32 protein-coding genes (1 of these 32 running past the window's edge) are annotated in these 57,671 nt (G+C 71.7%); 16 read left to right on the top strand and 16 right to left on the bottom strand.

The annotated features are described in order from the left end of the window. Positions 1–329, top strand: the 3' portion of a protein-coding gene (locus DQ392_RS30380; protein ID WP_114018922.1) for a DinB family protein. 223 nt of this gene lie to the left of the window's left edge; only the last 329 of its 552 coding nucleotides appear in the window; its start codon lies beyond the left edge, outside the window; its stop codon occupies positions 327–329. Positions 330–558: 229 nt separating this feature from the next. Further along, entirely contained in the window at positions 559–1,119 is a 561-nt protein-coding gene (locus tag DQ392_RS30375) for a hypothetical protein (protein WP_147266599.1), read from the top strand. Between the two features lie 22 nt (positions 1,120–1,141). On the opposite strand, the gene DQ392_RS30370 is transcribed toward DQ392_RS30375, so the two are convergent. The 7 genes from DQ392_RS30370 to DQ392_RS30340 all read right to left on the bottom strand — a co-directional run bounded on the left by DQ392_RS30370 (position 1,142) and on the right by DQ392_RS30340 (position 7,323). Next, positions 1,142–1,684, bottom strand: a complete 543-nt coding sequence (locus DQ392_RS30370; protein ID WP_245982150.1) for a hypothetical protein — start codon at positions 1,682–1,684, stop codon at positions 1,142–1,144. A 137-nt stretch (positions 1,685–1,821) separates the two neighbouring features. Then, positions 1,822–2,499 (bottom strand): uracil-DNA glycosylase, encoded by a 678-nt coding sequence (locus tag DQ392_RS30365; RefSeq protein ID WP_281273053.1) that lies wholly within the window; start codon positions 2,497–2,499, stop codon positions 1,822–1,824. A 100-nt stretch (positions 2,500–2,599) separates the two neighbouring features. After that, entirely contained in the window at positions 2,600–4,183 is a 1,584-nt protein-coding gene (locus DQ392_RS30360) for an ABC transporter substrate-binding protein (RefSeq protein WP_114018920.1), read from the bottom strand. Positions 4,184–4,370: 187 nt separating this feature from the next. Next, positions 4,371–5,141 carry an SDR family oxidoreductase gene (locus DQ392_RS30355; protein WP_114018919.1) on the bottom strand — a complete coding sequence of 257 codons (771 nt, stop codon included), beginning with the start codon at positions 5,139–5,141 and terminating at the stop codon, positions 4,371–4,373. Positions 5,142–5,178: 37 nt separating this feature from the next. Further along, on the bottom strand, positions 5,179–5,940 hold the full coding sequence (gene fabG, locus DQ392_RS30350) for a 3-oxoacyl-ACP reductase FabG (RefSeq protein ID WP_114018918.1): 762 nt from the start codon (positions 5,938–5,940) through the stop codon (positions 5,179–5,181). Between the two features lie 145 nt (positions 5,941–6,085). Further along, positions 6,086–6,508 (bottom strand): DUF3037 domain-containing protein, encoded by a 423-nt coding sequence (locus tag DQ392_RS30345; protein WP_114018917.1) that lies wholly within the window; start codon positions 6,506–6,508, stop codon positions 6,086–6,088. Then, positions 6,505–7,323 (bottom strand): HipA family kinase, encoded by an 819-nt coding sequence (locus DQ392_RS30340; RefSeq protein WP_114018916.1) that lies wholly within the window; start codon positions 7,321–7,323, stop codon positions 6,505–6,507. The genes DQ392_RS30345 and DQ392_RS30340 overlap by 4 nt, the downstream gene beginning before the upstream one ends. A gap of 514 nt (positions 7,324–7,837) precedes the next feature. Between DQ392_RS30340 and DQ392_RS30330 the strand changes: the two genes are divergently transcribed. Together DQ392_RS30330 and DQ392_RS30325 are read left to right on the top strand one after the other, a co-directional pair. Then, complete coding sequence (locus tag DQ392_RS30330; protein ID WP_114018914.1) at positions 7,838–8,776, top strand: WD40 repeat domain-containing protein; 939 nt, start codon at positions 7,838–7,840, stop codon at positions 8,774–8,776. Between the two features lie 365 nt (positions 8,777–9,141). Beyond that, positions 9,142–9,615: a hypothetical protein gene (locus DQ392_RS30325; protein WP_114018913.1), complete on the top strand. Its 474-nt coding sequence runs from the start codon at positions 9,142–9,144 to the stop codon at positions 9,613–9,615. 265 nt (positions 9,616–9,880) lie between these two features. On the opposite strand, the gene DQ392_RS34665 is transcribed toward DQ392_RS30325, so the two are convergent. The 4 genes from DQ392_RS34665 to DQ392_RS30305 all read right to left on the bottom strand — a co-directional run bounded on the left by DQ392_RS34665 (position 9,881) and on the right by DQ392_RS30305 (position 13,057). After that, positions 9,881–10,090 (bottom strand): hypothetical protein, encoded by a 210-nt coding sequence (locus tag DQ392_RS34665; protein WP_181856639.1) that lies wholly within the window; start codon positions 10,088–10,090, stop codon positions 9,881–9,883. A gap of 525 nt (positions 10,091–10,615) precedes the next feature. Then, the gene (locus DQ392_RS30315; RefSeq protein ID WP_114018912.1) at positions 10,616–11,035 is read right to left on the bottom strand and encodes a CBS domain-containing protein; all 420 of its coding nucleotides are present in this window, start codon (positions 11,033–11,035) and stop codon (positions 10,616–10,618) included. A 590-nt stretch (positions 11,036–11,625) separates the two neighbouring features. Continuing rightward, a complete protein-coding gene (locus DQ392_RS30310; protein ID WP_114018911.1) occupies positions 11,626–12,534 on the bottom strand; it encodes an arginase family protein in 909 nt (302 codons plus the stop codon). A 187-nt stretch (positions 12,535–12,721) separates the two neighbouring features. After that, positions 12,722–13,057: a carboxymuconolactone decarboxylase family protein gene (locus DQ392_RS30305; protein ID WP_114018910.1), complete on the bottom strand. Its 336-nt coding sequence runs from the start codon at positions 13,055–13,057 to the stop codon at positions 12,722–12,724. Positions 13,058–13,578: 521 nt separating this feature from the next. On the opposite strand from DQ392_RS30305, the gene DQ392_RS36040 reads away from it, so the two are divergent. Then, positions 13,579–14,013 carry a cupin domain-containing protein gene (locus DQ392_RS36040; RefSeq protein WP_114018975.1) on the top strand — a complete coding sequence of 145 codons (435 nt, stop codon included), beginning with the start codon at positions 13,579–13,581 and terminating at the stop codon, positions 14,011–14,013. Continuing rightward, the gene (locus tag DQ392_RS30295; protein WP_114018909.1) at positions 14,010–14,867 is read left to right on the top strand and encodes an aldo/keto reductase; all 858 of its coding nucleotides are present in this window, start codon (positions 14,010–14,012) and stop codon (positions 14,865–14,867) included. The genes DQ392_RS36040 and DQ392_RS30295 overlap by 4 nt, the downstream gene beginning before the upstream one ends. Positions 14,868–15,199: 332 nt before the next feature. On the opposite strand, the gene DQ392_RS30290 is transcribed toward DQ392_RS30295, so the two are convergent. Next, complete coding sequence (locus tag DQ392_RS30290; RefSeq protein WP_114018908.1) at positions 15,200–15,673, bottom strand: ArsI/CadI family heavy metal resistance metalloenzyme; 474 nt, start codon at positions 15,671–15,673, stop codon at positions 15,200–15,202. Between the two features lie 83 nt (positions 15,674–15,756). Between DQ392_RS30290 and DQ392_RS30285 the strand changes: the two genes are divergently transcribed. The 7 genes from DQ392_RS30285 to DQ392_RS30260 all read left to right on the top strand — a co-directional run bounded on the left by DQ392_RS30285 (position 15,757) and on the right by DQ392_RS30260 (position 21,479). Beyond that, on the top strand, positions 15,757–16,155 hold the full coding sequence (locus DQ392_RS30285; protein ID WP_114018907.1) for an ArsR/SmtB family transcription factor: 399 nt from the start codon (positions 15,757–15,759) through the stop codon (positions 16,153–16,155). Beyond that, a complete protein-coding gene (gene arsB / locus DQ392_RS30280; protein WP_114018906.1) occupies positions 16,152–17,273 on the top strand; it encodes an ACR3 family arsenite efflux transporter in 1,122 nt (373 codons plus the stop codon). Before DQ392_RS30285 ends, arsB begins: the two co-directional genes overlap by 4 nt. 120 nt (positions 17,274–17,393) lie before the next feature. Further along, on the top strand, positions 17,394–17,570 hold the full coding sequence (locus tag DQ392_RS34660; RefSeq protein WP_181856638.1) for a hypothetical protein: 177 nt from the start codon (positions 17,394–17,396) through the stop codon (positions 17,568–17,570). Between the two features lie 25 nt (positions 17,571–17,595). Then, positions 17,596–18,573: a trypsin-like serine peptidase gene (locus DQ392_RS30275; RefSeq protein ID WP_114018905.1), complete on the top strand. Its 978-nt coding sequence runs from the start codon at positions 17,596–17,598 to the stop codon at positions 18,571–18,573. 97 nt (positions 18,574–18,670) lie between these two features. After that, the gene (locus DQ392_RS30270) at positions 18,671–18,904 is read left to right on the top strand and encodes a hypothetical protein (RefSeq protein WP_114018904.1); all 234 of its coding nucleotides are present in this window, start codon (positions 18,671–18,673) and stop codon (positions 18,902–18,904) included. A gap of 313 nt (positions 18,905–19,217) precedes the next feature. Next, on the top strand, positions 19,218–21,023 hold the full coding sequence (locus DQ392_RS30265) for a thiamine pyrophosphate-requiring protein (RefSeq protein ID WP_114018903.1): 1,806 nt from the start codon (positions 19,218–19,220) through the stop codon (positions 21,021–21,023). A gap of 66 nt (positions 21,024–21,089) precedes the next feature. Then, the gene (locus DQ392_RS30260; protein WP_114018902.1) at positions 21,090–21,479 is read left to right on the top strand and encodes an AAA family ATPase; all 390 of its coding nucleotides are present in this window, start codon (positions 21,090–21,092) and stop codon (positions 21,477–21,479) included. Positions 21,480–21,686: 207 nt separating this feature from the next. On the opposite strand, the gene DQ392_RS30255 is transcribed toward DQ392_RS30260, so the two are convergent. The 3 genes from DQ392_RS30255 to DQ392_RS30245 form a co-directional block, all read right to left on the bottom strand. Next, a complete protein-coding gene (locus tag DQ392_RS30255; RefSeq protein ID WP_114018901.1) occupies positions 21,687–23,429 on the bottom strand; it encodes a 3-hydroxyacyl-CoA dehydrogenase family protein in 1,743 nt (580 codons plus the stop codon). 12 nt (positions 23,430–23,441) lie between these two features. After that, complete coding sequence (ccrA, locus tag DQ392_RS30250; RefSeq protein ID WP_220182672.1) at positions 23,442–24,782, bottom strand: crotonyl-CoA carboxylase/reductase; 1,341 nt, start codon at positions 24,780–24,782, stop codon at positions 23,442–23,444. A gap of 396 nt (positions 24,783–25,178) precedes the next feature. Beyond that, on the bottom strand, positions 25,179–26,510 hold the full coding sequence (locus DQ392_RS30245) for a carotenoid oxygenase family protein (RefSeq protein WP_114018899.1): 1,332 nt from the start codon (positions 26,508–26,510) through the stop codon (positions 25,179–25,181). A gap of 539 nt (positions 26,511–27,049) precedes the next feature. Between DQ392_RS30245 and DQ392_RS35570 the strand changes: the two genes are divergently transcribed. From DQ392_RS35570 to DQ392_RS30180, 3 genes are read left to right on the top strand one after another with little or no spacing between them, the layout of a single operon-like run. Continuing rightward, complete coding sequence (locus tag DQ392_RS35570) at positions 27,050–45,070, top strand: type I polyketide synthase (RefSeq protein WP_281273052.1); 18,021 nt, start codon at positions 27,050–27,052, stop codon at positions 45,068–45,070. A gap of 58 nt (positions 45,071–45,128) precedes the next feature. Then, positions 45,129–45,959 (top strand): hypothetical protein, encoded by an 831-nt coding sequence (locus DQ392_RS30185; protein WP_114018898.1) that lies wholly within the window; start codon positions 45,129–45,131, stop codon positions 45,957–45,959. Positions 45,960–45,961: 2 nt separating this feature from the next. After that, positions 45,962–49,069, top strand: a complete 3,108-nt coding sequence (locus DQ392_RS30180; RefSeq protein WP_114018897.1) for a non-ribosomal peptide synthetase — start codon at positions 45,962–45,964, stop codon at positions 49,067–49,069. Between the two features lie 467 nt (positions 49,070–49,536). Here the strand turns inward: DQ392_RS30180 and DQ392_RS30175 are convergent. Then, positions 49,537–57,671 (bottom strand): type I polyketide synthase (locus DQ392_RS30175; protein ID WP_114018896.1); only part of this gene is annotated, 8,135 nt, incomplete at its 5' end.

The following is a 57,671-nucleotide window of genomic DNA, read 5'->3' as shown; positions in this document are numbered from 1 at the left end:
CCGACGTGGAACGCCACTGGTTCCGCCGGATGTGGCGGGAGGAGGACTCCGCACCGCTCTACCGCACCCCGCAGGCGCCGGACGACGACTTCGTGGTCACCGAGGCAGGGACGGGCGAGGAGACGCTGGCCGCCTGGCGCCGCGAGATCGACCGGGCCCGCGCGTCCGCCGCCGGGCGGTCCCTCGACGAGGTCGCCACCCACCCCCGCCGCACGGGCTGGCGGACGTCGCTGCGGTGGATGTACACGCACATGATCCAGGAGTACGCGCGGCACAACGGCCACGCCGACCTGCTGCGTGAGCGCATCGACGGGAAGACCGGCTTCTGAACCGGCGGCCGGGAGGCCCGCGAGCCGACGGCCGAGAGGCTTGAGGGGCTCGGGACGAGGGCCGAGCGGCTTGTGAGGCGAGAGACGAGAGGCTCGGGAGGCGAGAGCCGGGAAGCTTCTGAACAGAAAGCCGGGAAGGCTTCTGATCGGCCCGCGATCAACCTGGGCCGGTCGCGATCACCCCTGGGAGGACTTCCAGCCGGGGCGCGGCCCCGGAAGAGTTGCGTGGATGTCACGTATCACGAAAGCCATGGCCGTCGCGGGGATGGCGCTTACGACCGCGACCGGGTGCATGACCGTCTCGGGCGACCCCGGCGCGCCCGGCGGCAGCTCCGCCTCCCACCACTCCCCCACTTCCGGCCACCGGGACGTCTCCCCACGCGTGGCGCGTTCCCCCGCGAAGGAGGCGCTCTCCCACAACGAGCACCAGGAAAAAGCCTCCGGTCGGCGCGGCACCGCCGGCGCACGCGGCGACACCGCGCCGCGCTCCGGCGAGGGGGCGCAGGGAAGGGACTCTTCCACGGCCCACTCTCCCGGCCGGCCCGCCCCGGGTCCCGCTCCACTGCCCGGCGCGGGAAGCCCGGGGCGGGGCGGCGGGGGCCGCGCGCAGGCAGGCGCCGCCGGACGGGACGCGGACTCGGGAGTGCACGAGCGCCACGGGCACGGCCACGGCAAGGGGCAGGGTCACGCCCGACCCGGCTCGGGCGTGTGCGAACTGGGAGAGGCGTACGGGCGGTGGGAAACCGACAGCGCCCAGGCCCGCATCTGCCGTGACACCTACGGCAGGTGAGCCCGGACGGCAGGTGAGCCCCCTACGGCAGGTGATCCTCGCTTCCGCCCCACCCGTCCGCGATGCCGCCGGGTGAGCCGGCGCCGTCGGCGAGCCGCTTCTCCAGACGCTCGATCGCCGCACGGATGCCCTCTCCGTAGGCGTCGGCGGGCAGCGCGTCCAGCTTGTCCCTCGCCCGTTCCAGCGCGCTTCGGGCCGCGCTCTCGTCACCGAGCTTGGCGTGGCCCGCGGCGATGTTGAGGTGCAGGGACGGATACAGGGAACGGACGGCCAGCTGGTGTTGGTCCCAGCTGACCTCGTCCCCCTTCAGCGCGTCGGCTGCCGCGAGCGCGCGCAGGTCCCACACCAGCTCGTCGGCCGGCTCGTCCTGGGTGTCGGCCATGTAGTGCGCGATGGTGCAGCGGTGGAAAAGGTCCGCCTCCGGGTCCGTCTCCGCCCACAGGGCGGCGAAGCGGTTCCTCGCCTCCTCCCGGTCTCCGCCGCGGTGCAGCATGATGGCCTGGCCGATTCTGACCATGGTCGCGTCCTCCGCGCCCTGGGGCGCGTCCTGCTGGGGCTCCGCCACGGGGGCTCCTCCCGTTCGCCGTGTGCCGTACGCCGTCTGCCGTACGCCGCCTCGCACGACCGCTTCGCCGGTCGTTCTACGACGCTAACGGCCACCTCTGACAATGGCGCACACCACGGGCGGAGCCCCGGCGCGGCTCAGCCCAGATCGGGGATGCGCCAGTCGATGGGCGTGTGTCCCTGGGCGGCGACGGCCTCGTTGATCCGGGTGAAGGGGCGGGAGCCGAAGAACCGCTTGGCCGAGAGCGGCGAGGGGTGGGCGCCCTCCACCACGGCGTGTCGCTCGGTGTCGATGAGCGGGAGCTTCTTCTTCGCGTAGTTGCCCCAGAGGACGAAGACGGCCGGATCGGGGCGCGCGGCGACGGCGCGGATCACGGCGTCGGTGAACTTCTCCCAGCCTTTGCCCTTGTGCGAGTTGGCCTCGCCCCCGCGCACGGTCAGCACCGCGTTCAACAGCAGCACGCCCTGCTCGGCCCACGGCATCAGAAAGCCGTTGTCGGGCACGGGATGGCCGAGCTCGTCCCGCATCTCCTTGTAGATGTTCCGCAGCGAGGGCGGTGTCCGCACCCCGGGGCGGACCGAGAAGCACAGGCCGTGCCCCTGCCCTGGACCGTGGTACGGGTCCTGGCCCAGGACGAGGACCTTGACCTGCTCGTACGGCGTGGCGTCGAGGGCGGCGAACACCTCCTCGCGGGGCGGATACACCGGTCCGCGCTCCCGCTCCTCCTCGACGAAGGCCGCCAGCTCCTTGAAGTAGGGCTGCTCGGTCTCCTCGCCGAGAACACCCTGCCAGGACCTGGGGAGCATCTCCTTCACGCGCTGTACCTCCTGCGGTGCGGCTGGCCGGGCACCGTGCCCGACGACCGCACCGAAGGTACCGCCCACCACCGACAGTCCCGACGGGAGCCGGCGGCGGCTACCAGCTCGACTTCTTGTACAGCTCCCACATCCGCATGATCACCGAGGAGTCGATCGCCCATTCGACGCCCGCGACGTCCTTTTCCGAGGCGATGTAGACCTTGCCCTGCCACAGCGGCAGCAGCCGCACGTCCTGGGCCATCAGCTTCTGGGCCTTCGCGAAGGCCTGCCCGGCCGCTCCCCGGTCGCTCTGCTTGCGCGAGGACGGCAGCAGCTCCTCGGTCAGCTCCCGGTTCCGGTAGGGGGTGCCCATCGCGTTGTCCTCGCCGACGAAGGGCGTGATGTAGTTGTCCGCGTCCGGGAAGTCGGCCGACCAGCCGCGGCCGAAGACCGGGTAGTCGCCCTTGAGGTAGCCCTTCTGGAAGTCGTCCCAGGCGCGCGACTTGACCGTGATGTCGAAGAGCCCCGAGTCCTCCAGCTGCTGTTCCAGCTCCGCGAACTCGCGCTGGGTGGAGTCCCCGTACCGGTCCTCGGCGTACCACAGGGTCAGGCTGACCTTGTCGGTGATGCCCGCGTCGCGGAGGGTGTGGCGGGCCTTCTTCTCGTCAGGGCGCCCGTAGCGGTCGAGAAAGGCGTTGGTGTGCCCGGTGACACCGGTGGGGACCATGGAGTACAGCGGGTCGGCGGTCCTGTCGTAGACGTCACGCACCAGTTCGGTGCGGTCGACGAGCTGGGCGATGGCGCGGCGCACCGCCGGCTTGGCGGCCTGCCCGTCCTCCGGGTTGAAGACCAGGAAGTGCACCTCGGAGCCGGTCATCTCGCTCAGGTCGACGGAGTTGTCGCCGGAGGAGCCCGCCTCCTGGAACGCGGAGACCTGCCCGGGGGTCAGGCCGCGGTAGGTGAGGTCTATTCGCCCGGCTTTCAGGTCGCTGACCATCCGCCCCGAGCGCGAGTAGTACCGGATGGTGACGGAGTCGTTGCGCAGTTTCGCCGGGCCCTTGTAGTCGGGGTTCTTGACCAGTTCGGCCCGCTTGCCCGGCTGGTAGCTCTCCAGTGTGTATGGGCCCGACCCGGTGGCCGTGTCACCGGGGTGCAGGCTGGCGGTGGGGTACTCGTCGGGGTCGACGAGGGAGGTGGCGGGGGTGGAGAGGATGAACGGGAAGGTGGCGTCCGACTTCTTCAGGTGGAAGGCCACTGTCCGGTCGCCCTTCGTGACGACCTCGTCCAGGTTGGCCAGCAGCGCCGAGGGGCCCGAAGGGGACTCGATGGACGTGGTGCGGTCGAAGGAGTGCTTGACCGCTTCGGCGTCCAGCGGCTTGCCGCTGGAGAAGGTGAGCCCCTTGCGCAGCACGCAGCGGTAGACCTTGCTGGCCGCGTCGGTGAAGCCGCACCTTTTGGCGGCGTCGGGCTCGGGCGAGGTGCCGGAGTTCGGGACGGTCATCAGCGTCTGGTAGATGTTCCTGTACAGCTCCCAGGAGCCGTCCCAGGCGGCGGCCGGATCCAGGGAGCTGGGAGCGCTGGTGGTACCGACCACGATGCTGTGTTCCTCTTCCCCGCCGCCGGGCAGCGCACTGCACCCGGTCACCAGTGCGAGGGGGAGGATGGTAGCTGCGGCTCTCAGCAGCGCGTTCCGGTCGAACAACGTGCGCTCCTCAGTCGGCGGTGCCTGTCTGGCTGGTGCGGTGCCCAGGACCGCGCCGCGCCAGGGCGCTGTCCAAGACGGAGAAAGCGCCATGACATTACCCCAGTCACAGCCGTATCGGAGCCCTAAAGAGCGTCCGGGCACCGGTACTTGAGGTTCCGGCACCCGGACGGCTCGGCAACGCCGGCTACTCGACGCCGGCGTTGAGGAACAGCCCCCCGTCCACGGTCAGCGTCTGACCGGTGATCCAGCCCGCCTCGGAGGAGGTCAGGAACGCGACGGCGCCCGCCACGTCCTCGGGAGCGCCCAGCCGCCCCATCGGGTAGCGGGCCGCCGCCTGCTCCTCGCGGCCGTCGAACAGGGCGACGGCGAACCTGGTCTTCACCACGGCGGGCGCGACCGTGTTGACCCGGGCTCTGGGCGCGAACTCGTGCGCGAGCTGGAGGGTCAGGTTGACCATCGCGGCCTTGCTCATGCCGTAGGCGCCGATGAACGGGGAGGCCGAGGTTCCGGCGATGGAGGCGATGTTGACGATGCTGCCGCCGTGCTCGCTCTGCCAGGCCGCCCAGGTGCGCTGCGCGAAGCCGAGCGCCGAGATCACGTTCGTCTCGAACACCTTGCGCGCGACGTTCAGGTCCAGCTCGGCCATCGGCCCGAACACCGGGTTGGTGCCCGCGTTGTTGACCAGGTGATCGATGCGCCCGTAGGTCTCCATCACCCGCTCGACGGCGGCCGCCTGGTGTTCGAGGTCGTGCGCCTTGCCCGCGACACCCATCGCCCGGTCGGAGCCGAGCCGCTCGACCGCCTCCCCCAGCGCGTCCTCGTTGCGCCCGGTGATGCACACCCGGTCACCGCGCGCCACCAGTGCCTCGGCGATGCCGTAGCCGATGCCGCGGCTGCCGCCGGTGATGAGGGCGACCTTCCCGCTGTCGGGGCGCCCGCCTGTCTGCTGTGTCATCTCGCTGTTCCCGCCTCTTGTCGCTTCTCGTCCGCCGTCAGTCGAGCGGCCCGCCGGCGATGTACAGCACCTGGCCCGAGACGAACCCGGCCTTCTCGTCGGCGAAGAAGGCGACCGCGTTGGCGATGTCCGCGGGCTCGCCCACGCGCTGGACGGGGATCTGGGTGGCGGCCGCAGCCTTGAAGTCGTCGAAGCCCATGCCGACGCGCTCGGCGGTGGCCGCCGTCATGTCGGTGGCGATGAAGCCGGGGGCCACCGCGTTGGCGGTGATGCCGAACTTGCCCAGCTCCTTGGCGAGCGTCTTGGTGAACCCCTGCATGCCTGCCTTGGCCGCCGAGTAGTTGACCTGGCCGCGGTTGCCGAGCGCCGAGGAGGAGGACAGGTTGACGACACGGCCGAAACCGGCGTCCACCATGTGCTTCTGGCAGGCGCGGGACATCAGGAAGGCACCGCGCAGATGCACGTTCATGACCGTGTCCCAGTCGTCGTCGCTCATTTTGAAGAGCAGGTTGTCGCGCAGCACCCCGGCGTTGTTCACCAGGACGACGGGCGCCCCCAGCTCGTCGTTGACGCGCGCGACGGCGGCCTCGACCTGGGCCGAGTCGGAGACGTCGCAGCCGACGGCGACCGCCTTGCCGCCCCGCGCCGTGATCTCCTCGACGGTCTGTGCGCAGGCGCCCGCGTCGAGGTCGAGGACGGCGACGGCGTGCCCCTCGGCCGCCAGGCGGACGGCGGTGGCCGCGCCGATCCCCCGGGCTGCGCCCGTGACGATGGCGACTCGCTGCTCGGTGCTGGACATGCTGGTCTCTCCTCGGCCTGAGTGGATGAGCTGGGTGAGCAACCGCTTAGTACCTACGGCAGACGTGACGCTATGAGGCGGGCACCGCCCTGTCAACGCCGGGCCCCGGGGCCGCCGGGAGCGCCTCGGCCGCCCCGGCCGCGGCTCACCGCACCAGCAGGTCCAGCAGACGCTCGCTCTCGCCCCGCGGGTCGGCCGTCAGCCCCGTGTGCACGGGGCCCGGCTGCACGACGGTGCTGCGCGGCGCCACCAGCCACCGGAAGCGCCGCCCCGCGTCGTCCCCGGCCGCCTGCCCGGCCCGTGCGCCCCCGTCGCACACGCCCTCCACGGCGTGCAGCGCGGCTCGCACCCCCCGGACGTCGGCGCACGGATCGAGGGCGAACAACCGGTCCTCGTCGAGATGGGTGCGTGCGGCGAGGAAGGAGCGTGCCCGGCAGTAGACGAGAAGGCCCGCGTTGATGAACTCGCCGCGCTCGATGTGGGGAACGACACGCAGCAGCGCGTACTCGAACACGTCGAGGTCACCGCGCGCCCCCGCCCGGGTCCCCGGTGTCGTCGTGCGTGTCACTTGGCCTCGCCGTCCTTCCCGGTCAGCCACCCCGGCGCCTGGGAGGGCCGGTCCTCGCTCGGCTCGCCGACCGTGATCCGCTCATGGATCGTACGGGCGCGCGCCGCCAGTACCCGGACGTACGCGGCGCGTACCTCGTCCGGGTTCGCGAAACCGGGTTCGTCCTCCAGCCACACGTCGGGAACTTCCGCGGCGCACTCGGCCAGCAGTTCGGCCGTGACCCGCGGCGCGAGCTCGGCGGCCGCCTCCTCGACGAGCGGTCCTGCCGAGGCCAGCGCGTGGTCGGAGGCGTCGTAGGAGCGGTCGGCGGCGGCCTGCGCGGTGGGCCAGTTGTGGTGGAAGATCAGCGTGGCTCCGTGGTCGATCAGCCACAGGCCGTCGTGCCACACCAGCATGTTGGGGTTGCGCCAGGAGCGGTCGACGTTGTTCACCAGCGCGTCGAACCACACCACGCGGCCGGCCTCCGCGGGGTCGGCCCGGTAGGCGAGCGGGTCGAAGCCGAGTGAGCCCGGCAGGAAGTCCATGCCCAGGTTGAGCCCGCCGCTCGCCTTCAGCAGCTCCTGCACCTCCTCGTCGGGCTCCGAGAGCCCGATCACCGGGTCGAGCCAGATGCCCACCAGATCGGGCACGCGGAGCCCGAGCCGCCGGGCCAGCCCTCCGCACAGCACCTCGGCCACCAGCGTCTTGCGGCCCTGCCCCGCTCCGGTGAACTTCATGACGTAGGTCCCCAGGTCGTCGGCCTCGACGAGCCCGGGGAGGGAGCCACCCTCCCGCAAGGGTGTGACATAGCGGGTGGCTGTGACTTCTGGAAGCATTCCATCAGGCTAAGCGACGTTCCGGCCGGCCCTTGCTCTGCTCTCGTCACAGCGCCCATGCCGGCGGCGCGGGAGCACGGATTGACTTTCCGGCACGCTCCGCCGTGTGGCGGTGCACCGGCGCGCAGGTGTCCGTCTACCCCGCACGTGTCGGCTGTACCTGGTGGGTGCCGTGGCTCAACGACCTCCCCGGCCGTCCCCTGTTCACGCTGTTCGTCGACGGCGTCGGCATCGCCGAGGTGGACGACCCGGCGAGCCAGGCCCCGGCTGGAACCTCGACACCGCCTGCCGGCCCCCGCTGGACGCCGGGAGCGCGAAAAGGTTTCCGCGCTCATGCGGGGACGCGGGCCTACGGTGGTGAGACCGGCCGGCCTTGTGACGTCGTCTGGTGCAGTTGCGGCCTGCTGGCGGATTCGGAGTAGGAGCGACCGGGCCAACACCAACGGCCGACCACGGACGGACCGACCGGTCACACGCCGCAGACGCTCCGGTTGGGGAGAGGACGGCACACGAGATGGCTGACGCATCGGCTGAGCAGGGCTTTGGGCAGCGGCGGGAGCAGACCGTCGGCCCCGCAGCGCAGAGCGGTGGTGCGGCGTGGCTGCGGCAGGAGCTTCTGGAGATTTCCGCAGCCCTGTACCCGGAGCGCCGACCGGTGGTGGTGCGGGAGTGGAGCGACACGGTACGGCTTGGTGCTCCCCGGCCCGTCGGCCGACGTCATGTGCTGCTGGTCGCCGCCGGCGGGGACGACAAGAAGGCCGTGCTCACCGACCATGTGCCCGCGAACGCCTCGACAGCGCAGACGCCCAGGGTGTGGTCCGTGGCCTTCAGCCGTGACGGGGCGACCCTCGCCTGTGGCCACTCGTTCTACGGCCGCATCACGTTGTGGGACACCACCTCCCACCGGAAGATCGCCACCCTTGAGGACCCCGACGACCGCGACGGGGTGCGAAGTGTCGCCTTCGCACGCGACGGCCGGACTCTCCTCTCCGTCACACAGAGCTCGGGGCGCCTTCGCTTCTGGAACCTCTCTGACCGCACTCTGACCAGCAGCATCACCGACGGCCTGCTGACCCCGTACAACATCGCCCTCAGCCCGGACGGCAACCTGGTCGCCGCCGCGTCCGGGACCACAGCCAAAGTGTGGGACACGACCACTCGTAAGAGGAAAGGCACGTTCACCACCGCAAGGGACGACAAGCTCTTCACGCTCGCGTTCGGCCCGGACAACAAGGCTTTGGTCGCCGTGAGCGCGGATACCGAGAAGCCCCACAGCAACGCAGGCCGCCGCATCCATGTCTGGGATGTAGCCACCCGGAAACGGACTCACGAGTTCCGCGATGTCATCACCGACTCCGACTCCGTCAGCATCGCCCTCAGCCCGGACGGCAAGACACTGGTCAACGTCCGTGACGAGAACGTGTGCTCCTGGAAGCTCCCGAAGCTCGCCTGAGACCTGCCCTCACGGTGAGCACCGGAAGCAAGGGTCAAGAGACATAGTCAGCGGCTGCGCCGGTCGCCGACGAGGATGACGAGGACGGCGGCGGTGATGCGCTCCGTCGTGGGAAGCGGGCGGGAAGTTCAGGCCGGGCGGAGCGGTTCTGGCTGGGGCGGACTCCCGGGCGGAGCGGAGTGCGCTCGTCAGGGCAGCGGATTCTCCCCCAGCGGTGATCATGGTGGACCGCTGGTCCGGACCACCACCTCAGCGGCCCACCACGGATGAGCGTGCTCGTTGCGGGACCCGGAGCCGTTGCCCACCTGCCGTACGAGAGCATGGGCGTGGATACCCGGCGAGCGGGCCCGGAAGGGGGTAGGCAGGTGGCCGCGCAAGTGTGGGCTTCGGTCCTGTCGCTGGTGGGTGTGGTGCTCGGCAGCGGGCTCACGGCGTTGGCCCACCACGCCACCCAACGTTCCGCCGAACGTACGGAGGAGCGCAAGCAGTTCGCCGCCACCGCCGAGGCGCGCCGAGCGGAGCGCCTCGGGGCGATCAAGGACTTCCTGGCGTGTGCTCAGGAGGCCGAGGCAGCCGCGTATCGCCGCCCCGAGCCGTGGGGCGGTGACGAAGAGGGGTGGATGAGCCAGGCAGGGGCCACGATGACCGCGCTGTGGCAGGCGGAACGCGTGCTGGCGCTGTTGTGCGGGGAAGCGTTGGAGGGGCCCGGTCAGGCCTATGCGCGCGCCCTCAACCAGGCCGTGTGGCGCGACATCGGTGACGTCGAGGTGAACGAGCACCTGGAGACGCAGAAGGCGGTGTTCATGACCGCGGCCCGCACGATCACGGCCTCGTACTGAACCGCGGGGCGAGGAGGCGTTCGCACACCTCACGTGATGCCAGGCCGCTACGGCATACGGGACGACCTTGCCTCGCCACGGACGACGTGCACACGCGCCTGCCGCGGGTGCCGGCGACGAGTTCCTCATCCAGCGCCTCGGGGGCGTCCAGGGTGTTCAGCGCTTCCAGCCAGTGGTCGGCCTCCGGCATCTCGCCACGGCCGAGGTGGTGGAGGTGGAGGCACAGCGCGGCGGTGCCCTTGCCGGCGCCGGCGGCGAACCGCCATCAGAACTGGGCGCTCTCGTGGTGCTTGGCCTGGTAGAGCAGACAGGCGAAGAGGTGCGCGCCGTCCACGTCGATCTCCGCGAGGTCACGGACACGTACCAGGAGCACCCAGCCGTCCTCGATGCCGGAGCTGTTCTTCCTCTCGCCGATGGCTTCGGCGAGACGCTCCAGATGTGCGACGGCGCCTGGCTGCTCCAGTCCCCAGCTCACCACGACGGCCAACTGCCGGCCGGCCGCGGCGGGCAGATCGCGCGGCGGGGCGGGGCAGCAGACGTCCTCGGCCAGCCGGCGCGGGACCGTCCGACCTGGGGCCCCGTCACCGTCGCCCTCAGCCCCTGGACGGTGTCCTGACGCCGAGGCGAGGAGTCCGAGCCGGCTCCACCGCTCCCCGGGGCGGGCGGACCGGAGCTTGACACCCCCTCCTGCTCATCGCGACACCGCGGTTGACCACGATGCTGCTTGCCACCCCTTCGAGGGGTTGTCCGGGAATGCCAGGGCCTGTGGGGTGAGGTGCTTCGTGTTCGTCTCCTGACGCCCCCACGGCAGGAAACGGACACGCGGACGACCACGGCGGGCACGGCATCGGCACACGACCGTCCCCGCAGGCGTGCCGGTGAGTGCCGGCCGCGCTGCGCAAGGCCGGTGACCGGGTGCCCGGGCGGGGGCCGTCACTTCCCGGCCTGGGGCCGTCACTTCCCGCCGGGCGCACCTGGTTCTCCACCGGAAGCCGGTGTCCTACTCGTTGGGGTCGGCTCCGCTGATACGGCTCAGGGCGGAGTCGGGGTCGCGCTCGAGGGCCAGGTCGCCCAGGGACACCATCCCTACCGGTTCTCCGTCCGCGACCACCGGCAGCCGGCGTACGGCAGCTCCTCGCATCAGCGCCACAGCGCCCTCGACCGTGTCCTCCGGAGCGACCGTCAGCAGATGCTCGCTGCACGCTTCCCGCACGGGCCGGTCGGTGACCGGGCCACCGTCGGCCAGGATGCGCACGACCAGATCCCGGTCGGTGACCAAGCCGCACAACTGGCCGTCCTCGACGACAAGGACCACCCCGATCTTCTCGCTGCGCATCAACCTGGCCACATCCACCACCAACGCGTCCGGCGCGACACGCACGGGACCTGGCGTCATGACTTCTCGGACCTGCTGGGGCATCTTCCGTCTCCTCTTGGCGCACGCGTCGGACGGGCACGAGGCCGCTGCCGCGCCGAGACCGGTGACCGTCGCCCGCAGCGGGAGCCACCCCGGCCTTGCGCGTACCGGACCCGGCCGGGGCAGACACCAGTCTCGGCCGCCACACCCACGGCCTCGGCACAGGCACACCCGCGTCAGCCGACCGCCCCACCCGGACGGACCGGGTACGCGCCTGGCGACCGGCTTGCGAACGGGTGGCCGGCCCTCGCACGTGGCAATGCGCTGCCGGGCCCAACGCACTACACCGCCGTCCGCACATCAGGTGCGGTCTTCCCGCCTCGCTCCTCCTGCTCACCCGGCAGTTTCGGGAGGGACTCGTCTCGATCGCCTCGGGGCGTGCCCGGACGGGACCGCCTTCGGTGACGCCGCAGCGCAGCCGCGCGCCGACTGCCGACTGCCGACTGCCGACCACCAGAGTCGTGCCTCGGCGCCGGAGCCGCGCCTCCACTGCGTCCGGCACCGGCTGTCGCAGCAGGGCGTCCGGCACGCGGCTGTCACAGCGGCTTCCCGGAGCGGCGGAGTGGAGCCGGCCGACGGTCCCGGTCCGGAGCTCAGCTGGAGGACAGCGGGTATCCGTGCAGGATCTGCTGGATGTGGAGGACGTCGCGGGGGACGAACTCGGCGACGGTCGTGGCGACGACGTCAGTGGCGCGCTGGACGTCCTGGGCGATCCGGTTGGCTTCGGCGCCGGTGAGGCCGTCGGGAATCCGGCCCAGGCCGAGGCTTCCCTCGTTGCTGTCGATCGCATCGACATCGAAGTGGAGTGCGACGCGGGAGCAGCCGGTGGAGGCGATCCAGTCGAGCAGCGGCTGGGTGGAGCCGCGCAGCTGGTCGGGGCTGAAGGCGGTCAGGCCCCATTCTTCGACGTGCTGGTAGGCGTCGTCGGTCCAGTCGTGCAGGCCGACGAGGGCGACGCGGCCTGCGGGGACGGTGGCCGGGAGGAGCTCGGTCATCTCCGGGTCGCCGTGGCCGGTGATCATGGAGACGGCCATGGCGTGGTAGCCGTCATAGTCGGTGTCGCCGGTGTCGAGGTCGGGGTGGGAGTCGATCCAGACGACTGCCAGGTCGTCGCCGTAGCGCTCGGCCAGGCTGGTGAAGGGGGCGACGCTGACGGTGCAGGTGCCGCCGAGAGTGGTGATGCGGGCGGGGGCCTGTTCTTTGATGATCTTCAGGGCGTCGGCGAGCTGCCGAGTGAGGACGGTCTTGGACTCGATGCCGTCGCGCAGTTCGGTGCCGGCGTCGTCCATCGGGACGGGCACGGTGGCGGTGGGGCCGTCGTGCGGGGGCAGCACGGCTTGCAGGACCCGGGTGCCGACGGCGTAGCCGCGGCGGGCGGTGCCGAGCGGGAACTCGGGGACGAGGTCTTCGACCATGCCGGCGGCGGCGCCCTGCCATTCGGGCCAGAGCAGACGCAGGTGCGAGCCGGACGGCGTGGAGGTGCTGTCAGGGGTGGTGGACATCAGAGGCGGGTTCCTTTCCGCGAGGGTCTCACCACAGAGGGACTCGGGCACCATGATGCACAGCTCGCCGACGAGTTCGTTGAGCTGCGGGTCGCCCGGATGGGTGCCGGAGGTCAGGCGGGGGCGGCGACGTGGCCCCGGCCGACTTCGCCCCGGTCGGACGCGGCGGCCCCGCCTGGTGACGTACTCACTGGTTCTCCTCGACGACGCTCTTGAGCACGCTCGTCGCCCCCATGCCGTTGGGCCAGCCGGAGTAGAACGCCAAGTGCAGCAGGGCCTCCCGCAGCTCCTGGTCGGTGACGCCGTTCTGGCGGGCGAAGCCGAGGTGGAACCGCAGCTGGTCCGTCTTCCCGAGCGCGGTCAACGCGGAGACGGTGATGAGGCTGCGGTCGCGCTTGGACAGGCCCTCGCGCTCCCAGACCTCGTCGAAGAGCACCCTGTCGGTGTAATGGACCATCCCCGGGGCGAAGTCTCCGAAGGCGTTCTTCCCGCCGGTCCAGCCGGTGCTCGTGTTCTCAGCCATGATCTCTCCCTACCTGCGGCGACGTCCGTCCACCGATTTTCGAAGGCGTCATGCCAAGGACATCGCCAGACATGCCGGGCGAGGGAGTTCCCGCTGAAGGACGTACTGGCAGGGCATCCCTCCCCGGGGCTTCGCGCCTTAGCGTAAAAGGCATGGACGCCAGGAACGAAGCACCGGAGTTCCTCATGTCCCGTCGAGCGAACCTCACTCCCGAGCAGGCCGGACTGACGGTCTCCAGGCACAGGAGCGTGGCGGGCCCGCGCCGCGGCGAGGTGGCGATGCTCGCGGACGTGAGCCCGGAGTACTACGCCACGACCGAGCGCGGCCACCTGACCTGGTCGGCGTCTCCGACGCCGGCCTCGGGCCGGTCGCCCGGGCGCTGCTTCTGGGCGGCACACCTGGCACACGGCCTGCCTCAAACGCTCAGCAGCCCGCTCAGCCTCGCGGCTGGACCCGACACGCCGCTGCCGCGCCCACACGCGCGCCCGGCGGGACGCGCTGAAACAGAAGGAAAGAACGACATGGCTGTCAACGGATTCGAGCAGATCTTCCCGCTCGGGGAGAAGAACAACGCCTACGCGCGGTACTTCGTCGGCCAGAGCTACCTGGCGCCGCTCACCTCGGGGAGCGTGCCCGTCAGCAATGTCTCCTTCGAGCCCGGATGCCGCAACAACTGGCACATCCACCACGGCACGGGCGGCGGCGGTGACCAGGTCCTGCTGTGCACGGCGGGCAGCGGCTGGTACCAGGCCGAGGGCGAGGACCCGGTCAGCATGGAGCCGGGAACGGTGATCCGTGTCCCGGCGGGCACGAAGCACTGGCACGGCGCGAAGGCGGACTCGTGGTTCTCCCACCTCGCCTTCATCACCCCTGGCGACGACGTCAGCAACGAATGGCTCGAGCCCGTCACCGACGAGGTGTACGGCGAGCTGCCGAGGAACGGAGCAAGCGCGTGACCATCCTGGACGAGACCTACACGTTGTCCAACGGCGTCGACATCCCCAAGCTGGGGCTCGGCACCTGGTTCATCGACGACGACCAAGTGGCTGAGGCGGTCCGCGCGGCCGTGGAGATCGGCTACCGCAACATCGACACCGCCCAGGCCTACGGCAACGAGCGCGGCGTCGGCGAGGGCGTGCGCACCGCCGGCGTGCCCCGCGACGAGCTGTTCGTCTCTACCAAGCTCGCTGCGGAGATCAAGGACCACGGCCAGGCGGTCGACGCGATCGACGGCTCACTGGCCAAACTCGGGATCGACTACATCGACCTGATGCTCATCCACAGCCCACAGCCGTGGGACGACTTCCGCGGCGGCGACTACGCCGAGGGCAACCGCGACGCATGGCGCGCGCTGGAAGAGGCGCACCAGGCCGGGAAGATCCGCTCCATCGGGGTGTCCAACTTCCAGCAGCGGGACCTGGAGAACATCGTGCGGGGCACGACCGTCGCGCCGCACGTGAACCAGCTGCTCGTCCACGCCGGCAACACCCCCTCCGAGCTCCTGGACTACTGCGAGGGCAAGCAGATCCTCGTCGAGGCGTACTCGCCGATCGCACACGGAGCGATCCTGCGGAACGCCGAGGTCCAGGCGATGGCGGAGAAGTACGGCGTGTCCGTCCCGCAGCTGTGCATCCGCTACACCCTGCAGCTGGACACGGTGTCGCTGCCCAAGACGGCGAACCCCGAGCACATGCGCTCCAACGCCGAGGTCGACTTCGAGATCTCCGGCGCTGACATGGACACCCTGCGGGGTTTGCGCGCTGTGGACTACGGCGAACACAGCGCGTTCCCCGTCTACAGCGGCAAGTGAGACCGGACGAGCGCTGGAGTGGCACCACACGAGCGCTGGTCGGAGACGGACGACCGTCCCGGCCGGGCGATGCGTCTCTCCATCGAAGCCGCTCCTGACCCTGGCCTGGGTGAACGCTCAAGCCACTCCCTGAGGGAGCACGCGTGACCACCACCCACGACTCCACCGCCAGGTCGCCTTGGTCACCGGCTCTTTCCCCGGCATGGGCCTGGCCATGGACCGTGCCTTCGCCGCACGGGCCGACGACGCCCTGGTGGTCGTCGTGACGGCCGGGCAGCCGCCCGCGCGTCGCCTCGGGTTCTCGACGGCGTGCGGCTGCCCGGTGTCGGGGGTCAGCTGCCGCAGGAACAACCAGCGGCATCCCGGGCGGGCTCCGCAGCCGTGGCCTCGCTGCCGCGGCAGGCCTCGCCGGCCAGGGCGGGGCCCTTGCCCATCTGGTCGGCGTCGGCCTTGACGACGTAGACCTCCCAGGGCTCCTTGCCTGGGCCGGTCACCCAGACCTTGTCCTGTAGGGCGTAGCAGCAGGAGGTGTCGTTCTCCTCGAAGGTCGCCAGGCCCGCGCCCTTGAGGCGATCGGTGGCCGCGGTGACCTGCCTGGTGGAGTCGACCTCGACACCGAGGTGATCCAGCCGGGTCTCCTGACCCGCCTCGCCCTCGATCAGGACGAGCTTCAGCGCCGGCTCGGCGATGGAGAAGTTCGCGTAACCGGGGCGGCGCTTGGCCGGCTCGACGCCGAAGAGCTTGGAGTAGAACTCCACGGACGCCTCCAGGTCGGCGACGTTGAGGGCGAGTTGCACACGGGACATGACGTCCTCCCGATCTCGTTGCATCGATGACTTTCGATGCGAGCCAGCTTGCTTCCTGGATCGACGTTCGTCAACATAGAAGTATGTCGAAACACGAGCGCGACGCGTCCGGCCGGACCGGAGCCTGCTGCCCGGGGCTGCTGACCGCCCCGCTGGACGAGGGCCAGGCCACCGAACTGGCGAAGGTGTTCAAGGCCCTGGGAGATCCGGTGCGGCTGCGGCTGCTGTCGATGATCGCCTCCCGAGCCGGCGGCGGGGTGTGCGTGTGCGACCTAACCCCGGCCTTCGACCTGGCCCAGCCGACCATCTCCCACCACCTCAAGCTGCTGCGACAGGCCGGGCTCATCGACTGCGAACGCCGCGGGACCTGGGTGTACTACTGGCTGCTGCCCGAGATGACCGACCGGCTCGCCGCCATCCTCGCCCGCCCGGCCGGGCAGCCGCTGCCCGAACCCACCGGACATGCCGGGGCCGCCTCATGACCGCCGAGCCAACGCCCACCGCCGCACCGGTGGCGGCCCGCCTGTCGTTCCTGGACCGCCTCTTGGCCGTGTGGATCCTGCTGGCCATGGGCCTCGGCCTGGGCCTCGGCCGCCTCGTCCCCGGTCTCGGGGACGCGCTGGCCAAGGTCAGCGTCACCGGCGTCTCCCTGCCGATCGCGCTGGGCCTGCTGGTGATGATGTACCCGGTCCTGGCCAAGGTCCGCTACGACCGCCTGGACAGCGTCACCCGCGACCGCCGCCTGCTGGTCCCCTCCCTGGCGGTCAACTGGCTCCTCGGACCGGCCGTCATGTTCGCGCTGGCCTGGATCTTCCTGCCGGATCTGCCGGAGTACCGGACCGGCCTGATCATCGTCGGGCTGGCACGCTGCATCGCCATGGTCGTCCTCTGGAACGACCTGGCCGGCGGCGACCGCGAGGCCGCCGCCGTCCTGGTCGCCCTGAACTCGGCGTTCCAGGTGCTCGCGTTCTCCGCGCTGGGCTGGTTCTATCTCCGGGTGCTGCCCGGCTGGCTGGGCCTGGAGCAGACGACGCTGGACATCTCGGTGTGGGAGATCGCCCGCAGCGTGCTGCTCTTCCTCGGCATCCCGCTCGTCGCCGGGTTCGCGACCCGCCGGATCGGCGAGAAGGCCAAGGGACGCGCCTGGTACGAGACCGAGCTGATCCCCAGGATCGGCCCGTTCGCCCTGTACGGGCTGCTGTTCACCATCGTCGTCCTGTTCGCCCTCCAGGGGGACGCGATCACCTCCCGGCCCCTGGACGTCGCCAGAATCGCGCTGCCGCTGCTGGTGTACTTCGCCCTCGTGTGGGCCGGGTCCATGGCCCTGGGCAAGGCCGCGGGGCTGGACCATCCGCGGGCGACGACGCTGGCGTTCACCGCCGCGGGCAACAACTTCGAGCTGGCCATCGCGGTGGCCATCGCCACCTTCGGTGCGACGTCCGGGCAGGCGCTGGCCGGAGTGGTCGGCCCGCTCATCGAGGTGCCGGTGCTCATCGGCCTGGTCCACGTCGCTCTGGCCGCCCGCCGGTACTTTCCGGGATCCGAGCCCGTGCGGGCCCCTGCGGCTGCCGCCGAGGAGAAGGGTTCCGCTCACGTCTGACACCCCTGCCGAGCCGCCGGGGCTGTTCGTTCGTGTGCGTCCCTACGCCGGCCGTCATGAGAGGACCTGCATTCAGGTCGCCTCCGACGCCCACAGGGGCAAGCGCGGGTGGGTGGCAGCGTGAGCGTTCCGGAGGAGTTGAAGGCGCTGTGGCGGCTGTCCGCCGGTGGGGCCGGCGTAGCCGGTTCGGCTCGCACCGCGGCCCCGGCCCCTCAACAGCGGGGCCCGAACAGCTCAGGCCAGGCGCTCTTCCGCGAGCGGCCCCGCGAACTTAGCGTGCTGTACGCCACAGAGTGAACCTGACTTCGAAAGGTGAACATAAGTGCGCCTACTTCGGCACGTTTTGCTCTCTCTGCCCACAGCCGCCGTCGTCGCCCTCGCAACCGTCGGGCCCGCCTCCGCCCAGCCGGTGCCGGCGCAGGACGCCGGCTCGACCACCGCTTCCCGGGCCCTCACGGACGACGGCGCCCGGATCGACACCCACCGCGCCGCCGAGGACGTGGAGGAGTACTGGACGCCCGAACGCATGCGTGACGCCATACCGTTGACGCCTGACGACAGCGGCGCCGGGAGATCCTCGGGCACCGCGGAGCAGCCCAGCGGCCCGCCCGGGTCCACACCGGCCGCGCCTCCCTCAGGCGAGGTACGCACGAAGATCACCGAGACGTCCGTCGCCGGGAAGGTCTTCTTCACCAAGCCGAGTGACGGCAAGGACTACGTCTGCTCTGCGAGCGCCCTCAACAGCGATTCGAAGCAGATGGCGATCACCGCGGGGCACTGCGTACACGAGGGCAACGGCGGTGACTGGATGGAGAACTGGGCGTACGTTCCCCAGTACCGCAACGGCGACAAGCCCTATGGCACGTTCGTCGCCAAGCAGTTGCGCGCTTTCAACGGCTGGATCGACGACGGCGACCTGAACTGGGACGTCGCCATGGTGACGACCTGGCCGCAGGGCAGCGACAAGCTGGTCGACCGTACCGGCGGCAACGGGCTGAGCTGGAACTACTCGCGGGAGCAGGACATCACGATCAACGGCTACCCGGGCAACAAGGACAACGGCGAGGTCCAGTGGTACTGCGAGGGCCGGACCTCGGACTCGGACGGCAAGCTGGCGCTCGGCTGCGACTTCGGCGGCGGCTCCAGCGGCGGCCCGTGGATGCGCGTGTTCGACCAGTCCTCGGGGCTGGGCCAGACCAACGGGGTCATGAGCACCATCGACTCCGCCGGTGTGAACAGGAGCTCCTACTTCGGCGACAGCGTCAAGCAGATGTTCGACGACCAGGGCTCCGCCACCTGACGTCCACCTGATCGGTGTTCACCCCGCCGCACAGCCGCTAGCGTGGCGGGGTGAGCGCCGTTCCCGTACGGCTCCGCACTCGCCAAGGAGGTCGCCCATGAAGCGCTCCGGCATCCGCGTCCTCGTCGTCACCGCAGGCGCCGCCGCGGCTGTGGCCACCATCGTCGCACTCCGGCAGGACCCGTCCGAGTCCCCCGCCTCACCGCCCGAGCCCGGGGGTGGCACCTCGACCTCCGAGGTCCAGCAAGACCAGCATGACGTACAGGAACACTGGACCGACCGCCGCATGAAGGAGGCCGAACCGGCACCCATGCCGCACGAGGGGGACTGACTCCGGCTCGTCCTCCCCCAGGAGAGCTCGCAGCGTCGCCGCCAGGTCGGGGCAGCGCCGGGCCGGGCCGGCTCGCACGGCGCCTTTCCCACCGTCATGGACATCGCCGGCCGAGTCGGGCCCACGAGCACCTTCTGCCCGGCAGGCGGGTATCCCGGCAGTGCCGCCGAAGCCGTGGCGGAACAGTGGCACGGCGGGGCGACAGTCGGGCCGCACCCACCTGGATGACACCGTCCCGCTGACTGTCGCGTGCGCAGGCGCTCAGATGGCTGTTTTGCGATTGAGAAGCGACGCCCTCGGTAAAAGCTGGCCTATGCGCAATGTGAGTGACTTCGTCATCGACCGCCTGATCGCATGGGATCTGCACCAGTGGTACGGCTATCCGGGCGATGGAATCGGCGGGTTCGACGGCGCGCTGGTGCGCGCCGAACGAGCCGGCAAGGATTTCCGGTACATCCGCCCCACCCACGAGGAGATCGCAGCGTGGATGGCGTGCGCGCACGCCAAGTTCACCGGCGAGGTCGGGGTGTGTGTCGCGACCTCGGGACCGGGGGCGATCCACCTGCTGAACGGGCTCTACGACGCCAAGATGGACAACCAGCCCGTGGTCGCTGTGGTCGGCCAGCAGGGGCGGGTGTCGATCGGAAGCGAGACACAGCAGGAGCTGGACCTCGAACGGGTGTTCCAGGATGTGGCCGGTTTCGTCGAGACCGTCACGACACCGATGCAGGCGCAGATGGTCGTCGACCGCGCGGTACGGGTGGCGCAGGCGCAGCGGACCCCCACGGTGGTCGTGCTGCCTGCCGACGTGCAGCGTATGGCGATGGCCGAACCCGATCGCGAGCACTGGGTCTCTCGTACCGGGGTCGGCTACCCCTCGACGGAGCTGCTGCCTCCCAGCGAGGAGGTCGAGCGGGCTGCGCGGGTACTCAACGCGGCGACCAAGGTCGCGATGATCGTGGGGCAGGGCGCCCGCGGCGCGACCGACGAGGTGATCGCGGTGGCGGACCGGCTGGGCGCGGGAATCACCACCACGTTGCTGGGCAAGGACGTCGTCCCCGGCGATCTGCCCTACAACTGCGAGCAGCTCGGCCTGCTGGGCTCGCGGGCGAGCTACAACATGATGCAGGAGTGCGACAGCTTGCTCATGGTGGGCAGCAATTTTCCCTACGGCGAGTTCCTGCCGCCGACCGGGCAGGCTCGCGGGGTGCAGATCGACCTCGATCCGGCGCACCTGAGCGGGCGCTACCCCATGGAGGTCAACCTCCTCGGCGATGTCAAGGTCACGCTGGCCGCGCTCCTCGACCGCCTCGAGCGCGTCGAGGACCGCAGCTGGCAGAACCACGTCATCGATGACATGCGGGCGTGGAACGAGGTGTGCGACCACCAGGCGGCGACGTCGGCGGACCCCGTCAATCCCCGCTACGTCTATCAGCAGCTCAATCAGCGGTTGCCCGACGACGCCGTCGTCACCTGCGACGCGGGCAGCACCGCGGACTGGTACGCCAACCACATCAGGCTCGGCCGCGGCATGAGGGGAAACACCTCCGGCCGGCTGGCCTCGATGCTCGGCTCGATGCCGTACGCCGTGGCCGCCAAGTTCGCCCATCCGGGACGTCCGGTGGTGTGCACCATCGGGGACGGCGCCTTCCAGATGCTGGGGATGAACGAGCTGCTCACCGTCAAGCGGCACTGGCGCAGCTGGGAGGATCCGCGGTTCATCGTCATGGTCCTGCACAACAACGATCTGACGCAGGTGTCCTGGGAGATGCGCGAGGCCGGCGACCCCCGCTACAACACCAGTCAGATCGTGGAGGACATGAACTACGCCGACTACGCCACACTGCTGGGGTTCGACGGGATCCGCGTGGACAGACCGGACGACGTCGCTGACGCGTGGGACCGTGCCTTCGCCGCCGACCGTCCGACGCTCCTTGACGTGCGCACCGACCCCGACGTTCCACCGCTGCCGCCGCACATCACCTACAGCCAGGCCAAAGACGTGGCCTTGTCGGTGGCCCGGCGCGACCCCGCTGCGGGGCAGGTGGTCGAGAACGGTGCCCGCGCCATCGCCGCGGAACTGTTCGCCACGGCCCGCCACGCGCTCCACCGGGACTGAGACCTCGCCACCGACCTGGACCCCGTGAAGCGTGACGCGGCACAAGACAGAAACCGCTCGGGCCCCATGACCGAGAACGCGCCCCAGCAGGGCGACGGGGAAAGCAACGGCGTCATCGTCATCTCGGGCATCTCCGCGGCGGGCAAGTCCACCGTCGCGCAGGCCCTGGCCGAGCGGTTGGACCGGCCGGTCCACGTGCGCGGGGACTTCTTCCGCCGCATGATCGTCAACGGCCGGGTGAACATGACCGCGCAGCCGGACCCGGAGGCGCTCGCCCAGCTCCGGCTCCGGTACCGACTGGCCGCCGCGTCCGCCAACGCGTACTGCGCCGCGGGCTTCACCGCCATCGTCCAAGACGTCGTGCTGGGCGAGCACCTGGCGGAGATGACCGAGATCATCACGAGCCGGCCGCTGGCCGTGGTCGTACTGGCGCCCGAACCCGACGCGAAGACGTGAGTCGGCACCAGATCGGCTTCGCCGTGGTGCCGGCCGAGCTGCCGCGTTCGGCCGTCGGCTGGGAACGGGTGCGCAGCGTGCCCGACGCCCGGGGCAACGATGTGACGCCGAGTACAGGAGCGGGCCGGAGAGGCGACCGGTCACCTGCCGGCCGGGGGCGAGGGCCCCACGGCGCGGCCGGCGCGGGCGTGGTCCGTTCGCAGCCGGTCAGCGGCGCGGTTCGACACGCCGGAAGCCCGCGCCGGTCTTGCTGCCGAGCTGCCCGGCGGCGACCAGCTGTTCCAGCGGTGCCGCCGGCGCCAGCGCCGGGTCGCCGAAGTGTTCGTGCAGCCGCCGCTGGATCGCCAGTGCGACGTCCAGGCCGATGGTGTCCAGCAGGGTGAACGGGCCCATCGGGAAACCGAATCCCCGCCGCACGGCCGTGTCGATCTCCGCGACGTCCGCCTCGTCGGAGACCAGCGCGGCGGCCGCGTCGTTGAGGTAGGGAAGGAGCAGGAAGTTCACGATGAACCCGGCCCGGTCGGTGCAGTCGACCGCCGTCTTGCCCAGCCGCGCGCAGAATCGGTGCGCGGTGTCGAGTACGCCGTCGGCGGTGTGCTCGGTCCGCGACACCTCGACCAGACGCATGACCGGCGCGGGGTTGAAGAAGTGCAGCCCCACGACCGCCTCAGGACGGCGCGTGGCCGCAGCCAGCTCCGCCACCGGCAGGCTGGACGTCGTACTGGCCAGCACCGCACCGGGCTGGGCCACGCCGTCGAGCGCGGCGAACGCTCCGACCTTGACGGTGATGTCCTCGCAGAGCGCTTCGATCACCAGGTCGCAGTCGGACAGCGCCGCGAGGTCGTCGGCCGGTTCCAGGCGGCCGAGCGCGGCGTCCCGCGCTTCGGCGGTGACACGGCCTCTGCGCACCGCTTTGCGCAACGAACCTCCGACGGCCTCGACAGCCTGATCCGCCCTGTTACGGTCGCGTGCGCGCAGCACGGTGGCAAGACCCGCCTTTGCCGTGACCTCGGCGACGCCGCGGGCCATCACGCCGGAGCCGAGCACGCCCACGCGCCGCACGGCCGGCCCCGACCGCTGTGCGCCGGCCCGGCCGGCATCGGCCTCCAGCGCCCGCTCGCCGCCAGCGGTGTAAGGGTAGAAGCCGCGTCCTGAGGTGCGACCGCGGTGGCCGGCCGCGCGCAGCCGCTCCAGCGACCCGGCGGGCCTACGCGCTCCCGTACGGTTGTGCCGTGCGGTCAGGACCTGGTGCGCGTGCTCCAGCCCCACGAGGTCGAGCAGCTCCAGCGGTCCTGTGGGCAGTCCACAGCCGAGCCGCATCGCGGTGTCGATGTCCTCCCGCGTGGCGTACCCCTCATCGAGCAGCCGCACCGCACGGTCCAGGTAGCCGAAAACCAGCTGCTCGGCGACCCGTGCGGCGCGGGGATGCGTGTGGAAGGACTCCGTCCCCAGCGCCCGCAGCAGCTCGTCGAGCACGGCGAGCGCGTCGGCCGCACACGCCGTGGTGTCCACCGGCGCGGCGGCCCCCTTCCCCGGTGGCGGCGAGAAGAAGCGCAGACCGACCGTCCTGGCCGGGCGCCCCGAAGCGATGGCCAGCTCAACGACCGACAGCCCGGTCGTCGTGGTCACCACGACCGTCTCGGCAGAGCACACGGTGTTGATCCGGCGCAGCACTTCCCGCTTGGTGGACCGGTGCTCGGGGACCGCCTCGATGACCGCCCGCGCCGGAGCCACCGCGTCGATCCTCGAGGCCAGGACCACCTCGGGGGCACCGCCTTCCGCGCGGACAGGAGGCGACTTTGCGAGGCGCTTCGCGACGTCGGCCACCACGTCGGCGTCGTTGTCGACCCCGATCACCTCCAGTCCTGCCGCGGCGAGCGTCCGCAGCAGCGGCTCACCGAGCGCACCGAGACCGACCACGCCCACCGGGGCCGGCTGATGTTCTGGCATGGCGTCCTCCCCTCAGCTGATGCTCTGGAAGCGGCTGATCTCTGTCAGGTGCAGGGCGCGCAGTCCGGGGTCGGTCACGCCCAGACCGGGCTCGGGTGCGAGACCGAGCACGCCGACCTTCCCGCTGTGCCGGTTGCGGTGCACCTCGCGGGTGGCCTCTCCGGCCTGTTCCAGTGGGTGCACGACGGACAGCGTGGGATGCACCATGCCCTTGGCTATCAGCCGGTTGGCCGCCCACGCCTCGCGGTAGTTGGCGAAGTGGCTGCCGACGATCCGCTTGAGGTGCATCCACAGGTAGCGGTTGTCGTAGGTGTGCTGGTAGCCGGACGTCGAGGCGCACGTCACCACCGAGCCGCCGCGTCGGGCCACGTAGACGCTGGCCGCGAAGGTCTCACGGCCGGGGTGCTCGATCACGATGTCGGGGTCCTCCCCGCCGGTGAGGTCCCTGATCTGCGCACCGAGACGCTTCCACTCCCGGGGGTCGGGGGTCGTCGTGTCCTGCCAGAACCGGTAGCCCTCAGCAGCGCGGTTGACGACCAGCTCAGCGCCCATGGAGCGGACCAGTCCGGCCTTGGCCTCGCTGGAGACCACACAGACCGGAATCGCGCCCCCGTTGAGGGCGAGCTGGGTGGCGTACGACCCCAGGCCGCCGGCCGCACCCCAGATCAGCACCACGTCGCCCTGTTTCATCGTCGCCCCGTTGCGGGAGACCAGCTGCCGGTACGCGGTGGAGTTCACGAGGCCCGAGCAGGCCGCCTCCTCCCACGTCAGGTGCGCGGGCTTGGGCATCAGCTGGTTGGCCCGCACCAGGCAGAGTTCGGCCAGGCCGCCGAAGTTCGTCTCGTAGCCCCAGATGCGCTGCTCGGGGTCGAGCATGCTGTCGTCGTGCCCGTCCGGCGATTCCAGGCCCACCGACAGGCAGTGTGCGACGACCCGGTCGCCGGGCTTCCAGTGGTGCACGCCTGGCCCGGTCCGCAGTACGACGCCCGCCATGTCGGAGCCGAGCACGTGGTAGGGCAGGTCGTGCCGTGCCGCCGCGGCGCTGGTGCGTCCGTAGCGGGAGAGGAAACCGAAGGTCGACATCGGCTCGAAGATCGAGGACCACACCGTGTTGTAGTTGACGGCACTGGCCATCACCGCGACGAGGGCTTCGCCGGGGCCGGGAACCGGGGTCGGCACGTGCTGCACGTGCATCGACTTGTGCGGGTCCTTGTCCGCCGTGGCCATTCCGTCGAACATCTCGGTCTCGTCGCGACGCACGACCACGCCGCGGTATTCCGACGGCACCGGCAACGCCTCGAAATCCGCGGGTTCCGCACTGTCGGAGAGAATCGCACTGATGGTTTCGTACAAGAGAATTCCCCTGCCAGGTCGACCGCGTCGTACGGGCATCCGGTGTCGGGCGGATCCGGCTCGACAGCAGAAACGATCTTCGATGTACCGCTCTGGGCCCCAATGGCCTCGGATACATGTCATTCCTGCGTCAGTCTATGGATTGCCGGATTCCCGGAGCACCCCTAGGAAACCCCTAGACGCGCCGCCCGCGGAGCCGGGCACTGCTGACCGTCACGGACTCGGCCAGGGAGGAATCACGAAACGGCTTTACCCTCACTCCGGTCACGGAATGGGCACTGCGACAGGCCGGCTCCGGGAACTGATTCGTCATGTCGGTACGGGTTCGCGCGGGGACCGCATTTCCGTTTTTCTCTTCGGTCGGCATCGCCCGTTCCGCTTCCCGGGCCGCGGTGTTCAGCGGGGGTCGGGCAGCCAGTTGCCGTGGAAGCCGTACGGGACGCGTTGCGGAAGATGGATGGTGGCGACCGGCTCCGCCGCCATGTCGGAGACGTCCACGACGACCAGGTCGCTGGTGTCCCTCGCGGCATCGTAGACATAGGTCATCAGCCACCCGGCGCCACCGGCCCGGTCGTCGGCGGGGGCGAAGGCGGCCTCGCTGGGGATCCGGCCCGGACCGAAGGTGTGCTCGGCGACGGCGCCGGTGTGCATGTCGTAGCGCAGCAGCGCACCGGGAACCGCGTCGTGGCTGGGGTGCGCAGCGGCGATGATGGTGTGGGTGTGCCGGGCGTTCTGCCCGACGAGCCGGTCGTCGATACGGGGGAACTCGGTGCTGCGGTCGTCGAGCTGGACTTCGGTCACCTTCCCCGCGTCCAGATCCACGGTCCACTCCCACAAGGTGGCGTCCGGGTACGCCTCGGCGCTGTCGGCGACCCACAGTCGGGGGTAGCGGACGACCTGCAGGACGATGGAGTCGCCGTCGTCGTAGGCGTTGGAGACGTGGAAGACGTAGCAGGGCTCGATGTCGAACCAGCGGATCGCGGCGTGGGGCTCCTCGCGCCGCAGCACACCGATGCGCGCCCCGTAGGAGGCGTCCCACCGGTAGGGCAGGGTGTCGCCGGCCATCGCGCGGTTGATGTCGAAGACGACGGGCAGGTCCATGAAGATCACGTGCTGCGCGGTCAGCGCGAAGTCGTGCATCATCGTGGCGCCGACCTCGTCGACCGGGCGGCTGAGGGTCAGGTTCCCCGCCGCGTCGGCCCGGTGGTAGGTGAGGAACGGCGGTGCCAGCATCCCGTACCCGAAAAAGTGCAGCTCGCCGGTGACCGGGCAGGTCTTGGGGTGCGCGTTCATCGCGGTGGTGAGCTTGCCGTCGAAATCGTGCGGTCCGACGGTGTCGAGGTCGGCCGTGAGCCGGTAGGGGAGGCACGCTTCGGCCAGCGCCAGCGTGTGTCCGGCGTGCCGGACGACGTGGGTGTTGGCGCTGCCGGCGGTGAGGTCCCGGTTGCCGAACTCGTCGAACATCGTCGCACCTTCGGTGAAGGTGGAGGTGCGCACCCAGCGGTTGCGGTAGGCCGTGGCACGGCCGCCTTCCAGCCGTATGCCGTGGACCATGCCCTGGCCCATGAACCAGTGTGCGGCGGTGGCCTCATGGGGGTTCGGACCGTTGCGCAGGTACCAGCCCGTCAGCTCCTTGGGAAGGGATCCGGTCACGGCCAGGCCGTGCGAGGTGAGTTCCTCGGTGACCGGGGCGTAGTTGCCAGCGAGATGCGGAGCCGCGGTGGGCAACTGCTCGCTCCTTTCAGCCGCATTACGGTGATCCAGACGCGTTACGGGGGCCCGGTTGAGGGGACTTTTGTCTCCGTCCCGGTGCGAGCATGCGGCATTCACGCTACATGACCCGCGATTTTCTCACCCTTACCGAATACCGGGGCGAAGGTAACCCCTAGGGCACCCCTGCGACGCACCCCAGAAGCGGTCGAGGTGCCAGAGGGCGTCCACGGCTGCTCCGCACCACGACAGGCCGTCTTCCTCGCGTCACGACAGGCCGTCCGCAAGACGCACAGGGGCAGGAAATCTGGGGCGGCTAGGGGTTACCTGCCACCCGCCCGTTGCAAATAATCGACGGGGCCCAGCCGGCATACGGGGACGGAGACTTCGCGGTGCACTCGTTCGTCAGTGGCTCCTGCCACTTCTTCCGCGCGGAGAACCGTGTTCACGCGCCGGTGGCGGTGGCTACGGGATTCGGCGAGTGCGACACCGCCGGCTGATCCGGTCAGCGAGCTTCGTCGACGACCGCGCAGGTTCCGGATTCAGGATTGGGTTCAATGGCGTTCGACTCTTCCTCAGGCATTCTCGCTGACGACCCGATAGCGGTTGTGGGAATGTCGTGCCGACTTCCCCTGTCACCCGACCCGGACGCGTTCTGGCGGCTGCTGCGTGCCGGGCGGGACGCCGTCACGGAGCCGCCGGCCGACAGGACACGCCTCCACTCCCCCGCTGCGCCCGACGAGACACCTTCGAGGCGTGGCGGGTTCATCGACGCGGTGGCCGACTTCGACGCCGAGTTCTTCGGTATCGCGCCGGGCGAAGCGGCCATGCTGGACCCCCAGCAGCGACTCGTGCTGGAGCTGAGCTGGGAGGCCCTGGAGGACGCCGGCATCGTACCCACCCGGCTGCGCGGGACAGCCACGTCCGTCTTCGTCGGCGCGATGGCCGGTGACTACGCGAACGTGGTCGCGTCCGGGGGTGTCTCGGCCATCACCCGCCACACCCTCACCGGGCTCGGGCGTGCGCTCCTGGCCAACCGGGTCTCCTACGCACTGGGTCTGCGCGGCCCCAGCCTCACCGTGGACTCCGCCCAGTCCGCGGCGCTGACAGCAGTACACATGGCCTGTCAGAGCCTGCGGACGGGCGAGTCCGAATTGGCCGTCGTCGGCGGTGTGAACCTGAACCTCACCCCGGAGAGCACGGTCACCGCGGCGAAGTTCGGCGGCCTCTCGCCGGACGGGACGTGCTTCACCTTCGACGCCCGGGCCAACGGGTACGTGCGGGGTGAGGGCGGAGGGGTCGTCGTCCTCAAGCCGCTGGCGCGGGCGCGGGCCGACGGCGACCACATCCACTGCCTGATCGTCGGCAGCGCCGTCAACAACGACGGCTCCAGCAGCGGACTCACCGTGCCCGGCCAGCAGGCGCAGGAGGAGGTGATCCGCCTGGCGCACCGGCGCGCCGGGATCGAGGCGGCGGACCTCGCGTTCGTCGAAGCGCACGGCACCGGAACACGCGTCGGCGACCCGATCGAGGCGCGGGCGCTCGGTGGTGCGATCGGTGTCGGGCGGGAAAGGCCGCTGCCGGTCGGCTCGGCCAAGACCAACGTCGGTCACCTCGAGGGCGCCGCCGGCCTCGTCGGACTGCTCAAGGCCGCGCTGAGTCTGCGACACCGCGAACTGCCTGCCAGCCTCCACTACCGGACCCCGAACCCCGCGATCCCGTTCGAGGACCTCAACATCCGGGTGAACACCGAGCTGGTGCCGCTGTCCGGCACCGGTCAGCTGGTCGCCGGGGTGAACGCGTTCGGCATGGGGGGCACCAACTGCCATGTGGTGCTCGCCTCCTACGAGCACGAGTCCGCCACGGCTCGGCCGCTCCCCCGCTTCGACGGTCCCCTGCCGGTGCTGGTGTCGGCGCGCGGCGAGCAGGCGCTGAGCGCGCAGGCGGCTCGCCTCCACGAGCACCTGGCCGGCTCGGACGCGGGCGGCGTGGTGGACGCGGCCTACTCGGCGGCGACGACCCGGGAGGCGTTCGACCACCGCGCCGTCGTGATCGCGAGCGGTCCCGACGCCGTTCTGGGCCACCTGGCCCGGCTGTCCCGTGGGCAGCCCGCACCCGACATCGTCTCGGGCCGGACACGCGGGTCGCAGCCGGCGGTCACGGCCTTCCTCTACTCCGGTCAGGGCAGTCAGCGGGCCGGCATGGGGCGCGGCCTCTACGCGACGTACCCGGCCTTCGCCGCGGCCGTCGACGAGGTCTCGGAGCACTTCGACGCGGCTCTGCCGCTGCCGTTGCGCGAGGTCATGTTCGGCGACGGCGCCGGCCCGCTCGAGCGGACGGCGTTCACCCAGCCCGCGTTGTTCGCCTTCGAGGTCGCGCTCACCCGGCTCCTCGAGAGCTGGGGTGTGCGGCCGAGTCAGGTGATCGGACATTCGATCGGTGAGGTCACCGCGGCGCACATCGCCGGAGTCCTGTCACTGCCGGACGCGTGTGCGTTGGTCGCCGCGCGGGGCGCGCTCATGCAGGCCCTTCCCTCCGGCGGCGCGATGTTCGCGGTGGAAGCCGACGAGCAGGAGGTGCGGGAGGCGCTCGCGGACGCGGCTTCCGTGGGCGTCGCGGCGGTCAACGGTCCTTCGGCCGTGGTGATTTCCGGCGCGGAGCGGGAGGCGGCACGGATCGCGGAGGTCTTCGCCGGGCGAGGGCGGCGGACGCGGCGTCTTCGGGTGAGCCACGCGTTCCACTCTCCGCTGATGGATCCGATGCTGGAGGAGTTCCGCCACGTGGCGGAGGGGCTGACCTATCACGCGCCCCGCATCCCTGTCGTCTCGAACCTCACGGGTGGATTGGCCACCGCGGAGCACCTGCGGTCACCGGAGCACTGGGTGCGGCACGTGCGGGAGGCGGTGCGCTTCGGCGAGGGGGTACGCGCACTGGCCGCGGCGGGGGTCACCACGTTCGTCGAGGTCGGTCCTGACGCGGTGCTGACCCCCATGGCCCAGGACGCGGTCGACGGCGCGGCGAGCGGCGCGGACGACGGCGCGCCGCTGGTCTTCCTCGCCACCCAGCGCGAGGGCAGGCCGGAGCCGCTCACGCTGATGCGGGCCGTCGGCGGGCTGCACGTTCACGGGCACGAGGTGGACTGGCCGGCGGTGTTCGCGGAGTCCGGCGCGCGGCGCACCAAGCTGCCGACGTACGCGTTCCAGCGCACCCGCCACTGGCTCGGACAGCAGCAGGTGGCGTCCGGTACCGCGGGGCCTCCGGCACCCGTACCCGCCGAGGCAGCGCCCGTGGTGGCGCCACCGCGCGCGAGGGATGTGCTGGAGGTCGTGCGCACCGGCGTCGCCGTCGTGCTGGGTTACCCCGACGCGGCCGGCGTCGACGACGACCGCCCGTTCAAGGACCTCGGTCTCGACTCGCTCGGTGCGGCGGAACTGTGCACGTACGTCAACAGCACCGCCGGCACGTCGTTGTCGCCTGCGGCGCTGTTCAGCCACCCCACTCCCCGGCGTCTCGCCCGGCACCTGCGCGGGACGGCGGCTCAGGGCAGCGCACCCTCCGTGAGCGAGGCGGGCCGCACGCAGGACGTGTCCGAGCCGATCGCGATCGTCGGTATGGCCTGCCGCTATCCCGGTGGCGTCACCACCCCTGAAGCGCTCTGGGACCTGGTCGCCACCGCGACGGACGCCATCGGCACCTTCCCCACCGACCGCGGCTGGAATCTCGACGCGCTGTACCACCCCGACCCCGACCACAGCGGAACCGCCTCCACGCGGCACGGCGGTTTCCTCCACGACGCGGGGCTCTTCGACCCCGCCTTCTTCGGGATCTCTCCACGTGAGGCCCGAGCCATGGATCCGCAGCAGCGATTGCTGCTGGAGACGTCGTGGGAGGCCGTCGAACGCGCCGGGATCGCCCCCACCGCCCTGCGCGGTACCCGCACGGGGGTGTTCGCCGGTGTCATGGCGCAGGACTACGGGCCGCGGCTGCACGAGGCGTCGGGCGACGGGGAGGGGTACGCGCTGACCGGTCGTTCGGTGAGCGTCGCTTCCGGACGCATGGCCTACGTGCTGGGCCTGGAGGGTCCGGCCGTCACCGTCGACACCGCCTGTTCGTCGTCGCTGGTCGCCCTGCACTCGGCACTCTCCGCTCTGCGTTCCGGCGAGTGCGACCTCGCGCTGGCCGGCGGTGCGACCGTGATGGCCACACCGGGGATGTTCCTGGAGTTCTCGCGCCAGCGCGGGCTTTCCCCGGACGGCCGCTGCAAGTCCTTCGCCGCCGGCGCCGACGGCACCGCCTGGAGCGAGGGCGTCGGCATGCTCCTCGTCGAACGGCTCTCCGACGCCCGCCGCAACAGCCACCCCGTCATGGCGGTGGTACGAGGTTCGGCGATCAACCAGGACGGCGCCAGCAACGGTCTCACCGCACCCAGCGGCCCGTCACAGGAGCGGGTGATCCGCCAGGCCCTGGCCAACGCGGGTCTGGCCGCGGGGGACGTGGACGCGGTGGAGGCCCACGGCACCGGGACGGCGCTGGGCGATCCGGTCGAGGCGCAAGCGCTGCTCGCCGCCTACGGGCAGGACCGGCGAGCGGATCTGCCGGTCTGGCTGGGGTCGCTCAAGTCGAACATCGGCCACACCCAGGCCGCCGCCGGCGTCGGCGGGATCATCAAGATGGTCCTCGCGATGCGGAACGGCGTGCTCCCCCGGACGCTGCACGTCGACGAGCCGAGCCCCCACGTGGACTGGGCAGCGGGCGGCGTCGAGCTGCTGACCGAGGCACGGGAGTGGGCCGGGGGCGACCGCCCGCGTCGGGCCGGTGTCTCCTCGTTCGGCATCAGTGGCACCAACGCACACGTCATCCTCGAAGAGCCCCCGCCAGCTGCAAAGAGCGCGCCCGCGGCGACCGCGTGCCCCCTCGTGCCGTGGGTGCTCTCCGCGCACAGCGCGGACGCGTTGCGGGGGCAGGCGGATCGGCTCAGGTCGTGGATGGAGGCGCATCCGGGCCAAGATCTCGTCCAGGTGGGTGCGTCGCTGGCCTCGGGCCGCGCGCTGCTCGGCCACCGTGCGGTCGCGCTCGGCGCCGGCCCCGAACAGTTCACTCGTGCCCTGGAAGCGCTGGCCTCCGCCGCGGACAGCCCGGCCGTGGTCACGGGCAGCGCGCGTGGTCCGGTGCCGACGGCTTTCCTGTTCGCCGGGCAGGGGAGCCAGCGTCCGGGGATGGGCCGGGCGCTGGCCGCGGCGTTCCCGGTGTTCGCCGACGCGCTCGACGAGGTCGCCGGGGTTCTCGATCGGTTGCTGCCCTTCCCGCTGCGGGAGGTGATGGGCGCCGAACCCGGCTCGGAGCCGGCCGCACGGCTGGACGAGACGGGGATGGCTCAGCCTGCCCTGTTCGCGTTCGAGGTCGCCCTCCACCGGCTGCTGGCCTCTTGTGGCGTGACCCCGGACGTTCTCGTCGGGCACTCGATCGGTGAGATCGCTGCCGCACATGTGGCCGGGGTGATGTCGCTGCCGGACGCGTGCACGTTGCTGGCGGCGCGTGCGCGGCTGATGCAGGCGTTGCCCACGGGCGGGGCGATGACCGCTGTCGCGGCGCCCGAGGAGGAGGTGCTGCCGCTGCTCGCGGGCCACGAGGACCGCCTCGGTGTCGCAGCGGTCAACGGCCCTGCCTCGGTGGTGCTCTCCGGCGCACGGGAGGCGGTCGACCAGGTCGTCGCGGTGCTGGCCGAGCGCGGGGTGCGCACCGGAAGGCTGCGGGTCAGTCACGCGTTCCACTCGCCGTTGATGGAGCCGATGCTCGCCGGGTTCGCGGAGGTCGCGGCGTCGTTGACCTACCACGAACCGTCGGTTCCCCTCGTCTCGAACGTGACGGGACGACTCGCCGCCGAGGGGCAGCTCACCGACCCCGCCTACTGGGTCGACCATGTGCGCAGGACGGTGCGGTTCGCCGATGGCGTGGGGGCCGCGCTCGGTGCGGGTGCGGCGGTCTTCGTCGAGCTGGGACCCGACGGGGTTCTCAGTGGTGCGGCGCAGCAGTGTGTGGAGGGCGACACGGTTGCCGTTCCCACCGGGCGCAAGGACCGCGACGAGGCCCACACGTTCACCGAGGCGCTGGGCCGGCTGCACACCTGCGGCGTCCCGGTCGACTGGACCGGCTACTTCCCGCCCGCCACCGCCCACGTGGACCTTCCGACCTACGCCTTCCAGCGCGCGCACTACTGGGTGGACACGGCCGGGTCGGACAGCTCGGGAACGCCCGTGACCGGGCATCAGGCCACGGGCACCGCGCAGGACCCCGAGGAGAGGCTCGACGAACGGCTCGGCGAAGCGCGGATCTTCGACGTCGACTGGCAGCCGATGGCCGACGGCGGCGAGCCGGCCACCCACCTCGCCACGGTCGGTGCCGGCCTCGCCGTCCCCGGGGCACCCTCCTACCCGGACCTGACGAGCCTGGCCCAGGACGCGGCCGGGCCGACGGCCGTCCTGATGTCGCCTCTCGTGGAGGCGGCCGAAGACCCCGCCGCGCACGCCGAAGCCGCGGCGGCGCAGGTGCTGCGGGTGGTACAGCAGTGGCTCGACGACGACCGCTTCGCGCACGCGCGGCTGGTCGTCGTCACACGCGGCCTGGTCACGGACGCGGCCGACGCCTCCCCGTGCCTCGCCGCCGCGGCCGTCTGGGGTCTCGTCCGCTCGGCGCAGACCGAGTTCCCCGACCGTCTGGTCCTCCTGGATACGGATCACGACGACCGGTCGGCCGGCAGGGTCGCGGCAGCTCTCGGCTCCGGCGAACCGCAACTGGCGGTCAGGGAAGGCGAGATCCTGGTGCCCCGGCTGGCCGCCGCGGCCCCCACCTCGGTGCCGGACCTCCCAGCGCCGCCCTGGGACCCCGAGGGCGCCGTGCTGGTCACCGGCGCCACCGGGACGCTCGGCGGGCTCATCAGCCGCCACCTGGTCACCGCCCACGGCGCGCGGAACCTCGTGCTGGTCAGCCGCCGTGGGCCGGACGCACCCGGTGCGGCCGAGCTGGCCGAGGAGCTGACCGCACTCGGCGCACGGGTGCGCGTCACAGCCTGTGATCTGACCGATCGCGACGCGCTCGCTTCGCTGGTCACCGACGTCCAGCGGGAGCGCCCGCTGACCGCGGTGGTGCACGCGGCGGGCGTGCTGGACGACGGCATCGTCCCCGCGCTGACTCCCGAGCGACTCGACGCGGTGTGGCGGCCCAAATCGGACTCTGCGTGGCATCTCCACGAGCTGACGCGGGACCTTGATCTTCACGCGTTCGTGCTGTTCGGCTCGGTCTCCGCGGTGCTCGGCAGCGCGGGGCAGGCGAACTACGCCGCCGCGAACGGCTTCCTCGACGGCTTGGCCCGGCACAGGCACGCCATCGGACTGCCCGCGACCGCGATGGCGTGGGGGCTGTGGGAGACGGGGTCGGGCGGCATGTCCGACGCCCTCGACGCGGCCGCGGTCACCCGCTGGGCACGCCTGGGCGTCGACCCGCTCCCGCGTGACCAGGGCCTCGCGCTGTTCGACGCCGCGCTGGCGGGCGGAAAGGCCGCCGTCGTGCCGGCGGTCCTCACCACCAGCGAGCTCGCCGACGGGCCGGTTCCGCCGCTGCTGCGCCGACTCGCCCGGCACGCGCGGGCACGGCGCACGAGCGGCGACGCCGCGACCGCCGCGCCGAGCACGCCGTTCGCGGAAGAGCTGGCCGGTCTCGACCGTGAGCAGCAGGACTCCGTCCTGCGCGATATGGTGCTCAGCCGTGCCGCACTGGTACTCGGTCACGCGAACCCCGGCACGCTCGGCTTCGACCAGGCGTTCAAGGACGCCGGGTTCGACTCACTGACCGCCGTGGAGCTGCGCAACAAGCTCAACGCCGCCACGGGAGCGCGCCTGCCCAGCTCGGTCCTGTTCGACTACCCGACGCCGACGCTGCTGGCCGACTTCCTGCGTACGGAGCTGCTCGGCGCCGCGGCCGGTGCGGCGACCACGAGGGCCACAACGGCCGCGGCGGCGCCGCGCGTCGCTGACGAGGCCGTCGCGATCGTGGGTATGGCGTGCCGCTACCCGGGCGGTGCGGCCTCGCCGGAGGACCTGTGGCGGATCGTCGCGTCCGGTGCCGACGTGATCGGTGAGTTTCCCACGAACCGCGGTTGGGATCTGGCCCGGCTCTACGACCCGGACCCGGAAAGCCGCGGGACCTCGTACACGCGGCACGGCGGATTCCTCTACGACGGGGGCGACTTCGACGCCGAGTTCTTCGGCATCTCGCCGCGTGAGGCCCTCGCGATGGACCCGCAGCAACGGCTCGTGCTCGAAACCTCCTGGGAAGCCATCGAACGCGCGGGGATCGACCCGACTTCCCTGCACGGCAGCAGCACGGGCGTGTTCGCCGGCCTGGCCCCGCAGGAGTACGGGCCGCGCAAGCACCAGGCGCCGGAAAGCGTCGAGGGCTACCTGCTGACCGGCGGTTCGGCGAGCGTCTCCTCGGGTCGTGTCGCCTACACGTTCGGGTTCGAGGGTCCCGCGGTGACGGTGGACACGGCGTGCTCGTCGTCGCTGGTCGCCCTGCATCTCGCGGCACAGGCGTTGCGTAGCGGTGAGTGCGATCTCGCGCTGGCCGGCGGGGCGATGCTCATGGCCACGCCGGGCACGTTCGTGGAGTTCTCCCGCCAACGGGGTCTGTCTCCCGACGGGCGGTGCAAGGCGTTCGGTGCCGGCGCGGATGGTACCGGCTGGGGTGAGGGCGTGGGCATGCTCTTGGTGGAGCGGCTCTCGGACGCGCGGCGGAACGGGCATCCCGTGCTCGCGGTGGTGCGGGGCTCGGCAGTCAACCAGGACGGTGCCAGCAACGGCCTGACCGCACCCAACGGCCCCTCCCAGCAGCGGGTCATCCGGCAGGCGCTCGCCAACTCCGGGCTCTCGGCGTCGGACGTGGACGCGGTCGAGGCGCACGGCACCGGCACCACGCTGGGCGACCCGATCGAGGCGCAGGCCCTCATCGCCGCCTACGGCCAGAACCGCCCGGCCGAGCAGCCGCTGTGGCTCGGGTCGATCAAGTCGAACATCGGCCACACCCAGGCCGCCGCAGGCGTGGCAGGCGTGATCAAGATGGTGATGGCCATGCGGCACGGTGTGCTGCCGCAGACCCTGCACGCCGAAGAGCCCAGCCCCCACGTGGACTGGTCGGCCGGTGCCGTCGAGCTGCTGACCGAAGCACGCCAGTGGACCACCAGCGACCGGCCGCGCAGGGCCGGCATCTCCTCGTTCGGCTTCAGCGGCACCAACGCCCACGTCATCATCGAGCACGCGCCGGAAGAGCCCGCCGCACAGGTGGCCGCTCCACCGGTCGTGCCCTGGGTGGTCTCCGCGCGGACCGCGGACGCCCTGCGCGCACAGGCCGCGAAGCTGGCCGAGTACCTGTCCGCCGAAGATCCTGACGTCGCGGCGGTGGGTGCCGCGCTGGTGTCCCGGACCGTGATGGACCATCGTGCGGTGGTGGTGGGTGCGGGTCGGGTGGAGTTGTTGGCGGGGTTGGAGAAGCTGGCCGGGGGTGAGGTCTGGCCTGGTGTGGTCACGGGTTCGGGTTCCGGCGGGATGGTCGGCTTTCTGTTCTCGGGCCAGGGCAGTCAGCGTCCCGGGATGGGACGGTCCCTGGCAGCGGCGTTCCCCGTCTTCGCCCAGGCACTGGAGGAGACCGCCGAACTCCTCGATCCCCTGTTGCCGTACCCGGTACGCGAGGTGATGTTCGCCCAGCCCGGCACACCCACCGCCCAGCTCCTGGACGAGACCGGCATGACCCAGCCGGCACTGTTCGCCTACCAGACCGCCCTGTACCGGCTGCTGACCACCTTCGGCGTCACCCCCGGCGTGCTGGTGGGCCACTCGATCGGAGAGATCACCGCCGCCCACCTGGCAGGCGTCTTCGACCTCAAGGACGCCTGCACACTGGTGGCCGCCCGCGCCCGCCTCATGCAGGCCCTGCCCCCCGGCGGAGCCATGCTCGCCATCACCGCACCCGAAGCGGACGTCCTCCCCCTCCTGGCCGGACACGAGGAAGACGCCGGGATCGCAGCGGTCAACGGACCCGCTTCCGTGGTGGTCTCCGGCACCGCGGACACCGTGGAGAGCATCGGTACCGCACTGGCCGAGCACGGCATACGCACCCGCACCCTGCGCGTCTCCCACGCCTTCCACTCCCCCCTGATGGACCCCATGCTCGCCGAGTTCGCCGACACCACCGCGACACTCACCTACCACGAACCCACCCTCCCCCTGGTCTCCAACCTCACCGGCACACTCGCCACCCCAGGCCAACTGACCGACCCCGACTACTGGGTCCACCACGTCCGCCACACCGTCCGCTTCGCCGACAGCATCACCACCGCCCACCACACCGGCGCCTCCCTCCTGGTCGAACTCGGCCCCGACACCACCCTCACCAGCCTCGCCCACCACAACACACCCGACACCACCACCGTGCCCACCGCACGCAAAGACACCGACGAAACCCACACCCTCCTGACCGCACTCGGCCACCTCCACACCCACGGCATCCCCCTCAACTGGAACACCCTCCTCCCACCCACCCACCACACCCCCCTCCCCACCTACGCCTTCCAACACCACCACTACTGGATGGCGTCGAATGCCGCACCCGGTGACATGGCCGGGGCAGGACTCGGCGCGGTCGAGCACCCCTTCCTGACGGCGGCCACCGCCCTTCCGGACAGCGGCACCGTGCTGCTCACCGGACAGCTGTCCCTGGACACCCATCCCTGGCTCGCCGACCACGACGTCCTGGGCACGGTCATCCTGCCCGGCACGGCGTTCGTGGAGATGGCCCTGTGCGCCGCCGAACAGGCCGGCTACCAGGGGCTCGAAGAGCTCACCTTCGAGAGCCCGGTCGTCCTCCTTCCGGGCCGGACGACCCAACTGCACGTCCTCGTCGACACCGGCAACCGCACCCTCACGATCCATTCACGCAACGCCGGAACCGAGGCGTGGACCCGGCACGCCACCGGCGTCGTCGACAACGACCGGCCGTCCGCTGCCGCCGCGGGCGTCTGGCCACCGGAGGGTGCCACACCTGTCGAACTCGGCGACCCGTACGGCGACATGCTCGACCGCGGCTACGCCTACGGCCCGGCCTTCCAGGGCCTGCGCGCGGTGTGGCGCTCCGGCGAGGACGTCCACGCCGACATCCGACCGCCCGAGCAGGTCCGCGCGGACATCGGAGGGTTCGGGCTGCATCCGGCGCTGCTGGACGCCGCCCTGCACCCCATGACCCTGGTCATGTTCGACCGGCTGCCCGGTGCGCAGGCGTTGCTGCCGTTCTCCTGGTCGGGCGTGACCCTCCACGCCGTCGGCGCCACAGCACTGCGGGTGCGCATGTCCCCCGTGGGCCCGGACGAGGTGTCCGTCGCCGTCACCGACCAGACCGGGGCACCTGTGCTGACGGTCGACTCGTTGACGGTGAGGCCCGCGTCGGACGAGCAGCTCGCCGCCGCACTGGCGCGCACCTCCCACCAGCCGCTGTACACCCTGGAGTGGACGAGCGCGCCCACACCGCCGGCACCGGAACCCGCGCGCCGGCTCGCCGTGCTGGGCGCGCATCCGCTCGGCACGGCTGTCGCGGCCCACCCCGGCCTGGGTGCGCTCCGTGCGGCGTCGGAGGAGCGGGCCCCTGACGTCGTGCTGGCCTTCCACGCCGCGGCCCCCGGAGGCGACGTACCGGCCGACGCACGCAGCGGTACGCGACAGGTACTCGGCCTGCTCCAGGACTGGCTGGCCGACGAGCACTGGTCGGGGTCCCACCTCGTCATCGTGACCACTGCCGCGGTCGCGGCTTCGGCAGGCGATGTCCCCGACCTGGCCGCCGCGCCGGTATGGGGCCTGGTCAGGTCCGCCCAGACCGAGCACCCGGGCCGATTCACGCTGCTCGACACCGACGGTGCCGACGCCTCGACGCGGGCCCTGATCGCGGCCTCGGCATCCGGTGAGCCACAACTGGCGTTGCGGAGCGGCTCGGTCCTGCTGCCCCGGCTCTCCACGGCGCGGTCCGAGGACCCCGCCCTCGCGCGGGACACCGCCCCCTCGGGAGAGACCGCCCCCTCGGGAGACGCTGCCCCTTCGGGAGACGCTGCCCCTTCGGAGGACACCGACGGCACCGTACTGATCACCGGGGGCACCGGCGCGCTGGGCGGACTGACGGCACGCAGGCTGGTGGCGGAGCACGGGAGGCGGCACCTGGTCCTCGCGTCGCGGCGCGGGGCCGAGGCTCCGGGCGCTGAGGAGCTGCGGCAGGAGTTGGTCGGGCTCGGTGCCGAGGTCACGTTCGCCGCGTGCGACCTGTCCCGGCGGGCCGAGGTCGCCACGCTGCTGAGCGGGATCCCGGCGCTCCGCGGCGTGGTGCACCTCGCCGGGATGGTCTCCGACGGCGCGCTCGCCTCCCTCGAACCCGCCCAGGTCGACGCCGTGTTCGGCCCGAAGGCGGACGCGGCCTGGCATCTGCACGAGCTGACCGCGGACCGGGACCTGTCCTTCTTCGTGCTGTACTCCTCCATCGCGGGTACGGCCGGGAGCGCGGGGCAGGCGAACTACGCCGCCGCCAACGTGTTCCTCGACGCGCTCGCCGCCGGACGGCGTGCCCAGGGACTGCCGGCGACGGCGCTCGCGTGGGGCCTCTGGCAGCTGGAAGAGGGCATGTCGGGCTCCCTCGGCGAGGCCGACGTCGCGCGCCTCCAACGGACCGGCATCAGCCCCCTGGCGGTGGACGAGGGCATGGCCGCCTTCGACGCCGCCGTCGCCCTCGACGCTCCGCTCGTGATCCCGGCGCGGCTGGACCTCGCGGCCCTGCGCCGGCGTCCAGACGTCCCCGCGGTCTTCCGGGGACTCGTGGGCACTCCGGCCCGCCGCGCCGCGGCCGCCACAGCGCCGGCGGACACGGACGCGCTCACCAGGCGGCTGGCCGGGCTGCCCTCGGGGGACCAGCACCAGGTGGTCCTCGACCTGGTGCGCTCGGGCATCGGCACCGTGCTGGGGCACACCACGCCCGTCGCCGTCGACACCGAGCGCGCCTTCTCCGACCTCGGCTTCGACTCGCTGAGCGCCGTCGAACTGCGCAACCACCTCAAGGCGGCCACCGGCCTCACGCTCGCGCCCACGCTGCTGTTCAACCACCCCACACCGCACGACCTGGCCACCCACCTGCACCGCCGGCTGACCGGCGCGAAGGCGGCCCCGGCTCAGGTGGTGCCGGCGGCAGGCAGCACCGACGAGCCCCTCGCGATCGTCTCCATGGCCTGCCGGTACCCCGGCGGCGTGGGCTCGCCCGAGGACCTGTGGCGGGTGCTGACCGAGGAGACCAACACCACCTCCACGTTCCCCACCAACCGCGGTTGGGCCCTGGACGACCTGTACGACCCCGACCCGGACCACGCCGGCACCTCCTACACCCGGCACGGCGGCTTCCTGCACGACGCGGACCGGTTCGACGCCGAGCTGTTCGGCATCTCGCCACGCGAGGCCACCGCCATGGATCCGCAGCAGCGGCTGCTGCTGGAGATCACCTGGGAAGCACTGGAGCGGGCCGGCCTGGACCCCACCGCGGTCAGCGGTACCCGCACCGGTGTCTACGCCGGTGTGATGTACCACGACTACGGTGCGCGGCTGGCGCAGGCGCCCGAGGGGTACGAAGGATTCGTCATCAACGGCAGTGCCGGAAGCGTCGCGTCGGGGCGCATCGCGTACACGTACGGCTTCGAGGGCCCGGCGGTCACCGTCGACACCGCCTGCTCGTCGTCGCTGGTCGCGCTGCACTCCGCGGCGCAGGCGCTCCGCTCCGGCGAGTGCGACCTCGCACTCGCCGGCGGCGTCACCGTGATGGCGACGCCGAACGTCTTCGTCGAGTTCTCCCGCCAGCGCGGCCTCGCCCCGGACGGCCGCTGCAAGTCCTTCGCAGCCGACGCCGACGGCACCGGCTGGAGCGAGGGCGCCGGCATGCTCCTCGTCGAGCGGCTCAGCGACGCCCGCCGCAACGGCCACCCCGTCCTCGCCGTCGTCCGCGGCAGCGCGATCAACCAGGACGGAGCCAGCAACGGCCTCACCGCGCCCAACGGCCCCTCCCAGGAACGCGTCATCCGCCAGGCCCTGACGAACGCCGGACTGACCACCTCCGACATCGACGCCGTCGAAGCACACGGCACCGGCACGACCTTGGGCGACCCCATCGAGGCACAGGCCCTGATCGCCACCTACGGCCAGGACCGCCCCGCCGACCGCCCCCTCCAACTCGGCTCCCTCAAGTCCAACATCGGCCACACCCAGGCCGCCGCCGGTGTCGGCGGCATCATCAAGATGGTCCTGGCTCTCCATCACGGTGTGCTTCCCCGCACGCTCCTCGTCGACGAGCCGACGCCCCACGTCGACTGGTCGGCGGGTGCGGTCAGGCTGCTGACGCGGGCACGTCCGTGGGATTCCGCCGGCCGCCCGCGCCGGGCCGGCGTGTCCTCCTTCGGCGTGAGCGGCACCAACGCACACGTCATCATCGAGGAGCACCCCGCCGAGGTGCCCCCACAGGACACGGCGGCGCCGCGTGTCGTGCCCTGGCTGGTCTCGGCGAAGACGCCGGAGGGCCTGCGCGCGCAGGCGACGAACCTGCTGACGTGGCTGGACGCGCACGCCGACGCGGACGTCACCGCGGCGGGCCGCGCTCTGCTGTCGGGCCGGGCGCTGTTGGAGCACCGCGGGGCCGTGGTGGGCGCCGACCGGGACGAGCTGCGGGCCGGGCTGCGCGACCTGTGTGCCGCCTCGCCGGCCGGCCCGAGGGCCGGTGGCCGGACCGCGTTCCTGTTCGCGGGGCAGGGCAGCCAGCGACTGGGCATGGGACAGGCACTGTCGGAGAGCTTTCCGGTGTTCGCGGACGCGCTGGACGAGGTGTGCCGGGTGCTCGATCCCCTCCTGCCCCGGCCGGTCAGGGACGCGATGTTCTCCGACGGGGAGGCGCTGGATGAGACGGGCATGAGCCAGCCGGCGCTGTTCGCCTTCGAGGTCGCCCTGTACCGGCTGCTGGCCTCCTTCGGTGTCAGGCCCGACGTCCTGGTCGGGCACTCCGTCGGGGAACTCGCGGCGGCGCACGTCGCCGGAGCGTTCTCCCTCGAGGACGCGTGCACGCTCGTCGCTGCGCGCGCCGGCCTGATGCAGGCACTGCCCCCTGGGGGCGCCATGCTGGCCATCGCGGCACCGGAGCACGAGATCGCACCGCTGCTCAAGGAACACTCCGACAAGGCCGGTGTCGCCGCGGTCAACGGGCCCTCGTCGGTCGTGGTGTCGGGGGCGGAGCAGGCGGTTGCCGAGGTGGCGGAGAGCGTCGCGGAGCAGGGCACACGCGTGCGCAGGCTGCGGGTCTCGCACGCGTTCCATTCGCCGCTGATGGAACCGATGCTCGATGAGTTCCGTGCCGTCGCGGCGCGGGTCGACTACCACGCCCCGGCCGTCCCCGTCGTGTCCTGCCTGACCGGCGAGCTCGGCACCGGGCAGCACGCGACCCCCGAGTACTGGGTCGAGCACGTCCGGCAGGCGGTGCGCTTCGCCGATGGGGTCGCCGCCGCGTACGCCGCGGGCGCCACCACGTATCTCGAGCTGGGACCCGACACGGTGCTCACCGGGCTCGCCGCACAGATCCTCGACGGCGACGCGCTGTGCGTGTCCACGGCGCGCGAGGGCCGCGACGGTGTGCGCACGTTCGTCGAGGCGCTCGGGCGGCTGCACACCGGCGGCGTCGCCGTGGACTGGGAGCGCTGCTTCACCGACGTGCCGCACCGGCACGTCCCACTGCCGACGTACGCCTTCCAGCGCGAGCGCCACTGGATCGACGAGCCGGCGCCTGCCGGTGACGTCACCACCGCGGGGCTCGGCGCGATCGACCATCCACTGCTCGGCGCCGTCGTGCCCGCCCCCGGCACGGACGCGGTCACGCTCACCGGTCGCCTCTCGACCGCGACACACCCCTGGCTCACCGACCACACCGTGGGCGGTGCCGCGGTCGTGCCCGGCAGCGCGCTCGTCGACATGGCGACCAGGGCGGCGGACGAGGCCGGTGCCGGAGCGATCGAGGAACTGACCCTGCACGCGCCCCTGGTGCTGCCCGACCAGGGTTCCGCGCAGGTTCAGGTGACCGTCGCCCCGCCGGACGAGCAGGGGCGCCGCACGGTCGCCGTCCACTCGCGGACCGGGGGCGGAGAGTGGACCACCCACGCCGACGGCGCGCTGCTGGCGGAGCGGTCCGCACCGGACTTCGAGCTCGGCGCCTGGCCGCCGCCGGGAGCCGAACTTCTGGACCTCGACGGCCTCTACGACAGGCTGTCGGCCGGCGGCATGGCCTACGGGCCGACCTTCCAGACCCTGCGGGCCGCATGGCGTGCGGATGACGCGGTGTTCGCCGAGATCGAACTGGTCACCGGCGCACACGCCGAGGCGGCCAGGTTCGGTCTGCACCCCGCGCTGCTGGACGGAACGCTCCACGCCATCGCCGCCGGCGGTTTGCTCGACGAGGCCCGGGAAGGACGCCCGTACCTGCCGTTCTCGTGGCAAGGGGTCAGCCTGCACGCCTCGGGCGCCACACGGCTGCGGGTGCGGATCACCGAGGCGGGCAGCGGGTACGCCGTCTCGGTCGCGGACGCGACCGGGGCACCGGTCGCCCGGGTCGGTGCCGTGTCCCTGCGCGCGATGACGCATGTCCGCGGTCCCGCTGCGGACGGCGGGCTGTTCCACGTGGACTGGGTGCCCGCTCCCCTCACGGGCACTCCTGGCACCCTGGCCGTCATCGGGGAGGCGCTGCCCGGTCTGGCCGCGGAGCGGTATCCCGACCTCGCCGCGCTCGGCGAGCGGGCCCCCGACCACGTGCTGGTCGACGTCCCGCGGACGGATGCCGACGTGCCGGACGCCCTGCGCGATGTCACGCACGGCACGCTGCGCCGGATCCAGGAGTGGCTCGCCGCCGAACGGCCCGCCGGCTCCCGCCTGGTGGTCGTCACCCGCTCGGCCGTCGCCACGGAACCCGAGCAGGACGTGGACCCGTGCCACGCGGCCGTCTGGGGGCTCGTGCGCGCCGCGCAGGCCGAACAGCCCGAGCGGATCGTCCTGCTCGACGCCGACGCGGACGGCGACGCCGCTTCGCTGGTGCCCGGCGCGCTGGCGACGGGCGAGCCGCAGCTGGCGATCCGCGACGCAGGTGTGCGCGTTCCCCGGCTGGCCAAGGCCACCGCCGCCACGGAACCAGGCCGGCCCGTCTTCGGCGACGGCACGGTCCTGGTCACGGGGGGCACCGGCGGCCTCGGCGGGCTCGTCGCGCGGCATCTGGTGACCGCACACGAGGTCAGGGATTTGGTGCTGGCCAGCCGCAAGGGGGCGGACGCGCCGGGCGCGGCCGACCTCGTCGCCGAGCTGAGCGGACTCGGCGCGCACGTCACGGTCGCGGCGTGCGACGTCGCCGACCGCGACGCCCTCGCCTCGCTGGTCGACTCCGTCGCGGAACTGAGTGCCGTGGTGCACACGGCGGGCGTGCTCGACGACGGCGTACTCACCGCGATGGACCCGGAGAAGATGGACGCCGTCCTGCGGCCGAAAGCAACGGCCGCCTGGCACCTGCACGAACTGACCCGGGACCGGAACCTGGCCGCGTTCGTGCTCTTCTCCTCGACCTCGGGGGTGCTCGGCAGCGCCGGGCAGGCCAACTACGGCGCCGCCAACGCCTTCGTCGACGCCCTCGCGCACCACCGCGCGGCCCACGGCCTGCCCGCCACCTCGGTGGCCTGGGGTCTGTGGTCGGCCGGCGGGATGGCCGCCGGGCTCGACGAGACGGGTCTGGCGCGGCTGGCCCGCACCGGCATCGCACCACTGTCCGCACAGGACGGCCTGGCGCTGTTCGACGCGTCGGTGTGCGCCACCCGCCCCCTCGTGGTACCCGTACGGCTGCGGCTGGACCGCCCTGTCGACGACGCCTCCCCGCTGTTGCGCGACCTGGTGCGCCGGCCCGTCCGGCGCACCGCCGACAGCTCCGCCGCCCCGGACGCTCTCCGTGACCAGCTGGCCGCACGGTCGCCGGAGGAGCGGAGGGAGACGCTGACCGAGCTGGTCCGCACGCATGCCGCTGCCGCACTCGGTTACGCCGAACCGCGGGCCATCGTCGCCGACCGGGCGTTCCAGGAACTCGGATTCGACTCGCTGACGGCCGTCGAGTTCCGCAACAGGCTCAACGCGCCCCTGGGGCTCCGGCTGCCGACCACCCTCATCTTCGACTACCCGACGCCGCGCGCACTGGCGGACCACGTGCTGAGCCTGCTCTTCCCCGAGGCGGACGCCGAGGCCAACACCGGCGGCCTCAGCGAGGCCCAAGTGCGCCGCCTCCTGGCGACCGTCCCCCTGCGACGGCTGCACACCTCGGGCCTGCTGGATCCGCTGCTGCGGCTCGCCGACTCCCCCGACGACGAGCACACGCAAGAGAACACGGCACAGGACATCGACGAGATGGACGTCGACGCCCTCATCCAGATCGCCTTCGACGGCAACGACTCCTGAACGCGACCGATCCGAGGGACACCGGACACCAACGCCTCAACCACTCGAAGGTGTAAACATGAGCATCAGCAGCACCTGGGCACCACTGCGCACCTCATCGTCGTCGGAGGTCATCCTGTGTGCCGACTTCCACACGACGGGGCGGCCGGAAGCCGGCTTCTCCGACCTCGTGCCGCAGCTCGAGCACGACGGCAACTACTGGCTGATCGCGCCGCCCGCGGTCGCCCCCGACTCCGGCGTCGACGTCGACGAGTACATCGGCTCCTGGCTGGCGCCGGTGCGGGAGAGCGGCATGACGGTGCGCGCGGTACTCGGCTTCTGCGTCGGTTCCGTGTACGGGGCCTCGCTGGCGGACGAGCTGGCGAAGAGCCAGGGCACCGCGCCGAAACTCATCGTTTTCGACCCCGAGCCGACCCAGCTGGTGACCATCCAGTACCAGCTGACGAAGGTCCTCGACATGCTGGACACGATTCTGAGCGAGGCCGAGCGCGCTGAGATCCACGCCGAGCTCGGAAAGTACCTCCGCCTCGACGGCATGACGGTGGGCCGGTACGCGGCGGAGATGTTCGGCGAGTTCCGGCGCATCAGCGACGGCGCGTTCGCCCGCGCGGGTCTCGACACGGAGTACAGCGCCGAGATGTGGAGCCTGTTCAGCTCGTTCCTGTCCTACCTCAGCCTCGCCGAAGGGCTGAACCCCCGGCCGGCCTGGCTGGACGCCACGGCGCTGAGCTCGTCGAGTCCGCACAACGGGCTCAACCGGCTGAAGGTCACCGGCGAGATGGGGACGGGCGAGTTCGTCGCGCACGAGATCAGGTTCGACGAGGACCACGCCGAACTCCTGCGGTCCCCCGGGGTGGCCGAGACCGTCGACAAGCTGCTGGAGCGCTGACCATGACATCGGACGGACCGGCCACCGCGCCGGAGAGGAAACCGGCCTCCCCGAAGGAGCAGGCGCTGTGGCTGCTCGAGGAGTACGTGCCCGGCACGGGGGTCAACAACCTGAACACGACCTTCCGCGTCGAGGGCAGGCTCCGGCACGACATCGTGCGGCAGACCGTGGCCGGTCTGGTCCGCACGTACGAGGTGCTGCGCGGTGTGTTCAAGACGGAACCCGGTGGCCTCGTCCGTGAGGTGCTGGACGCGGAGGAAGCGGCACCCGAAGTCCTCCAGGCGGACCTGAGCAGCGCGGAACTCATCCCCTGGCTCACCGATTTCGTCGCCCGGCCGTTCGCACCGGACGGCGAGCTGCTGCTGCGCGCTGCCCACGTGCGGGAGGGCACGGCCGACATCGTCTGCATCGCGGTGCACCACGCCAACTTCGACGGCCGGTCGGCCGCGCTGCTGCTGGAGGAGTTCGTCGCGCGGTACAACGCGCTGGCCGCGGGCACGGAGTGCGGCACACAGACCGTGCCGGCCTGGCAGGAGCAGCCCGCGAGGGAGACCAGCGAGACGTTCTGGCGCACGAAGCTCGAAGGGGTCGACGCGTCCGCGTCCCCGCTGTGGTGCGCGAAACCGGATCCCGCGGTGACGACGCTCGCCGGTGACGTCCTGACCCGTACCCTCTCGCCCGCGGCGCGCGACGCCGTCAAGCGGATGCAGCAGGACCTGCGGGCGCCCGAGTCCGTGGTGCTCACGGCGGCGTACGGGGTCCTGCTCGCCTCGCACGGTGCCGGCACCGACCTCACCATAGGGTCGCCGGTCAACGTCCGCTCCCCCGAGGCGGAGGCCGCGATCGGCTACCACGCCAACGTGGTGGTCCTACGCACACCGGTCGACCGCGCGGACAGCTTCCGCTCGTTCGTGCGCCTGAACCGGCGCGAGTTCTTCCAAGCGATGGCGCAGGCGGACTACTCCGCCGAGCGCGTCATCGAGTACGTGCCCAGGGCGCACGCGTCCGGACGCAACAGCCTGTTCCGCTACACCTTCAACTACGCGCCCGCGGACACGAAGGCCGGTTTCGTCATCGGCGGACACCCGGCACGGCAGCTCATGGTCGAGACCGGCACCAGCAAGTTCGACCTGGAGTTCTTCGTCACCTCCACGGCGGACGCGCTCGAGGTGCGGGCGGGATTCGGTGTGGACGTCTTCGACCACGAGGACATCGCCATGTTGCTGGCCCGGTACGACGAGCTGCTCGTCACGCTCGCCTCCCGCCCCGACGACGCGATCGGGGAACTGCCGGTCTGGGCGCGCCGCGACCACGACGTGATCGGCAGGGCCAACGACACCGCGTGTCCCGTCCGCCCGGACACGCTGCTGGAGATGCTCGCCGCAACGGTCTCCACCGCGCCGGAGACGGACAGGCCGGCGGTGGTGGACGGCGCGCGTTCGGTCGGCGTCCGACGGCTGTGGGCAGCGGCCGAGGCAACCCGCGGCCGGCTCACGGCAGCGGGAATCGGCAAGGGCGACGTCGTCGCGCTCCTCGCACGCCGCGGCCCCGAACTCGTCGCGGCGGTGTTCGGCGTCTGGTTGTGCGGCGCCGCCTACCTGCCGCTCGACCCGGACCACCCCGAAGAGCGCGTCTCCTACCAACTGGACGACTCAGGCGCGGTGATCGTCCTGGCCGGTGAGGACGTCGCTGTGCCCGGCGACCGGGTCGTGCTCCCGCTCGTCCACGTCGACAGCGTGACGCCCACCCAGGGCACGGTTCTCGCGCAGTCACCCGTGAGCGCGGACGATCAGGCGTACCTCATCTACACCTCCGGCTCCACCGGACGCCCCAAGGGCACCCGGATCCGCCACGGCGCCCTGGCGAACCTCGTCACGCACTTCGCCGACGCGCTCGACGCCCGCGGCAGGTCGATGCTGTGGGTGACGACGTTCAGCTTCGACATGTCCACCCTCGAACTCTTCCTGCCCCTGGGTACCGGTGGCACGCTGGTCGTCGCGCCGGACGAGGCCCGTACCCAGGGTACGGCCCTGGCCGAGGCGTTGGACCGGCACGACGCGTCGGTCCTCTCGGCCACGCCCACCACCTGGCGCCTCGTCCTCGATGAGGTGGCCGGCCGGCTGGCAGGCCGCACCGTGATCATCGGCGGTGAGCCGCTCCCCGCGCCGCTCGCCGGAAGGCTGGCGGCCACCGGGTGCACGCTGTTCAACCTCTACGGGCCGACCGAGGCCACGGTCTGGTCCACCGGCGGCACGATCAAGGCCGGCTCCGAGGACACGATCACGGTCGGGACACCGATCGCGAACACGCAGGTGCACGTCATGACCCAGGACGGCGCGCCGCTGCCGCTCGGTGTGCAGGGTGAGCTGTGCATCGCCGGCGCGGGCCTGTCCCTCGGCTACCACAACCGCCCTGACCTGGATGCGGAACGGTTCGGCGAGCACCCGTCCTGCGGCAGGTACTACCGCACAGGCGACCTGGCCAGGTGGACCCACGACGGGCAGCTGGAGATCCTGGGCCGGATGGACCGGCAGGTCAAGCTGCGCGGAAACCGCATCGAACTCGGTGAGGTGGAGGAGGTCCTGCTCTCCCACCCCGACCTGACCGGCGCCGCCGTCGTGCTCGTCGGGGAACCCAGCGCCGACGGTGCGCTGTGGGCGTTCGTCACCGCACCCGAGCAGCCCGGCATCGCCGCGCGGCTGTGGGAGCACGCGCGCGGTCTGCTGCCCGCCGCGGCGACACCGAACGAATTCGTGGTGGTGGACGCCTTCCCGATGACCGGCAGCGACAAGGTGGACTACCCCGCGCTGCGCCGCCGGGCCGAGGGGCTGCGTGCGGCCCGGAAAACGACGGACGACGTGACGGACGAACGAACCGAGCACGGCGACGACCTGGTGGTCACGCTGGTAGGGCTCTACAAGACCGCACTCGACCGCGGTGACCTCGACGCGGACAGCAACTTCTTCGCGCACGGCGGGCACTCGCTGCTCGGCGTCAAGCTGCTGCAAGAAGTGCAGTCGGCCACCCAGGTGCGCCTCAAGCTCAAGGACCTGTTCGACAGTCCGACGCCGAGTGGGCTGGCCCGCCGCCTGCGGGCCGAGATGAGCTGAGCACGCCGCGGGCCCGCCGCGAGGCGGGCCCGCGCTCACGTGCGGCAGGCCGCTGCCGCGGCCCAGGGCGCCTTCCCGCCGTTGTCACGGCGGGGGCGCCCTTCGGCCGTCCCGGTGCGCCTCCGTCCCGGTGCGCCTCCGTCCCGGTGCGCCTCCGTCCCGGTGCGCCTCCGTTGCGGTGGACGGAACGGCGCGCGGCGCCCTGGGCGAACGCCCGGTGCGGGCCTGCCGTTCCAACCCGCCACCTCACGCTGCCGCTCCTCCGCGGCCCGCAGTGCCCCCGGCGTGCCGTCTCCGGGCCGCGTCCCTCTGCGCCGCCCGCTCGCCGGGTGGTCACGGGTGACCCCATCGACGAGAGGCCCGGAGGACAGCCGACCGCCGTTCGGACACGCGCCGTACTGCTGCTGGCCGGCTGGCCGACTGGCCGACTGGCCGACTGGCCGACTGGCCGACTGGCCGACTGCGCCTCAGGATTCCTCTCCCTTGTCGCCCGAGTCCAGGAGTTCGGCGTCGATGAAAGCGAACATCTCGTCGTCGCTCGCCGAGTCGATCTGGTCCCTGACAGTGTGAGACGTCTGCGAGGCGTCGCTGAGGCCGGCAAGGATCTCCTTGAGCCGCGCGGTGATCCGGACACGTGCCGTGTCATCCACGCCGACCGCCTGCACCGAGTTGGCGACCTTGTCCAGGTCGGCGAACACCCGCAGGACCTCCGACTCCTCGTCGGCTTCCCCACCGAACTGGCCGGTCAGGTACGCGGTCAGCGCGGCAGGCGTGGGGTAGTCGAAGATCAACGTAGCCGGCAGCCGCAGGCCCGTCGCCGCGGTGAGCCGGTTGCGCAGCTCGACCGCGGTGAGCGAGTCGAAACCGAGCTCCTGGAACCGCTGCTGATCGGCGATCGCGGCCCCGTCGGCGAAGCCGAGCGTCGCGGCGACCTGGCCTCGGACCAGGTCCGAGAGCAGCACCTCGCGTTCGGCGGGCGCGAGACCGGCCAGCCGGTCGGCGAACGCGGCGGCGTCCGCGGCGCCACCGGATGCCGCACGGCGCGCGCCGCCGCGCACCAGGCCGCGGAAGAGCGCGGGCAACGCGTCGCCCGCGGCGCCCAGCACCCGCAGGTCGAGGGTGACCGGCACGAGCACCGCGCGCTCGTGCGACAGCGCGGCGTCGAAGAGCGCGAGGCCGTCCTCGGCCGCCAGCGGTGAGATCCCGGACCGCGCCATCCTGCTGAGGTCCGCTTCACCGAGCCGCTGTGCCATGCCGCCCGCGTCCGCCCACAGCCCCCAGGCCAGCGATGTGGCCGGCAGCCCGCACGCGCGGCGGTGCTGTGCGAGTCCGTCGAGGAACGCGTTGCCGGCGGCGTAGTTGCCCTGGCCCGCGCCGCCGAGCACACCGGCCACCGACGAGAACAGCACGAACGCCGCCAGGTCCTGGCCGCGGGTCAGCTCGTGCAGGTGCCAGGCCGCGTCCGCCTTCGGGCGCAGCACGGCAGTCAGCCGCTCGGGGGTGAGGGCGTCGATCGTACCGTCGTCGAGCACACCGGCGGTGTGGACCACGGCGGTGAGCGGATGGTCGAGCGGCACCGCGTCGAGCAGGGCGGCGACCGCCGGGCGGTCGGTCACGTCGCACGCCGCGATGTGCACGTCGGCGCCCAGGTCCGTCAGCTCGCCGAGCAGTTCGGTCGCGCCGGGGGCGTGCTCGCCCCTCCTGCTGACCAGCAGCAGGTGCCGGACGCCGTGTTCGGCCACCAGGTGACGGGCGAGGACGGCGCCGAGACCGCCGGTTCCGCCGGTGACGAGCACGGTGCCCTCCGCGTCCCACGCCCGCGTGTCCACGTCGGACGGCGGTGCGGCGGCACGGGCGAGCCGCGGCGCCGTTACCTGGTCACCGCGCACAGCCAGCTGCGGTTCACCCGTCGCGAGCGCGCCGCGGATCGGCCCGGCGGACGCCTCGTCGTCCACGTCCAGCAGCACGAACCGGTCCGGGTTCTCCGCCTGCGCCGCCCGCACCAGGCCCCAGACGGCGGCCTGTGCCGGGGTCACATCGTCGCCCGGCGCCACGGCGACCGCGTACCGGGTCACCAGCGCCAGCCGCGCCTTGGCGAAGCGGTCCTCGGCCAGCCACTCACGCAGCAGGGCCAGTGCCTCCTGGGCGGCGGTGTGCGCCGCCGCGTCCGGGGCGTTAGGGGCGCTCTCGTGGCCGCCGACCGTCGCCACTACCCAGCCGGTGTCCACCTCGGTCAGCGCGGTGAGGTCCGGTGCCCGCCGCTCCGAGAGCCCCGGGAGACCGTCACCGATCACGGTGAGGTCGGCTCCGCCCTCGCCGCCGGGGACAGCGGCCCAGTCGAGCTGGAACAGGCTGTCCCGGTGGCGCGGGCTCGCCGCACCGAGCTGATCGACCGCTACCGGCCGCATCACGAGGCGCTCGATCTGGATGACAGGTGCGCCGGTCTGGTCGGTGGCCGCGAGCCGTACCGTCCCACGGTCCCCCGCGGAGCCCACCCGCACGCGCAACCGGGTCGCGCCGACGGCGTGCAGCACCACCTGGTTCCACGCGAACGGCAGGTTCGAGGTGCCGGGTTCGACCTCCTCCAGGTAGTCGCCGAGCCCGACCGCGTGCCACGCGGCGTCGAGCAGCGCGGGGTGCAGCCCGTACCGTTCGGCCTCCTCGGTGGCGTGATCGGGCAGGGCGATCTCGGCGAACACCTCTTCTCCGCGACGCCACGCCGCCGTGAGGCCCTGGAAGACCGGCCCGTAGGCGACCTCCCGTCCTGCCGTCTCCGCGTAGAAGTCCTCGACGCCGACCGGCTCCGCGTCCCTCGGCGGCCAGACGGCCATGTCCAGGTCGGGTACCGGCAGCGCCGGGGCGAGCACGCCCTCGGCGTGCTGCACCCACGGCTCGTCGACGCCGGTGTCGGGACGGGAGTAGAGCGCCACGTCACGCCGTGCGTCCGTGCCCGTGGCACCCACCACGATCTGGACCTGGATGCCCCCGCGTTCGGGCAGCGCCATCGGCGCCCGCAGGGTCAGCTCCTCCAGGACCGGGCTCTCCGCCTCGTGACCCGCCTGGATGACCATCTCCACCAGCGCGGTGCCGGGCAGGATCACGGCGTCGCCGACCATGTGGTCGGCCACCCATGGCTGCGTTTCGCGTGCCAGCCGGCCCATGCAGACCATGCCGTCCGAGTCGGGCGACGGTACGACGGCGGACAGCAGCGGATGTTCGATGCTGCCCAGGCCCGCGGACGAGACGTCCTGCGCGCCCTTGCCGCCGTTCAGCCAGTACAGCTCGCGCTGGAAGGCGTAGGTCGGAAGGTCCACATGGGTGGTGCCGGCCCGCCCGAAGTACGCCGTCCAGTCGACGGGCACGCCACAGGTGTGCAGCCGCCCCAGCGCTTCGACGAACACCTGGACCTCGTCACGGTTCTTGCGCGCCGTGGGCACGACCACACCGGTCCCGTCCAGCACCTGCCGCGCCAGCCCTGTCAGTACCCCGTCGGGCCCGACCTCCAAGAAGACCGACGCCCCCGTCGTGCGGGCGGCGGCGAGGCCGTCGGCGAACCGCACCGGTTGCCGCGCGTGGTCGAGCCAGTAGCCGGGATCGGTCAGCTGCCCTTCGACGGCCGGTTGCCCGGTCACGTGTGAGATCACCGGAATCGACGGCTCGCGACAGGTCAGGGACGAGCAGACCTCCGCGAACTCGTCGAGCATCGGGTCCATCAGCGGTGAGTGGAACGCATGGCTGACCCGCAGCCTCTGGGTCCGCACGCCCTGCTCGGCCAGCACGGCACCGATCCGTTCCACCACGTCCTCGGCGCCCGAGACCACCACCGAGGCGGGCCCGTTGACCGCCGCGACACCCACATGGTCCCCGTGGTCCGCGAGCAGCGGCAGCACGTCCGCCTCGGGTGCGGCGACCGCGAGCATCGCTCCGCCCGCGGGCAGGGCCTGCATCAACCGCGCACGCGCCGCCACCAGCCGGCACGCGTCCTGGAGCGAGAACACCTCGGCGACGTGCGCGGCAGCGATCTCACCGATCGAGTGCCCGGCCACCACGTCGGGGGTCACGCCGAGGGAGGCCAGGAGCCGGTGGAGGGCGACCTCGAAGGCGAACAGCGCGGGTTGGGTCATCGCGGTCTCGTCCAGCCGCGTGGCGAGTTCCGAGCCCGGTTCGGCGAACATCACCTCCCGCACCGGATGCGGCAGCAGCGCGTCGAGAACCCCGGCGACCTCGTCCAGCGCGTCGGCGAACACCGGGAACGTCTGCGCCAGTTCCCTGCCCATGCCGGCACGCTGGCTGCCCTGGCCGCTGAAGAGGAACCCGAGCTTGCCGCCGGTCCCGGTGCCGGTGACCAGTCCCGGCCGGTCCGCACCGGCAGCCAGCGCACGCAGCCCCTCGACCAACTCGGCGTGGTCCGCGCCGACGACCACGCCTCGGTGGTCCAGCAGCGTCCGTGTGCCGTGCAGCGCCGCACCCACAGCCGCGGCGTCCAGGTCTTCACCCGACACGTGCGCGGCCAGCTTCTCGGCCTGTGCGCGCAGGGCGTCGGCGCTCCGCGCCGAGAGCACCCACGGCACCATGGGCAAAGCGGCTGTGGCGGTTTCGGCCGCGTCGCTCGTGGGTGGCTGTTCGATGACCACGTGCGCGTTGGTGCCGGAGATGCCGAACGAGGAGATACCGGCCCGACGCGGCCCGCCGTCCTCCGTCCACTCGCGCGCCTCGGTGAGCAGCGCGATCCCGCCGGAGGCCCAGTCCACATGCGGCGATGGCTCGTCCACGTGCAGGGTCCGCGGCAGCACACCGTGCCGCATCGCCATCACCATCTTGATCACACCGCCGACACCGGCGGCGGCCTGGGTGTGGCCCATGTTCGACTTCACCGAGCCCAGCCACACCGGCCGGCCGGCGGGCCGGTCCTGGCCGTACGTGGCGATCAGGGCCTGCGCCTCGATCGGGTCACCGAGAGTGGTCCCGGTGCCATGGGCCTCGACCGCGTCCACCTCCGACGCGGACAGACCCGCGTTGGCCAGCCCCTGGCGGATCACCCGCTGTTGCGAGGGGCCGTTGGGTGCGGTCAGTCCGTTGCTGGCACCGTCCTGGTTGGTCGCCGTGCCGCGGACGACCGCGAGGACGGGGTGGCCGTTGCGGCGGGCGTCGGAGAGCCGCTCCACCATCAGCACACCGGCACCCTCGCTCCACCCGGTGCCGTCCGCACCCGCCGCGAACGCCTTGCACCGCCCGTCAGGAGACAACCCGCGCTGCCGGGAGAAGTCCACGAACGTCGACGGCGACGCCATCACCGTCACACCACCGGCCAACGCCAGATCACACTCACCGGAACGCAACGCCTGCACCGCGAGATGCAGCGCCACCAACGACGACGAACACGCCGTGTCCACCGTCACCGCGGGCCCCTCGAACCCGAACGCGTAGGCGACACGCCCCGAGACGACACTGCCGGAGTTGCCGGTCCCGATGAGTCCCTCCAGCTCACCGGGGAGTCCGGAAAGCCGCGACATGTAGTCGTGGTACATCACACCGGAGAACACGCCCGTACGCGACCCGCGCAACGACACCGGGTCGATGCCCGCACGCTCGACGGCTTCCCACGACGTCTCCAGCAGCAACCGCTGCTGCGGGTCCATCGCCAGAGCCTCGCGGGGCGAGATGCCGAAGAAGGCCGCGTCGAAGAGCCCGGCGTCGTGGAGGAACCCACCATGGCGGGTGTAGGTCGTCCCGCGGTGATCGGGGTCCGGGTGGTAGAGAGCGTCCAGGTCCCACCCCCGGTCTGTCGGGAACCCGCCGACGACGTCCACGCCGTCGGCGACCACCTGCCACAGCTGCTCAGGCGTCGCGACACCACCCGGGTATCGGCATCCCATGCCCACGATCGCGATCGGCTCGTCGACGGCCGCTCGAGCGGCCACCTCCGGGGCGGCCTCGGTGGCGCCACCGAACTCGCCGTCCAGATACGCGGCGACGGCCTGCGCGTTCGGATAGTCGAACACCAACGTCGCCGGCAACCGCAGACCGGTCGCCGCGTTCAGCTCGTTGCGCAGCTCGACCGCGGTCAGCGAGTCGAAGCCGAGATCCTGGAACGCCTTGCTCTGCTCAACCATCTCGGACGACGGGTAGCCGAGAACGGAAGCGACCCGCTCCCGGACCAGGCTCAGCAACGCCTGCATGCGCTCCGCGGGCTCCCGCGCCGCCAGCTCACGCCCGATCCCGGAACCGCCAGGGGCAGTGCGCGCGGCTCGCCGCGCCCGCGGCGCCAGTCCGCGCAGCAGGGCGGGCAGGTCCACCCGCTTGCGCAGCGCGGCGACATCCACCCGCAGCGGCACCAGCAGGGCCTCGGACGAGGCCAGCCCGGCATCGAACCCGGCAAGCCCCGCCTCCACCGACAACGCCGGCAGACCCTGACGACGCATCCGCTCCACATCAGCGTCACCCAACCACCGCGTCAACCCCGTCGACGTCTCCCACAACCCGAACGCCAACGACGTCGCAACCAACCCGAGCCCACGACGATAAGCCGCCAACCCATCCAAGAACACATTCGCCGCCGCATACGACGCCTGCCCCGCCGGCAACACCAAACCACCCGCCGACGAGAACAACACAAAGAACGCCAAATCCAACTCACACGTCAGCTCATGCAAAAACCACGCCGCATCAACCTTCGGCCCGAACACACCAGCCAGACGCTCCACCGACACCGACTCGATCAACCCGGTATCCCCGACCCCGGCAGCATGCACCACACCCACCAACGGATGCTCCACCGAAACAGACCCAATCACCTCCGAAAGCGCGCCCCGATCCGTGACATCACACGCCCTCACATCCACCGACGCACCCGCCGCAACCAACTCAGCCGACAACTCCGCAGCGCCCGGCGCATCGGAACCACTACGACTCACCAACAGCAGATGGCGCACACCACGCTCAAGCACAAGATGACGGGCCACCAACGCACCCAAACCGCCGGTACCACCGGTGATCAACACGGTGCCCGCCGGATCAACCACGGGCACCTCATGCGCCGCAGCGGCCACCCGCACCAGACGAGGCACCAGCACCCGACCCGACCGCACCGCCACCTCCGGCTCACCGGACGCCAGCGCACCCGCAACCACACCCACCGACGCCGACGCCCCATCCACATCCACATCCACATCCACATCCACCAGCACGAACCGATCCGCGTGCTCGGCCTGCGCCGCACGCACCAAACCCCACACCGGCGCCGAGGCCGGCGCGAACTCCTCACCCGGCTCCACCACAACCGCGCTCCGCGTCACCACCACCAACCGGGACTCGGCGAACCGGTCATCCGCCAAGAACGCCTGAACCTGCCCAAGCACCGTCTCCGCGACGCGACGGGTCGCCTCCGGTACCTCCCCGCCCGACTCCGCAACGGTCAACACCACACACTCGGGAACGCTGCCACTGTCGGCCAGAGCACCCAGCGAGGCATGACACGCCACCCCACCCGCAGGAGGCAGACCCTCACCGACAAGGCCCATCCCCTCCAGCGCCCGCCCCTCCTCCGCGCGGCCCGCCTCCGTCCACTCCAGACGGAACAACGGATCGTCCTTCGCCCCGGCCGACGCGAGCTGGTCCGGCAGCACCGGGCGCAGGTTCAGCGTCCCGGCGTGGGCCACCAGCGCGCCCATCGGGTCGGCAACCGTCACGGATACGGAGTTGGGCTGCCCGCCTTCGCCGATCCGCACACGCAACGCGGTCGCGCCGTCGGCATGCAGATCGACGTCGGACCAGCTGAACGGCAGCCACGGCTGCCCGGGCTCCGCACCAGGAACGAAGTCACCCAGCAGGATGGCGTGCAGGGCGGCGTCCAGCAGTGCCGGGTGGAGCGCATACCCGGCGACGTCGCCATGGGCCCGCTCGTCCAACGCGACCTCGGCGTACACCTCGCCCGCGGTGCGCCACGCCGAACGCAGGCCCTGGAACAGCGGGCCGTACTCCAGCCCCAGCTCGGCCAAGCGGTCGTACGCGTCCTCGACGGGAACGACGTCGGCTCCGGCGGGAGGCCACGACTCCAGCCCGGTCACAGGGCGGGGAGAGGTCGCGGACAGCACACCCTCCGCGTGCAGGACCCACCCGGCGGAGGTGTCGGACTCGTGGTGGCTGTGAATGCGCACGCTCCGCGCACCGGATTCGGCACGCCCCACGGACACGCGCACCTGCAACCCACCGTGCGGCCCGACAACCATCGGCGCGTGCAGGGTGAGTTCCTGCACCACCGGGCATTCCGCTTCACGCCCGGCCTGCAACACCAACTCCAGCAGTCCGGTACCCGGCATCAGCACCGTGCCCAGCACCTGGTGGTCGGCCAGCCACTGCTGGCCGCCGAGCGACAACCTCCCGGTCAACGCGAATCCGTCCGAATCCGGCTCGGTGACCACCGCGCTCAGCAGCGGGTGCTCGAGGGCACCCAGCCCTGCCGCGACCGGATCGGTCCCGGCGCTGACCGCGTCGGCCCAGTAGTGGTGGTGTTGGAAGGCGTAGGTGGGGAGGGGGGTGTGGTGGGTGGGTGGGAGGAGGGTGTTCCAGTTGAGGGGGATGCCGTGGGTGTGGAGGTGGCCGA

The sequence above is a fragment of the Streptomyces reniochalinae genome, assembly GCF_003323735.1.
Taxonomy (GTDB): domain Bacteria; phylum Actinomycetota; class Actinomycetes; order Streptomycetales; family Streptomycetaceae; genus Streptomyces; species Streptomyces reniochalinae.
This window is presented reverse-complemented; position numbering and strand designations above follow the sequence as displayed.

Bases quoted from the DNA above. Each gene is read 5' to 3' on its own strand.
- DQ392_RS30375 (WP_147266599.1), top strand. From the start codon at position 559: ATGTCACGTATCACGAAAGCCATGGCCGTCGCGGGGATGGCGCTTACG.
- DQ392_RS30355 (WP_114018919.1), bottom strand. From the start codon at position 5,141: ATGACACAGCAGACAGGCGGGCGCCCCGACAGCGGGAAGGTCGCCCTC.
- fabG (WP_114018918.1), bottom strand. From the start codon at position 5,940: ATGTCCAGCACCGAGCAGCGAGTCGCCATCGTCACGGGCGCAGCCCGG.
- DQ392_RS30340 (WP_114018916.1), bottom strand. From the start codon at position 7,323: ATGCTTCCAGAAGTCACAGCCACCCGCTATGTCACACCCTTGCGGGAG.
- DQ392_RS30330 (WP_114018914.1), top strand. From the start codon at position 7,838: ATGGCTGACGCATCGGCTGAGCAGGGCTTTGGGCAGCGGCGGGAGCAG.
- DQ392_RS30315 (WP_114018912.1), bottom strand. From the start codon at position 11,035: ATGCCCCAGCAGGTCCGAGAAGTCATGACGCCAGGTCCCGTGCGTGTC.
- DQ392_RS30310 (WP_114018911.1), bottom strand. From the start codon at position 12,534: ATGTCCACCACCCCTGACAGCACCTCCACGCCGTCCGGCTCGCACCTG.
- DQ392_RS30305 (WP_114018910.1), bottom strand. From the start codon at position 13,057: ATGGCTGAGAACACGAGCACCGGCTGGACCGGCGGGAAGAACGCCTTC.
- DQ392_RS36040 (WP_114018975.1), top strand. From the start codon at position 13,579: ATGGCTGTCAACGGATTCGAGCAGATCTTCCCGCTCGGGGAGAAGAAC.
- DQ392_RS30290 (WP_114018908.1), bottom strand. From the start codon at position 15,673: ATGTCCCGTGTGCAACTCGCCCTCAACGTCGCCGACCTGGAGGCGTCC.
- DQ392_RS30285 (WP_114018907.1), top strand. From the start codon at position 15,757: ATGTCGAAACACGAGCGCGACGCGTCCGGCCGGACCGGAGCCTGCTGC.
- arsB (WP_114018906.1), top strand. From the start codon at position 16,152: ATGACCGCCGAGCCAACGCCCACCGCCGCACCGGTGGCGGCCCGCCTG.
- DQ392_RS30270 (WP_114018904.1), top strand. From the start codon at position 18,671: ATGAAGCGCTCCGGCATCCGCGTCCTCGTCGTCACCGCAGGCGCCGCC.
- DQ392_RS30265 (WP_114018903.1), top strand. From the start codon at position 19,218: ATGCGCAATGTGAGTGACTTCGTCATCGACCGCCTGATCGCATGGGAT.
- DQ392_RS30260 (WP_114018902.1), top strand. From the start codon at position 21,090: ATGACCGAGAACGCGCCCCAGCAGGGCGACGGGGAAAGCAACGGCGTC.
- DQ392_RS30255 (WP_114018901.1), bottom strand. From the start codon at position 23,429: ATGCCAGAACATCAGCCGGCCCCGGTGGGCGTGGTCGGTCTCGGTGCG.
- DQ392_RS35570 (WP_281273052.1), top strand. From the start codon at position 27,050: ATGGCGTTCGACTCTTCCTCAGGCATTCTCGCTGACGACCCGATAGCG.
- DQ392_RS30185 (WP_114018898.1), top strand. From the start codon at position 45,129: ATGAGCATCAGCAGCACCTGGGCACCACTGCGCACCTCATCGTCGTCG.
- DQ392_RS30180 (WP_114018897.1), top strand. From the start codon at position 45,962: ATGACATCGGACGGACCGGCCACCGCGCCGGAGAGGAAACCGGCCTCC.